At 68.4% G+C, this 55,938-nt stretch carries 55 protein-coding genes, 3 tRNA genes and 2 pseudogenes (2 of these 60 cut by a window edge); 24 read left to right on the forward strand and 36 right to left on the reverse strand.

Annotated features, from left to right (window positions below; all coding sequences use genetic code 11):
- The 6 genes from C8E87_RS14865 to C8E87_RS14890 all read left to right on the forward strand — a co-directional run.
- A protein-coding gene (locus tag C8E87_RS14865; protein WP_133873653.1) for an MEDS domain-containing protein crosses the window boundary here: on the forward strand, window positions 1–800 show its 3' portion. Its footprint begins 46 nt before the window's first position; only the last 800 of its 846 coding nucleotides appear in the window; its start codon lies off the left edge, out of view; its stop codon occupies window positions 798–800.
- 18 nt (window positions 801–818) lie between these two features.
- Window positions 819–1,835, forward strand: coding sequence for a serine hydrolase domain-containing protein (locus C8E87_RS14870; RefSeq protein WP_133873654.1), 1,017 nt, complete (start codon window positions 819–821; stop codon window positions 1,833–1,835).
- A complete protein-coding gene (locus C8E87_RS14875; protein WP_133873655.1) occupies window positions 1,832–2,230 on the forward strand; it encodes a VOC family protein in 399 nt (132 codons plus the stop codon). Before C8E87_RS14870 ends, C8E87_RS14875 begins: the two co-directional genes overlap by 4 nt.
- Window positions 2,231–2,822: 592 nt before the next feature.
- Window positions 2,823–4,028 carry a DNA cytosine methyltransferase gene (locus C8E87_RS14880; protein ID WP_239080652.1) on the forward strand — a complete coding sequence of 402 codons (1,206 nt, stop codon included), beginning with the start codon at window positions 2,823–2,825 and terminating at the stop codon, window positions 4,026–4,028.
- Window positions 4,029–4,181: 153 nt separating this feature from the next.
- Window positions 4,182–5,687 carry an AAA family ATPase gene (locus C8E87_RS14885; protein ID WP_133873656.1) on the forward strand — a complete coding sequence of 502 codons (1,506 nt, stop codon included), beginning with the start codon at window positions 4,182–4,184 and terminating at the stop codon, window positions 5,685–5,687.
- 356 nt (window positions 5,688–6,043) lie between these two features.
- A complete protein-coding gene (locus C8E87_RS14890; RefSeq protein ID WP_133873657.1) occupies window positions 6,044–6,901 on the forward strand; it encodes a hypothetical protein in 858 nt (285 codons plus the stop codon).
- A gap of 34 nt (window positions 6,902–6,935) precedes the next feature.
- Here C8E87_RS14890 and C8E87_RS14895 read toward each other — a convergent pair whose 3' ends face one another.
- The 5 genes and pseudogenes from C8E87_RS14895 to C8E87_RS14915 form a co-directional block, all read right to left on the reverse strand.
- A complete protein-coding gene (locus C8E87_RS14895) occupies window positions 6,936–7,607 on the reverse strand; it encodes a hypothetical protein (protein WP_133873658.1) in 672 nt (223 codons plus the stop codon).
- Window positions 7,604–8,845 (reverse strand): hypothetical protein, encoded by a 1,242-nt coding sequence (locus C8E87_RS14900; RefSeq protein ID WP_133873659.1) that lies wholly within the window; start codon window positions 8,843–8,845, stop codon window positions 7,604–7,606. Before C8E87_RS14900 ends, C8E87_RS14895 begins: the two co-directional genes overlap by 4 nt.
- Window positions 8,845–11,157, reverse strand: a complete 2,313-nt coding sequence (locus tag C8E87_RS14905) for an ATP-binding protein (protein WP_166661169.1) — start codon at window positions 11,155–11,157, stop codon at window positions 8,845–8,847. Before C8E87_RS14905 ends, C8E87_RS14900 begins: the two co-directional genes overlap by 1 nt.
- A 341-nt stretch (window positions 11,158–11,498) precedes the next feature.
- Entirely contained in the window at window positions 11,499–12,137 is a 639-nt protein-coding gene (locus C8E87_RS14910) for an HAD family hydrolase (protein WP_133876831.1), read from the reverse strand.
- Between the two features lie 44 nt (window positions 12,138–12,181).
- Window positions 12,182–12,799: pseudogene (locus C8E87_RS14915) on the reverse strand (GntR family transcriptional regulator); the annotation flags it as partial.
- Between the two features lie 19 nt (window positions 12,800–12,818).
- On the opposite strand from C8E87_RS14915, the gene C8E87_RS14920 reads away from it, so the two are divergent.
- The 3 genes and pseudogenes from C8E87_RS14920 to C8E87_RS14925 all read left to right on the forward strand — a co-directional run bounded on the left by C8E87_RS14920 (window position 12,819) and on the right by C8E87_RS14925 (window position 14,572).
- Window positions 12,819–13,070, forward strand: a complete 252-nt coding sequence (locus C8E87_RS14920; protein ID WP_133873661.1) for a helix-turn-helix domain-containing protein — start codon at window positions 12,819–12,821, stop codon at window positions 13,068–13,070.
- Between the two features lie 56 nt (window positions 13,071–13,126).
- Window positions 13,127–13,351 (forward strand): annotated as a pseudogene (locus C8E87_RS46800) (Arm DNA-binding domain-containing protein); the annotation flags it as partial.
- Between the two features lie 63 nt (window positions 13,352–13,414).
- Window positions 13,415–14,572, forward strand: a complete 1,158-nt coding sequence (locus tag C8E87_RS14925) for a tyrosine-type recombinase/integrase (protein WP_239080651.1) — start codon at window positions 13,415–13,417, stop codon at window positions 14,570–14,572.
- Window positions 14,573–14,577: 5 nt separating this feature from the next.
- Here C8E87_RS14925 and C8E87_RS14930 read toward each other — a convergent pair.
- The 7 genes from C8E87_RS14930 to C8E87_RS14960 form a co-directional block, all read right to left on the reverse strand.
- Window positions 14,578–14,651 (reverse strand) — tRNA-Phe (locus tag C8E87_RS14930).
- 13 nt (window positions 14,652–14,664) lie between these two features.
- Window positions 14,665–14,738 (reverse strand) — tRNA-Asp (locus tag C8E87_RS14935).
- A gap of 55 nt (window positions 14,739–14,793) precedes the next feature.
- A tRNA-Glu gene (locus C8E87_RS14940) sits at window positions 14,794–14,866 on the reverse strand.
- 149 nt (window positions 14,867–15,015) lie between these two features.
- On the reverse strand, window positions 15,016–15,909 hold the full coding sequence (locus C8E87_RS14945) for a MerR family transcriptional regulator (protein ID WP_133873663.1): 894 nt from the start codon (window positions 15,907–15,909) through the stop codon (window positions 15,016–15,018).
- The gene (gene idi, locus C8E87_RS14950) at window positions 15,899–16,588 is read right to left on the reverse strand and encodes an isopentenyl-diphosphate Delta-isomerase (protein ID WP_133873664.1); all 690 of its coding nucleotides are present in this window, start codon (window positions 16,586–16,588) and stop codon (window positions 15,899–15,901) included. Before idi ends, C8E87_RS14945 begins: the two co-directional genes overlap by 11 nt.
- Window positions 16,585–18,066: a phytoene desaturase family protein gene (gene crtI / locus C8E87_RS14955; protein WP_133873665.1), complete on the reverse strand. Its 1,482-nt coding sequence runs from the start codon at window positions 18,064–18,066 to the stop codon at window positions 16,585–16,587. The genes idi and crtI overlap by 4 nt, the downstream gene beginning before the upstream one ends.
- Before the next feature lie 23 nt (window positions 18,067–18,089).
- Window positions 18,090–19,223, reverse strand: coding sequence for a polyprenyl synthetase family protein (locus C8E87_RS14960; protein ID WP_133873666.1), 1,134 nt, complete (start codon window positions 19,221–19,223; stop codon window positions 18,090–18,092).
- Between the two features lie 68 nt (window positions 19,224–19,291).
- On the opposite strand from C8E87_RS14960, the gene C8E87_RS14965 reads away from it, so the two are divergent.
- A complete protein-coding gene (locus C8E87_RS14965; RefSeq protein ID WP_133873667.1) occupies window positions 19,292–20,179 on the forward strand; it encodes a phytoene/squalene synthase family protein in 888 nt (295 codons plus the stop codon).
- A gap of 1 nt (window position 20,180) precedes the next feature.
- Window positions 20,181–21,506: a cryptochrome/photolyase family protein gene (locus C8E87_RS14970; protein WP_133873668.1), complete on the forward strand. Its 1,326-nt coding sequence runs from the start codon at window positions 20,181–20,183 to the stop codon at window positions 21,504–21,506.
- 549 nt (window positions 21,507–22,055) lie between these two features.
- Here the strand turns inward: C8E87_RS14970 and C8E87_RS14975 are convergent.
- The 3 genes from C8E87_RS14975 to C8E87_RS14985 all read right to left on the reverse strand — a co-directional run bounded on the left by C8E87_RS14975 (window position 22,056) and on the right by C8E87_RS14985 (window position 24,442).
- Window positions 22,056–22,649: a hypothetical protein gene (locus C8E87_RS14975; protein WP_133873669.1), complete on the reverse strand. Its 594-nt coding sequence runs from the start codon at window positions 22,647–22,649 to the stop codon at window positions 22,056–22,058.
- A gap of 204 nt (window positions 22,650–22,853) precedes the next feature.
- Window positions 22,854–24,083 (reverse strand): RNA polymerase sigma factor, encoded by a 1,230-nt coding sequence (locus tag C8E87_RS14980; RefSeq protein ID WP_239080650.1) that lies wholly within the window; start codon window positions 24,081–24,083, stop codon window positions 22,854–22,856.
- Window positions 24,071–24,442: a YciI family protein gene (locus C8E87_RS14985; protein ID WP_133873671.1), complete on the reverse strand. Its 372-nt coding sequence runs from the start codon at window positions 24,440–24,442 to the stop codon at window positions 24,071–24,073. The genes C8E87_RS14980 and C8E87_RS14985 overlap by 13 nt, the downstream gene beginning before the upstream one ends.
- A gap of 93 nt (window positions 24,443–24,535) precedes the next feature.
- On the opposite strand from C8E87_RS14985, the gene C8E87_RS14990 reads away from it, so the two are divergent.
- Window positions 24,536–24,958 carry a YybH family protein gene (locus C8E87_RS14990; protein WP_133873672.1) on the forward strand — a complete coding sequence of 141 codons (423 nt, stop codon included), beginning with the start codon at window positions 24,536–24,538 and terminating at the stop codon, window positions 24,956–24,958.
- A 5-nt stretch (window positions 24,959–24,963) separates the two neighbouring features.
- Here the strand turns inward: C8E87_RS14990 and C8E87_RS14995 are convergent, their stop codons facing one another.
- Window positions 24,964–25,860, reverse strand: a complete 897-nt coding sequence (locus tag C8E87_RS14995) for a LysR family transcriptional regulator (RefSeq protein ID WP_133873673.1) — start codon at window positions 25,858–25,860, stop codon at window positions 24,964–24,966.
- 71 nt (window positions 25,861–25,931) lie between these two features.
- On the opposite strand from C8E87_RS14995, the gene C8E87_RS15000 reads away from it, so the two are divergent.
- Both C8E87_RS15000 and C8E87_RS15005 read left to right on the forward strand, forming a co-directional pair.
- Window positions 25,932–26,966 carry a TDT family transporter gene (locus C8E87_RS15000; RefSeq protein ID WP_239080649.1) on the forward strand — a complete coding sequence of 345 codons (1,035 nt, stop codon included), beginning with the start codon at window positions 25,932–25,934 and terminating at the stop codon, window positions 26,964–26,966.
- 174 nt (window positions 26,967–27,140) lie between these two features.
- On the forward strand, window positions 27,141–28,718 hold the full coding sequence (locus tag C8E87_RS15005; RefSeq protein WP_166661171.1) for a methyl-accepting chemotaxis protein: 1,578 nt from the start codon (window positions 27,141–27,143) through the stop codon (window positions 28,716–28,718).
- Here C8E87_RS15005 and C8E87_RS15010 read toward each other — a convergent pair.
- Window positions 28,708–29,373 (reverse strand): HAD family hydrolase, encoded by a 666-nt coding sequence (locus C8E87_RS15010; RefSeq protein ID WP_133873676.1) that lies wholly within the window; start codon window positions 29,371–29,373, stop codon window positions 28,708–28,710. The genes C8E87_RS15005 and C8E87_RS15010 overlap by 11 nt on opposite strands.
- Before the next feature lie 42 nt (window positions 29,374–29,415).
- Here C8E87_RS15010 and C8E87_RS15015 point away from each other — a divergent pair, with 42 nt between their 5' ends.
- Window positions 29,416–29,724 (forward strand): hypothetical protein, encoded by a 309-nt coding sequence (locus tag C8E87_RS15015; RefSeq protein ID WP_133873677.1) that lies wholly within the window; start codon window positions 29,416–29,418, stop codon window positions 29,722–29,724.
- Here C8E87_RS15015 and C8E87_RS15020 read toward each other — a convergent pair.
- Both C8E87_RS15020 and C8E87_RS15025 read right to left on the reverse strand, forming a co-directional pair.
- Entirely contained in the window at window positions 29,721–30,110 is a 390-nt protein-coding gene (locus C8E87_RS15020) for a hypothetical protein (protein ID WP_133873678.1), read from the reverse strand. The two genes, C8E87_RS15015 and C8E87_RS15020, sit on opposite strands and share 4 nt — an antisense overlap.
- 51 nt (window positions 30,111–30,161) lie before the next feature.
- Window positions 30,162–30,581, reverse strand: coding sequence for a PaaI family thioesterase (locus C8E87_RS15025; protein WP_203720976.1), 420 nt, complete (start codon window positions 30,579–30,581; stop codon window positions 30,162–30,164).
- A 92-nt stretch (window positions 30,582–30,673) separates the two neighbouring features.
- On the opposite strand from C8E87_RS15025, the gene C8E87_RS15030 reads away from it, so the two are divergent.
- Window positions 30,674–30,922 carry a hypothetical protein gene (locus tag C8E87_RS15030; RefSeq protein WP_133873679.1) on the forward strand — a complete coding sequence of 83 codons (249 nt, stop codon included), beginning with the start codon at window positions 30,674–30,676 and terminating at the stop codon, window positions 30,920–30,922.
- Window positions 30,923–31,004: 82 nt separating this feature from the next.
- Here the strand turns inward: C8E87_RS15030 and C8E87_RS15035 are convergent, their stop codons facing one another.
- Window positions 31,005–31,781, reverse strand: coding sequence for a class I SAM-dependent methyltransferase (locus C8E87_RS15035; RefSeq protein ID WP_133873680.1), 777 nt, complete (start codon window positions 31,779–31,781; stop codon window positions 31,005–31,007).
- Between the two features lie 18 nt (window positions 31,782–31,799).
- Between C8E87_RS15035 and C8E87_RS15040 the strand changes: the two genes are divergently transcribed.
- Entirely contained in the window at window positions 31,800–32,177 is a 378-nt protein-coding gene (locus tag C8E87_RS15040) for a PPOX class F420-dependent oxidoreductase (protein ID WP_133873681.1), read from the forward strand.
- A gap of 93 nt (window positions 32,178–32,270) precedes the next feature.
- On the opposite strand, the gene C8E87_RS15045 is transcribed toward C8E87_RS15040, so the two are convergent.
- Entirely contained in the window at window positions 32,271–32,480 is a 210-nt protein-coding gene (locus C8E87_RS15045; protein ID WP_014687221.1) for a BldC family transcriptional regulator, read from the reverse strand.
- 282 nt (window positions 32,481–32,762) lie between these two features.
- Window positions 32,763–33,602 carry a DUF8083 family protein gene (locus C8E87_RS15050; protein ID WP_133873682.1) on the reverse strand — a complete coding sequence of 280 codons (840 nt, stop codon included), beginning with the start codon at window positions 33,600–33,602 and terminating at the stop codon, window positions 32,763–32,765.
- 152 nt (window positions 33,603–33,754) lie between these two features.
- On the opposite strand from C8E87_RS15050, the gene C8E87_RS15055 reads away from it, so the two are divergent.
- Window positions 33,755–34,834: a Glu/Leu/Phe/Val family dehydrogenase gene (locus tag C8E87_RS15055; RefSeq protein WP_133873683.1), complete on the forward strand. Its 1,080-nt coding sequence runs from the start codon at window positions 33,755–33,757 to the stop codon at window positions 34,832–34,834.
- A 227-nt stretch (window positions 34,835–35,061) separates the two neighbouring features.
- The gene (locus C8E87_RS15060; RefSeq protein WP_133873684.1) at window positions 35,062–35,274 is read left to right on the forward strand and encodes a DUF3073 domain-containing protein; all 213 of its coding nucleotides are present in this window, start codon (window positions 35,062–35,064) and stop codon (window positions 35,272–35,274) included.
- A 124-nt stretch (window positions 35,275–35,398) separates the two neighbouring features.
- Here C8E87_RS15060 and amcA read toward each other — a convergent pair whose 3' ends face one another.
- The 5 genes from amcA to C8E87_RS15085 all read right to left on the reverse strand — a co-directional run bounded on the left by amcA (window position 35,399) and on the right by C8E87_RS15085 (window position 40,078).
- Complete coding sequence (gene amcA / locus C8E87_RS15065) at window positions 35,399–35,623, reverse strand: multiple cyclophane-containing RiPP AmcA (protein WP_133873685.1); 225 nt, start codon at window positions 35,621–35,623, stop codon at window positions 35,399–35,401.
- Window positions 35,592–36,695, reverse strand: coding sequence for a cyclophane-forming radical SAM peptide maturase AmcB (gene amcB, locus C8E87_RS15070; protein ID WP_133876833.1), 1,104 nt, complete (start codon window positions 36,693–36,695; stop codon window positions 35,592–35,594). The genes amcA and amcB overlap by 32 nt, the downstream gene beginning before the upstream one ends.
- Window positions 36,696–36,849: 154 nt before the next feature.
- Entirely contained in the window at window positions 36,850–38,001 is a 1,152-nt protein-coding gene (purM, locus tag C8E87_RS15075) for a phosphoribosylformylglycinamidine cyclo-ligase (RefSeq protein ID WP_133873686.1), read from the reverse strand.
- 34 nt (window positions 38,002–38,035) lie between these two features.
- On the reverse strand, window positions 38,036–39,595 hold the full coding sequence (gene purF, locus C8E87_RS15080) for an amidophosphoribosyltransferase (RefSeq protein WP_133873687.1): 1,560 nt from the start codon (window positions 39,593–39,595) through the stop codon (window positions 38,036–38,038).
- A gap of 108 nt (window positions 39,596–39,703) precedes the next feature.
- A complete protein-coding gene (locus C8E87_RS15085) occupies window positions 39,704–40,078 on the reverse strand; it encodes a sterol carrier family protein (protein WP_239080648.1) in 375 nt (124 codons plus the stop codon).
- 158 nt (window positions 40,079–40,236) lie between these two features.
- On the opposite strand from C8E87_RS15085, the gene C8E87_RS46340 reads away from it, so the two are divergent.
- Complete coding sequence (locus C8E87_RS46340; RefSeq protein ID WP_133873688.1) at window positions 40,237–42,168, forward strand: carboxypeptidase-like regulatory domain-containing protein; 1,932 nt, start codon at window positions 40,237–40,239, stop codon at window positions 42,166–42,168.
- 58 nt (window positions 42,169–42,226) lie between these two features.
- Here the strand turns inward: C8E87_RS46340 and purL are convergent, their stop codons facing one another.
- The 6 genes from purL to C8E87_RS15120 form a co-directional block, all read right to left on the reverse strand.
- Window positions 42,227–44,785 (reverse strand): phosphoribosylformylglycinamidine synthase subunit PurL, encoded by a 2,559-nt coding sequence (gene purL / locus C8E87_RS15095; protein WP_133873689.1) that lies wholly within the window; start codon window positions 44,783–44,785, stop codon window positions 42,227–42,229.
- Window positions 44,785–45,492, reverse strand: coding sequence for a phosphoribosylformylglycinamidine synthase subunit PurQ (gene purQ, locus C8E87_RS15100; RefSeq protein ID WP_133876835.1), 708 nt, complete (start codon window positions 45,490–45,492; stop codon window positions 44,785–44,787). Before purQ ends, purL begins: the two co-directional genes overlap by 1 nt.
- Window positions 45,489–45,746 (reverse strand): phosphoribosylformylglycinamidine synthase subunit PurS, encoded by a 258-nt coding sequence (gene purS / locus C8E87_RS15105; RefSeq protein WP_133876836.1) that lies wholly within the window; start codon window positions 45,744–45,746, stop codon window positions 45,489–45,491. Before purS ends, purQ begins: the two co-directional genes overlap by 4 nt.
- 387 nt (window positions 45,747–46,133) lie before the next feature.
- Window positions 46,134–47,555: an adenylosuccinate lyase gene (purB, locus tag C8E87_RS15110; RefSeq protein ID WP_133873690.1), complete on the reverse strand. Its 1,422-nt coding sequence runs from the start codon at window positions 47,553–47,555 to the stop codon at window positions 46,134–46,136.
- Window positions 47,552–48,850 (reverse strand): MFS transporter, encoded by a 1,299-nt coding sequence (locus C8E87_RS15115; RefSeq protein WP_133873691.1) that lies wholly within the window; start codon window positions 48,848–48,850, stop codon window positions 47,552–47,554. The genes purB and C8E87_RS15115 overlap by 4 nt, the downstream gene beginning before the upstream one ends.
- Window positions 48,840–49,367, reverse strand: a complete 528-nt coding sequence (locus C8E87_RS15120) for an ArsR/SmtB family transcription factor (protein ID WP_133873692.1) — start codon at window positions 49,365–49,367, stop codon at window positions 48,840–48,842. Before C8E87_RS15120 ends, C8E87_RS15115 begins: the two co-directional genes overlap by 11 nt.
- A 131-nt stretch (window positions 49,368–49,498) precedes the next feature.
- On the opposite strand from C8E87_RS15120, the gene C8E87_RS15125 reads away from it, so the two are divergent.
- Window positions 49,499–49,951: an SCP2 sterol-binding domain-containing protein gene (locus C8E87_RS15125; protein ID WP_133873693.1), complete on the forward strand. Its 453-nt coding sequence runs from the start codon at window positions 49,499–49,501 to the stop codon at window positions 49,949–49,951.
- A 35-nt stretch (window positions 49,952–49,986) separates the two neighbouring features.
- Here the strand turns inward: C8E87_RS15125 and C8E87_RS15130 are convergent, their stop codons facing one another.
- Together C8E87_RS15130 and C8E87_RS15135 are read right to left on the reverse strand one after the other, a co-directional pair.
- Entirely contained in the window at window positions 49,987–50,604 is a 618-nt protein-coding gene (locus tag C8E87_RS15130; RefSeq protein WP_133876837.1) for a response regulator, read from the reverse strand.
- A gap of 14 nt (window positions 50,605–50,618) precedes the next feature.
- Window positions 50,619–51,722, reverse strand: coding sequence for a sensor histidine kinase (locus tag C8E87_RS15135; protein ID WP_203720975.1), 1,104 nt, complete (start codon window positions 51,720–51,722; stop codon window positions 50,619–50,621).
- Between the two features lie 138 nt (window positions 51,723–51,860).
- Here C8E87_RS15135 and C8E87_RS15140 point away from each other — a divergent pair, with 138 nt between their 5' ends.
- Entirely contained in the window at window positions 51,861–52,442 is a 582-nt protein-coding gene (locus tag C8E87_RS15140) for a hypothetical protein (protein WP_133873695.1), read from the forward strand.
- Here the strand turns inward: C8E87_RS15140 and purD are convergent.
- Window positions 52,432–53,673 (reverse strand): phosphoribosylamine--glycine ligase, encoded by a 1,242-nt coding sequence (gene purD, locus C8E87_RS15145; RefSeq protein ID WP_133873696.1) that lies wholly within the window; start codon window positions 53,671–53,673, stop codon window positions 52,432–52,434. The genes C8E87_RS15140 and purD overlap by 11 nt on opposite strands.
- A gap of 119 nt (window positions 53,674–53,792) precedes the next feature.
- On the opposite strand from purD, the gene C8E87_RS15150 reads away from it, so the two are divergent.
- Window positions 53,793–55,085: an adenylosuccinate synthase gene (locus tag C8E87_RS15150; RefSeq protein ID WP_133873697.1), complete on the forward strand. Its 1,293-nt coding sequence runs from the start codon at window positions 53,793–53,795 to the stop codon at window positions 55,083–55,085.
- Between the two features lies 1 nt (window position 55,086).
- Window positions 55,087–55,938: the 5' portion of a diacylglycerol kinase family protein gene (locus C8E87_RS15155; RefSeq protein WP_133873698.1), read on the forward strand. 105 nt of this gene lie beyond the right edge of the window; the window shows 852 of its 957 coding nt (coding positions 1–852); it begins with the start codon at window positions 55,087–55,089; its stop codon lies beyond the right edge, outside the window.

A 55,938-nucleotide genomic window follows, 5' to 3' on the forward strand; every position in this document is an offset into this window, starting at 1 on the left:
ATCGGCTAGAGCCCGGCGACCATGCCTGTCTGACGTACAGCGACCCGGAGGAACGGCTCGACCTTCTTGCCGCGTTTGTGAGCCGCGGGCTGCAGCTCGGCGAGCGGGTCATGTGCTTCACCGACGACCCGGTCGCTGCCGAACTGCGGCAACGTGGGGTGCCGGCCGGGGAGACGGTGCTTCCGGTGCAGGCATTGTGGGGTGAGGGCGCCGCACCCGATGCGGTGGCGATGGTGCGCCATTTGCGGGCCGAGCGCGATCGGTCGCCGCGTGGTTTGCGGGTGGCTCTCGACATGTGCTGGGCGGCGCGTCCCCAAGCGGGCGCCGAGCAGTTGCTCGCTTTCGAGAACGAGGTGGCCAAGCTTTTCGCGAACGGCGGGCTCACGGCACTGTGCGAATACGACCGGGAGGCGTTCGACCCGGTGACTTTGGCGTACGCGGCCCGGACTCATCCCCGTACGGTGACCGCGGCGGTTTATCACGAGGATGCCGTGCTACGAATCTGCCGGCAGCACGTGCCACCGGGTATTCGGGTCGCCGGAATGCTCGACGTGAGCCGGGCCGGCGTCCTGAAGGATGCCTTGTCCGAGGCCGTACGCCTGGACCCGGATGTGCACCTGAATCTCAATCACCTGCGTTCGCTGGACGACGGTGCCGCAGAGGTGATTGTGCGCACGGCGGCGGGGCTGCCGCGTAACCGGCACATGATTGTGGTCGGGGATCGGCAGGCCGGGCAGACCCTGCGTGTGGCCGGCGCTCCCGGCGTACCGAATCTGAGGTTGTTGGTTCGCGACCTGTAGGGCATTACCGTGCCGCTCATGGATGGCTTGATCGCACCGGGTTTCGAGGCAGTCGGCGAGGCGTTCGCCACCGATCCGCGCGGAGGGTCGGCGCTGACGATTCTGCGGGCCGGCGAACCGGTGGTGGAACTGGTCGAGGGCTGGCGCGACGCGGCCCGGACCGAGCCTTGGAAAACGGACACGCTGGTCAATGTCTATTCGACCGGGAAGCCGGTCATCGCGATGACGGTGGTGCTCCTGGCCGGTCGGGGCGTGATCGACCTCGATGCGCCGATGGCCACCTATTGGCCCGGCTTCCGAACCCCGGCTTCCGTACGTCAGGTCCTCTCGCACACTTCCGGACTGGCATCCTTCCCCGTGCCGCGACCGGCGTCCGCTTTCGCCGACTGGGATCTGCTCTGCGCCGACCTGGCCGCGGCGGAACCCGAATGGGCGCCGGGCACGGTCGCCGCTGAACACGCCCTCACGTACGGGCATCTGCTCGGGGAATTGGTGCGGCGCGTCGACGGCCGTACGCCCGCACGGTTCGTCGCCGACGAGCTCGGATTCGACTTCGGGTTCGCGCTGTCCGACGCGGACATCGCGCGCTGCGCCGAGCTCGAATTCGACCGCCCTGACTGGCCCGAACGCAACGCGGGCGAACCCGGATCGGTGAAGTCGCGGGCCATCAGCAACCCGGCCGGCGCCCGCGACCTGGCCGTCGTCAACAGCGATTTGTGGCGGCGCGCGTCGATTCCCGCCGTCAACCTGCACGCCGGCGCAACGGGCGTGGCCCGCTTCTACGCGGCGATTCTCGACGGTTCCCTGCCGGCGGTCGCGGTGCCGCAGTTCGTCGGCCCCGATCTGTTCATCGGCGAGGAGACAACCTGGGGTTTGGGCGTACAGATCGAGCCGGACGGCACTTGGGGCCACGGCGGCCTGGGCGGCTCGGCCGGTTACGCCGACCCCGCGCGGAACCTGGCCATCGCGTACGTGACCCGACGCCTCGGCGATTTCGCAGCCCTGGACCGCATCGACGCGGCATTGCCCCGATGAGCCCGACACGCTTCGGCGGCCGTCCCGACGTGGTTCTGGCCCTGGTTCTGGACTGCGCCGACTTGGAACGCTCGGCCACTTTCTGGTGTGCCGTACTCGGCTATGAAGCAGAACCCGCTTCGGCCGGCCCCTACCGTTCCCTCTTGCCCCCGAGCGGCGACGGTATCGAGCTCCTGCTGCAACGCGTCCCCGACAAGAAACTCACCAAGAACAGACTGCACCTCGACCTGCGGGTGCCCGACCTGGCCGCGGAAACCTCGCGTGTGCTGTCCCTGGGCGCAGAGCTGATAACCCCCACCCCCATATCCGAACACGGCTGGACCTGGAACGTCCTGGCGGACCCCGACAACAATGAGTTCTGCATCCTCCAGCCCCCACCCGAAAACCAGCATTAGCCACCCCGAACGCCACGTTGTAGCCGGACCCGGCCCACGCAGGATGCCTCCGGCGGCGATGGTCGCAGCAATCGCACAAAACGCCGGGCCAGCGGCAAAGAGGCCCACGGACTCCGCCTTGTGACCAGGTAGAGCAGCCTCGCGGAATGCCCACGGCGGCGGTTGGCGTAGCCGATCGCACGCCTACGGCCCGCAACAGACCGGCAGAGGGGGTGCGGGTGGCGTAGCCCCCGCCTCGCGCGACGAAGTTCGCGCGGAAAGGAACGAGGCTGGCACGGCTCACGCAGTCGGTGAGCAGTATCCAGCCCCAGTCTCGTGGCCAGGGGCGGGGTCGAACCGCCGACCTTCCGATTTTCAGGCTGCGGGCGTGCGTGTCGGATGACGTCGAGCCTTGACCGCGGGCCCGCGTCGCCGCAGGTCATGGAGCCTCTGTGTTGTCGCTGGTTGACGCCTGGATTCATCCGTTGTCATCGCGTGTGTGAGCAATGCGTCAGCAACGCAGGTGTCCTCGGGTAGCGAAGCGCAAGCTCAGGAGCCGACTCGCCAACTTTGTGGCCAAGCTATGTCAGACCCATATGACAGGATCTCCGCTGTGAGTAGTGAGGTAGACGTGACGAAGCACCGGCTCCGTGTGGCAGGTCTCTTCGCGGGCGTAGGCGGGCTTGAGCTCGGCCTCAAGCAAGCCGGGCTGCAGACAGCGATGCTCTGCGAGGTGTGGACTCCGGCAAAGGCCGTGCTCACGAAACGCTTCTCCAAAGTTCCGCTTGAGCCGGACGTGCAGCACCTCGAGGCGCTGCCCGACGACGTCGACGTCGTCACCGCCGGCTTCCCCTGTCAAGATCTCTCGCAGGCAGGCCGCACCGCCGGTATCGCAGGCGAGCAGTCGGGACTGGTTTCACATGTCTTTCGCCTTCTCAAAAAGCACCATCCACGCTGGCTTGTGCTGGAGAACGTGCGAAACATGCTCGTGCTCGACAAGGGCAAAGCAATGCTTCACCTCGTTCAGGAGTTGGAAGCACTCGGCTACCGGTGGGCGTACCGACTCGTGGACTCCCGGTTCACAGGCGTCCCCCAGCGCCGACAGCGCGTTCTCTTCGTCGCCAGCCGCACCGAAGACCCCCGAGCCGTGCTCTTCTCCGAAGATGCCGGCGACCCAGCCGAGTCGGACCGAGCCACCGACGCCTACGGCTTCTACTGGACTGAGGGCCTCACCGGGCTGGGATGGGCTCAGGACGCAGTTCCGACTGTGAAGGGGGGGTCGGGGCTGGGGATTCCCTCACCGCCGGCGATCTGGATTCCCGGCAATCCCCTAGGGCGCCGAATCGTTACCCCGTCGATCACAGACGCCGAACAACTCCAAGGCTTCCCCAAGGACTGGACCTTGACCGAAGCTACGGCGGAGAAGAAGAACGGGCGGGACCGGTGGAAGCTAGTGGGGAACGCAGTCACGGTCGGCGTATCGAAATGGCTTGGCGAACGACTACTCAGCCCGGGCGCGTACGACGAGGCAGAAGCCGTTCCGATGCTGGACAGTGCTCCCTGGCCCACAGCGGCTTGGGGTTATAGCGGCAAAAGATGGCGTTCGACCGTCTCCATGTGGCCGAGGCACGCCGAGTACACCCACCTGATGGACCTTGTCGACGAGGACGGGTTGACCCCGCTCAGCTACCGGGCCGCCGCAGGCTTCTACTCGCGCACGCAAAGGGCGAAGCTGAAGTTCGACGAGGAGTTCCTCCTCGACATGAAGGAGCACGTCGAGCTCATGGACCCGGACCGGCTCAAGCCGCTCTCGGTGTGATCCGTGGGGTGCCCACGAGAGGGGCGTCGGTGTTCGCCCCTGCCCGGCGCCTCGCACGAGGGAAAGCGGTAAGGCGTCGGGAGGACAGCAACCACCCGGTCTGTGGATGTACCGGCTCCCTTGAGGGGAGTGCATGCTACTAGAGTGCGGCAGGTGGAGTTGCCCGATGGCCAGGACGACATAACGCACCGGCTAGACGCTGCGCTTGATGGCGTTGCGCTATCAGCGCCCAGCACAACGAAATTCAACCAGCTCGTACAGCTCATCGCCGATGCTGCCGAGACCCCTATCGCGCGCGTTTATGCCGCATACATCAGTAAGCCGGGAAACCTTTCGGTCCGGCTTGGGCAGTCTCCGAGCTCCCAGGCCGCGCTGGTAAAGGTTGCTTTGTCAGACTCGGCCGAAGCTGATTCGCCGTACGAAGCTGCCATCAAGAACGTTCGTGAGGGCAAGTCGGATGCAATCGTCGTGATCGAGAGGGCAGTCGGCCACTGGAGGGTAGCGGGGTTCGTGGCGGCACGTCGCCCGAACGATGACCCTGACATCGTGCCCTTGGAACGACTCAGCCACGCATTAGCGACCCGTATCGAATTCGTCGAGTCTACGAAGGATTTCGAGGCGCCCGCCGGCACACGTCGCGCAAGGAACGCCGCCGTTCCCGTCGTCGCGGCCACCCCCCTGGAGATCGATCCGCGGGTATTGCGGATGGTTCGCCTCGCCATCGCCACGCATCCTGCCGTGCTTCTCGTCGGGCCGCCCGGAACGGGTAAGTCCACTCTGATAGCTCAGATACGCAATGAGATAGCCGCTGATCCTGCTGCGTACGGGATGACGATGCCGCACGAGATCCTGTCCGTGACACCCGACGAGAGTTGGGGGACTCGGGAACTCGTCGGCGGAGAAAGCGTCGACGACAGCGGAAGGCTGCGATTCAGTCCGGGCTGGGTTCTCGAGGCGATCAGCGAAGACCGGTGGCTTGCGCTCGACGAGGTCAACCGGGCCGACATGGACCGAATCTTCGGAGGCCTACTCACATGGTTGGCCGGCCAGGAAGTGGTCGTTGGGCGTACCGGGCCGGAGTCCGGTGCTGGCGCTATCCGGCTCGGATGGGCAGAGACTGCAGAATCCCAGGTTGACGGCTTGGAGTTCTTGGGCGCGGAGGACAGCGGGATCGATCCTGTCGTTTACCAGGCGGGACGCGAGTGGCGCCTGCTCGGTACGTACAACTCGCTAGATGCGCACCGAGTCTTCCGGCTTGGCATGGCACTGGGGCGTCGCTTCCGCCAGGTCCCGGTTCCGGCTCCGGAAATCGACACCTTCACCCGAGCTCTGACGCCACGACTCGACCCCTTGCCCCACGAGATTCGAGAGGGAATAGCGAGCGCGATCACGGCGATGTATGCAGCGCATCTTAATTCGGACGCCATCGCCCTGGGCCCTGCACTGTTCCTCGACCTGCCGTCATACGTCGCAGCAGGAATGCCATCAGGTGCGCCGGCCCCGGAACTGCTGTCCGAGGCATACCTGCTCTCTGTCGGGCCATTGCTGGCAAGACTCGAAGAAGACAGTCTCGATGCTCTCGGTGTTGCTTTGAGCCAGGCCGACGTCCTTGGCGACGGCTGGCAGTGGGTCCGCATTCAGCTACGCGCGCTGGCATGAGCGGCCCCAGGCCCGGGCCGGCAATGCCCTGGCGAGGCGTCGACGAAGTTTTGCGTCTCTGGACAGGCAGGGGGCAGCTCTACTCGGCGCTTGCAGCGGTCGCCTCCGAGCAGCCGATGGAGCGAGCGTGGAAGCCACGTGACGTCGAACGGCGCGGCAACCGCGTCCTGTTCGAACGCTGCGTCCCATTGATCGCTCGCCTTCCAACGAGCCGGGCGCAGTGGCTGGAGGCGATACCGGCGACTGTTGCTCGCCATCGAATCCTGAGTAACGCCCCGGCCAGCAGCGTCGATTGGCCAGCCACACGACGACTGGGCTGGCCACCGGAAACCTTCGTGGCGCGCCGACGACTACGAGTGCAAGACGAAATGCTCGTTTCGTCTTTGCGATGGACGCTCGATACGCTCGCAGCGATTCACGACGATGCAATAAGCATCGACCCAACAGTCGATGTCGCTGTCGCCGATCGAATCAGGGTCGGATTCGGGCTTCTCGACGTTTCGCCGATCCGTGAAGCGACCGCGGAGCAGCCGGGAATGCCCGAGATCTCGGCGATGCGAGCTGCTGGGCGCCCATGGGGCGCACTCGCTGATTTGTGTCGCCTGCTGAGTCGTTCGCTCTCTTCCCTGGCCGATCTGGCACGAGACCAGATCGCACCAGACGACGAATTGAGGAGCAGGCTCTTCCACCTCGGGGTTTTGGGAACCATGCTGTATGAACTTGGCAGGATGGGGGCGTCGACTCGAAGCGTTCGGCCCATCGCCGGCGGCTCCACCGGTCCTGCGTTCGAGGTCCGGGGACTCGACGCACGGCCCTGGGACTTGTGGTTCGAAGCCGCAGGTATGTGGCGGTACTACGGTGTCGCCTCACCCTATAGATCAGCTGTCGCCGGATTGCACGGAGCTGGCCAGCCGCTCGGCGCAGATCTTGTGCTCGTTCGGCAAGGTGAAGGCGCCTTCTTGGTGGAGTGCAAATATTCGCACAACGCCGACTATGTCGGGAGGAATGGCTACCTTCAAGCCGTCACCTATTTGACCGAAGCGCGCTGCGGCCTCGCGCCGTTCGCCTCAAGCATCGTCATTGGGCCAGACGACGTCGTCGACAGCCATGGTGCCGTCACAACTCCAGTTGGCCAGGTCGGTGTGGGGCCGGTGTCTTCGTTGTCGGCTGCTCTACAGACCTTCACCGAGCGGGTCTTCGCAGAGCGGTCGTAGCCTGATCGACGGGCACCTTGCCACCGCCATAAGGTCAAGATGTCGATGGGGAGGAATTGTTCCAGTATGTCTGTATTGACCTCATATCGGCAGCCACGGACCGAATTTCATTGCGGAAACCGAGACCGAGCAATTCATTAATGCGACCAATGCCGTAAAGCGATACGATCATCGCAATCATCAATGCCGCCGGGGAATGCGCATCCAACAGGAAGGCAGGAGTAGTCTCATTGAACCACTGGGCGTTCGAGAATGGTCTGCCCCGAATCAATCCAGTAATTGGCTGGGCATGATGGTAGTTATGCATGCCGTCACCGCCTTTCGAAGGAGTCTCGAACCTCCAGCCGACGACGTTCTCCACGTTATCGTCAATATCGAAGAGCGCGACCCTAAATTTAGCATCGGGACGTTCCCCGCTCAGGTCTATTCGCGCGCACAACAAAGGAAGTAAGACTGGAGTTCCCTTTAGCACGGGCCGGCAGAATATTGCCCCCCTCTCCCCAGTGTCGATCAACTCCTTCGATAGGATCGCCTCAAGTTCGCGGTCTTCCAACGGGCGATATTCCGCCGCGAGTATTTCCCTGGCGGACGCCCGGACCCCTTCGAACCGTCTCACTTCGCGAGAGCCGTCGTCTGCAAGGTGCTGCAACAGTCGTACGCAAGTCCCGCGCTCAACGGACCCGCTCGCCTTCTTGTCATTTTTCATAATGCAAATCTGACAGCAGGCTCGTACGAAATTCCATCCAATCCAGCGACGTAACGGCGGCCGAAGGGACCCAGAACCTCCGCCCTGAATTCCCTTGCGGAATCCGCTATTCGGAAATCAGAAGCGTCCTCGCAGAAGACTAGCGAGATATCTGCCGCCTCCCAAGGCCTACCGACTTCCACAATGCGTTCATCATTTGCGAGCGAAGGCCAGAACCAGCACGGACGTGAAAGCCAGTTCGGATGAGGGAAGGCAGCGTACGCGATTGTTTCGCTGAGGAGGCCTACCGACTCACCGTCCGCCGTACGTCGAGTGGTGTGACGAAGCGCAGCGTCGGTGTCCGTGGAACCAATGAGACTGGGGTAACGAAGCGCTAGGTGTGGACCGTCAACAAGAATATCTTGCCCTGGTAGCACATCTCTTTCCAGCCATTTATGCACACGCGCAGCAGCAATTCGAGCGGCCGCTTGCGGTTCCCAAAGTTCGTCTCTGGCTCTGAGGCCTTTACCTGAGTTCACCACGAAGTCTCTAAAGGTGGCGGTTTCGGCCACATCTCTAGAGAGAAACTCAAGATGCTCTCTCTGCATTGCCTCATACGCTGGCGAACGAGCTTCCCCTGAAAGAATTCCGAGTGCGGCTAGGATCGGCTCGTCCATGTGTTCCTCCACGAACTCAACTCTCGCCCTGTGCCGCGCCGGCGCGTCGCCGAGACAAGGCCAACTCCACGGGCGATAGCCTTCCTGATCGTCTAGCCAAAGCGTGGGACGCATAAGGTCGTCGCTAGCGATATTTAAATCGGCATATGAACTGAGATGCCCACGTAGCCTCAGGTCGAACGTCGACTGACGAACGAACTGGTTCAATGCAACAATGGTGTCACATCTCGAATAGCATCTGGCGAGATATGCCACTCGCTCACCAGTCTCTGAAGGCCCTGCGTAAGCGTTCTGATCTCCCTCTGCCCTGAGGTCGATCAGATCATAGTCAACGATCACCATGGCGGCCGAGTCGAACGGTGTCTCGACGAGCGCCTCTCTTTTGGAATGTTGATCTTTTTCTGCAGCTCCACGTGCGGAGCGTCGACGGGCTTCAAGAATCCCAATGGCTTGCGCTAAGCCTCGGTCCGAAAGTGTAGAGACTGCATATGTGTCCGCGACGTCGGGGATCTTCTCAAGAAAATCTGCCCACTTCATTGCCCTGTCAGTTTCGTCATCACATATAATAATCTGATTGTTCATCAAGCTTCCTTCCAAGCCACTTCGACGGACGTCGAATAGTTGCCCGTCGGTTGTATAAACCGGACGCTGCACTGTAGTTCATTTGCGAGCATCCGAACGATAGTCAGGCCGAGGCCGCTTCCGCCCAAACCGAGTGCCGCCCGATCCTGACTAATCTGCTGCCTGCGAACGAACGGCTCGAAGAGCTCATCAGCTCGGGTCAGGTCGACGCCGACGCCTGTGTCCTGGACGAGTACAGTTTGCTTCCCACGGCTAGCAGCGGACCTAATGTCAATGATCCTGATACGGCTGTCCGTCATCGCGTTAACAGCATTAGTCATGAGATTCTGGAACAGGCTGCTCCACTCGACGTATCCACCCGACGGTAAGCGGAGGTCAGGAGACAAAAAGTCCGTCGTTACCTTTGCCCCCCGCAGAAGGAGGCGAACCTGGCGCGCCACGTCGTCCACGAGTGCCTTTGCCTTGAACCGTCCCCTTGCACTGCGATTTTCTTCATCAAGCAAGTGGGAGAAGAGCGCACGCGTTGCCTTGGCTCGCTCGACCCACTCTTCGAGGTCATCGGCGAGCACAGGTAGCGCGACACTCGTTTCACCGCGCTCAGCAAGTCGTAATCGACGCGACAAGTCTGCCAGTAGCTGAAGCTGTTTCTCGACCTCGTGTTCGTAGGCAAGGGCCGATATCCCAGCCGTCGCAAGCGAAGCGAGTAGCGCAGTATTAGCTGCTTGTGCTCTAGCCTCAGTATCGGCGCTTTGCATAGCACCGCGAACTTCTGCACTAAGTTGCCGGAATGCTCCTTCCGGTATCGACGGCCGCCAGCGCTCCAGGGCCTCGTCAAGGCGCTCGATTCGATGGCTTGTCGGTACTTCGGCACGCTGGGTTACCTCCTGAGAGGTCCAGGCGCGGGCAGCCTCACGTACAGCGTAAAAGTCAAGCGCCCAACGGACAAGAACAACCAGGTCTCTATAACCGCGGTTTCCTGCAAGGCGATCGCGGCTCACCTGAATTCTTAGTGCCTCGCGCACGGCGGCGCTCCCATTTCGCATCGCAGCACGCAGCTCATGAGAGGTGTTGATATTGACTATTCCGAAGAGCCGCGAGTTTGTCGGAAGATAATTCAACCCCTCCGTACGTTGTATCGACTCGGGCAACAGCGCAGATCGGGAGAGACGATGGGAGTGATCGATCTCGACGCGAAGCCAGTCGGTATCGGCTCCGTAGTATGGGAGGTTAAAGCCTGCATCATAGACGTGCACGCCGCCGAATCTTCTGAGGTAACGCCGCGCATCCTCCACCCGAACACCCCGGGGCTGTCGATATTGAAGTGAAAAGACGCGGATCTGGAAGTCCAGAAGATCGAGATGGCAGTTCTTGAGGCGGTAGTGCACGGTTTCGCGGCTATTATCCTGAAACTGAAGCGTCAATCGCATAATGCGGAACGGGGCGTTAGTGTCGGTCTCAGGCTGCGCCTCAAATTCGTCTGCCCGATCCCAGCGACGATCGTTGACGGCTGCCGAGCCGTCCGTGCTCGCCTGCCGGCTGTCTTCTGCATCGAGGACGTCGAGCACGTCAGCAGGAACTTCGGCATCTTCGGGAAGTAGCTCTCCGATCAACCGCGCCGTCCACAGGTCCAGAACCGCACGCATTTGTTTGTCGAAAGCGTCGACCGCGGCCTTATTCGGACTGTCAAGCTCGACGGTGAAACTCGATACTTCTTGCTGGCCGGCGGATACCAACCCAAAAGGCGGTTGGAGCGGCCAAATTTCCCGGGCGAGGTCGACGAGCGCTTCAGAGGTCCATCGCTGATTAAGCTCGCTCAGAATTAGCGTTGTTCCGTGAGGAGAGTCCTCCGGAAAGCCGGACTCGGACTCGGTTATCTCATAATACGCTGGGGCCTCCGTAAGAAGCCCGGCGTCGACCGCTTCATTCCAGTCTACTCCCACCTTCAGCTCGCTACCGGTGTTCGTAGCTGCGACCGTGCGTAGCTCCATCTTCTGGGCCAAGAGCTGAACAGAAAGCCTGCCGACACCCTTGGACCCAGTAAGCGGTCGACGAAACTGGGGCGATACCTCTTGGGCCTCCTTGTGTGTTGACCCGACGCGCATCCACCTTTTCTCAAAGGTATCGAAGTCTATTCCGTGGCCATTATCGCTGATTTCTATCTGGTTCTTCTTGAATCGAATGACAACCTTCGTTGCATCCGCGTCGTATGCGTTTTTCACGAGCTCCGCTAGAGCGATGTGGGGACGGCCGACAAGCCGTTCACCTAGCTCGCGGAGCAGACGGGAGTCGACGCTGAACATCATCTTGCGCATTGGTTCTCCCGGTCCTCGTCGCGCCCGTGCACCCCATCCTTCCATCGTGGGCGCGTTCTGTGGGTTGTAGGGGCAGACTCCCAGTCGATACAAGGTCCGCAGAGACCCACGGTGCCGCAGGTTCCGCGACGAAGGTGCTGGGGCTGTCCTTCTGAAGTCCGCGTTGGGGCGTGGCGCAGGGAATGCCGCCGCTGCTTCCACGATCTAGGCCGTGGGTGCGATTGTGCGTGTCGGTCGATGTCGGCCGTCGGCCTGAGCGCGGTCACCGGGTCTCCGTGTTGCCGCCGGGAACGCCGGCCGCGCGGGCGCCCTCGATGACCCCGAGCGAGGGCCGCGCTGCTCTAGGTACCGTTCGACAACAGGATCTCGGCAAGGTCTTGCATTGAAGTGACCACAGCGTCCGCGGCAGAGAAAGCGTCAACCTTCCATGATCGATTGGCGTAACCAACAACGCCGACGCCAGCCGCTTGAGCGGCCTCGATGTCCGTAAGCGAATCGCCAACCAGCGTGCAATATGCGTGCGAAGCACCGAGGATCCGTACGGCGTCCCGGATCGGCCCAGGGTGGGGCTTCATCCTCGCTGGGTCCGCGTACGCCCTACCGACGATCGGCGCGACCAGGGACGTGAGTTCGTGGGCGGCGAGGTACGCCTCAACGGCGGGCACCGAGTTGTTGCTGACGATTGCGACCGGTAGGCCGCGGGCGTGCGCGTTGGCGATCAATTCGTGTCCGAACGGGGTGGGCGAGGCGACGGCGACGGCACGTAGCTCCGCCTCACAAAGCGCATCCTCGACTGCCGTGACCACCTTCGGCGAGCACTGCTCCCCTGCCCACCGCAGCACCTCCATCGGATCCGGCTCGCCCCGGACTTCCGCCGGCACCTCGATGTCGAGCCCTACAAGAAGCTTGACGAGTTCTGTCGCCACGCGAGGCGCCGGGTAGCCCGCGAAGACGGAACAGATAGGGCCGTCGAAGTCCATTAGGAGCGGTCCGGCGCTGATTAGCCGTGCCAGGTCTGCCCTGCTCACGGGCGGCACTCTCGGGCGACGCTGTTCCAGACTGCGTCGAACCAGACCTTCGATGACTCGACGAACTGTGTGCCGTGCGATCCTTCGTCGTCGTCCGCTGCGTAGTGGAACAGGGTCACGTCCTTGCCCATCGGGTCGAAGATCTCGACCGGGTTGCCGCCGATGGTCACCTCACGCTTGACGACGGAGTAGTAGCCGAAGAACGCCTCTCGGCCGTTCAACAGGTAGAGCTTGAAGGTCGGGGCGATGCTGTGCATCCGAGCCTCCACCGTCGCCGACTTCACGAGACCGAGGTCTCCCAGCTCCTCTACCTGGTCGATGATCCCATCCGTTGATCGCCGCGTGATCCGTTCTTGCCGCTTTCGCACGGCAGGGTCATCGCCTCCGGTGGCTACCAACGCAGGCAGCGCCATCGGCACCGACATGTCTGATATCAACAGGCGGACGGCAATCGTCTCGGGTGCCATGCGGCCGGCCCGGACTAGGTCCAGAACTTCGGCGATGGCGTCTCGCAGCGTCTCGCCCGCGAACCCGGCGAAGTCGATCGTCACGTGCGGGTGCTCGAATGCGGCCTCGATCAGGGCCGTTCTGCGTGGCCCCAACCGCATCGCACGCACGGGAGGCAAACCCCTGATGGCCAACGTCATCACGCTCACCCACGCCGATACCGCGACGCGACCGCCCGCGGGCGCCGCGGCCACCTACACCGTCAAGGAGGTCGCCGGCCTGCTCCGCCTCAGCCTCGGCGGCACCTACCAGGCGATCCGAGCCGGCGAGATCCCCGCCAAGCGAATCCGAGGGCGCTGGATCGTACCCGTGCACCGCTTCCACGCCTGGCTCGACGCCCAGGACAACGACCCGGCCACGGGGCACCTCGCCGCCTGACCAAACCTCCACCAACCGCAGGGCCGCCGGGCACGCGTCGCGCCGGAATGCGGACGATGCGTGCCGGTGGCTCGCACACCCATCGATCCGAGAGGGGACGCCCGCTTTGCGAGGCTCCGTCTTCAAGCGCTGTCAGTGCCGCGACAGCGCCGGCAAAAAAGATCAAGAACTGCCGGAAGCCGCATGGCTCATGGTCATTCGTAGTAGACGCAGGTATCGACCCCCACACCAGCAAGCGCAAACAGCCGACCCGAGGTGGCTTCAAGACCAAGACCGAGGCGGAGGAAGCGCTCCCTGCTGAGCTGGCCAAGCTCAACGCCGGGACGTGGACAGATGATCGGCGCATGACCCTCGGCAAGTGGCTCGATCAGTGGATCGAGGCGCTGATCGCCGCCAAGAAATCGCCCAACACGATCAAGAACTATCGAGGGCACATCCGCGATGCCTGGCGGCCCCAACTCGGTCACAAGTTGCTACGCGACCTCCGGCGTAGCCATATCGAGGATGTGCTCGCCGACCTGGCGCCGCCAATCGAGGGCGAGCGACCTGCCGGCAACGTCGGCCGCCGGATCGAGCAGCGGACTCCATCCACCATCGACGGCTACCGGCGCACGATCCGCGCCGCGCTCTCCGCCGCCCAGCGCGCCGGGCTGATCCCGCTGAATCCCGCCGTCGGGCGGATGGACTCGATCCCCGTGGCAGACGCCATTGACGAGGATGACGAGCCCGAGGTGTGGCAGCCCGAGGAAACCGCGCAGTTCCTGGAACACGTTTTCGACGACCGGCTGTCGGCACTCTACGAACTCGCCGCGTACGCCGGCCTCCGCCGTGCCGAGCTGTGCGGCCTGCGCTGGTCGGATCTCGACGCTGACGGCGCGGGGCTACGCGTCCGGCAGACGATCGTGTCCGTGACGCGCACCCAGGTCACGCTCGAGCAGGCCAAGTGCCCGGTGTGCGGGGAGGTGCACGTGGGCCGCCTGTTCAAGGCGCCAAAGTCGCGCAAGGGCCGCCGGTGGGTGCCGCTCGCCAAGCCAGCTCAGGACGCGTTTGCCCGGCACCGGGAGGCCCAGCAGGAGGAACGCGAGTTCTACGGCATCGACTACCGAGATCACGGTTTGGTGTTCTGCCGACCGGACGGCATCCCGCTCCGACCGGATCGGGTGACGGTCGAATTCGAGCAGCACGTCGCCCCGTGCGGCCTACCGCCGTGCCCGCTGCACGACACCCGGCACGGCGCGTGCTCGCTCATGCTGGCCGGTGGCGTCCCGATCGAGATCGTTCAGATGATCCTCGGGCATTCCACGCCGGAGGTCACCCGGCGCGTTTACGCGCACCTGATGCGCTCCGAGACGCCTGCGCAGATCGAGCAGGCGGCCAAGCTTCTGACGCACCATCGACCCGCTCGAAAAAGCCGCCGTGAGCAATTCACGCGATCGGACGGCGCACAACCCCGGATAGAGATCAGCCCTGACCGGCGTTCGCGCTGGTCGGGGCTGACTTGATCTCGTGGCCAGGGGCGGGGTCGAACCGCCGACCTTCCGATTTTCAGTCGGACGCTCGTACCAACTGAGCTACCTGGCCTTGTTGTTACTTGCGGTCCTGACGGGACTTGAACCCGCGACCTCCGCCTTGACAGGGCGGCGAGCACTCCAACTGCTCCACAGGACCTTGCTCTTTACTGCTCCGGTAGTCTAGCGAACCGGTCTGGCCGTTAACTTACCAGTGCCCCCAACGGGATTCGAACCCGTGCTACCGCCTTGAAAGGGCGGCGTCCTGGGCCACTAGACGATGAGGGCAACGCCGCCAGTATTGCACGTCTGCAATTCCTTGTGGCTTTGACCCCAACCGGGCCCCCGCTTGAGGCTTGGAAAGCATACGTGATCGCAGGCCCTGGCTCCAAACCGGTATCCCCTTCCGGGCGGCAGGGGCCTGACCAGCGCAAACGTCAGGTCACGGCGGCGGTGACGGTTTCCACGGCCGTGGTGAGGTCGGTGAGCTGGACCACCCCGGGGGGCAGGGGCTCGGCCCAGCCGGGGCCGGCGGCCGCCACGAGCAGGGGCGCGTGCGGTCCGGCGGCAACTTGTTCGAGCTGGGCGGGGTCGGAGCTGACGGGGGTTTGTGACCACAGCACGACCACGGTGGGGCCGGTGCGTTCGATCGCGTCGGCCAGGGCGGTGGGGGGCACGCGAGCGCCGTACAGGCGGGCGGGGATGCCGGCCTCGGCCAGGGCTGCGGCCAGCGCTTCCAGGGGGAGGGTGTGTTGTTCCTCGTCGGCGGCGGCCAGCAGCACCTGCGGCGACCGCAGGCTGCCGGGGCGGGGCACCGAACCCAGCGCCTCGGTGACGGCACGGGACAGCAGGTGTTCGACCTCCACGAAGCGCTGAGTCGCCTCGTACCGTTCGCCGACGCCGACGAGCACAGGCATGATGACGTCGGTCCAGGCGCCGATCACGCCGCGTTCTTCGATCACCATTTCGAGGATGTCGCGCATCGCGGGCGCGTCCAGGCGCATGGCGGCCCGGCCCAGACCGCGAGCTGCAGCCCCCACGGCGCCGAGAGGGATGGCGTTGCCGCCTCCGTGGCGTGCCGCGCCGGGCGGGGCGCCGTCCAGGGGCGTACGGCGGGCCCAAGCTGCCGCCTCCGCGGGGGCGACCCCTTGTGCGGTGAGCCGCCTCATCACCTCGAGACGGTCGAGGTCTTCCGCGGTGTAGCGCCGGTGATGGCCCGGGACGTGTTCGCTCGGCCCCAGGCCGTACCGCTGGTGCCAGGTGCGCAGCGTCGTCACCGCGACTCCCAGGCGACGGGCGACGGCTCCGGCGGTCAGGCCGTCAACGCCCATCGGGCTCGACGAAACCCGCGTCGACGGAAGCAGCGAGCCCGGAGGAGGAAGCAGCGGACCCGGAGGAGGGGACAGCGAGCCCGGAGGAGGGGACAGCGAGCCGGGAGGAGGGGACAGCGAGCCTGGAGGAAGAGGAGGCGAGCCCGGAGGAGGAGGCGAGCCGCTGAGTGACGCCGAGCAGCCAGGGCGCGTACGGCCGGGAATCGCTCTCCAGTTCCGCGAGCAGCGCCGGCACCGACACCCAGCGCAGGTCGGCCACCTCGTCCGGGTCGGGCGTCGGCCGTACGCCGATGGGCAGGTCCCCCACCAGCACATGGTCGTACTCGTATTCGACGCGCCCGGTGGCCGGGTCCTCGGCGTAGTACGCGTACACCCCCACCTCGGTCAGCGGCACGTCGGCGACTCCGACCTCCTCGACCAGGCGCCGGGCGGCCGCGACGGTCAGCGGCTCGTCGGGCAGGGGGTGGCCGCAGCACGTGTTGGCCCAGCGCAGCGGGAAGCGGGTCTTGGCCGGTGCGCGTTGTTGCAGCAGCACCCGGCCGGACGGGTCGCGCAGGAAGACGGAGAACGCGCGGTGCAGCTGGCCGGGCGTCGTGTGGGCGTCGGCGACGGTGGCCGAGCCGAGCGCCACCCCGTCGGCGTCGACGAGTTCGACCAGGTGGGATTCGCGGGCGGTCACGAGGCCGCCTTGGTGACGCGGGCCGCCGCGAGCTTGCCGGAGATCAGCACCATCGGCACGCCGACGCCGGGCTGGGTGCCGGAGCCGGTGAAGACCACGTTGTCCAGGCCGGGGTGCAGGTTGGCCGGGCGGAACGGGCCGGTCTGGGCGAACGTGTGCGCCGCCGCGAAGGGGGTGCCGGCGGCCATGCCCTGATCCTCCCAGTCGGCCGGGGTGATGATCCGCTGGACCTCGATGCCGTCGCCGAAGCCGATGTAGCCGCGCTGTTCCAGGGTGCGGATCAGTGACGCGGCGTACCGGTCGCCGAGGCCGCCACGCCAGTCCATCGGGCCGGCCACGAGGTTCGGGGTGGGTGCGAGCACGTAATAACTGTGCCGTCCCTCCGGGGCGAGCGCCGGGTCGGTGTGCGTCGGGTTGGTCACCAGCAGCGAGGGATCACTCATCAGGGTGCCCCGGTCGATGATCTCGTCGAACGTGCCCTGCCACCGCGCTCCGAAGTGGATGTTGTGGTGGGCGGTCTTGGTGTAGCCCTGCCGCGAGCCGATGTGCAGCACCACGCAGGAGGGCGAGTACTTGAGCCGGCGCTGCCGGGCCGGGGGCAGCAGGTCGCGCTTGGCGATCGGCAGGTCGGGGTTGAGGACGACGACGTCGGCGGGGATGCTTTCGCCGTCGGCGGTGATCACCGCGGTGGCCCGCCCGTTGGCCGTCTCGACGTCGGCCACCGTGGTCTCGTACCGGAAGGTCACGCCGTGTTTCTCAGCCGCGCCGGCCAGGGCCCGCGGCACGGCGTGCATGCCGCCCTTGGGGAAGTAGACGCCGGCGACCGAGTCGAGGTAGGCGATCACGGCGTAGATGGCGAGGGCGTCCTGAGGGGCCAATCCCGCGTACATCGCCTGGAAAGAGAAGATGCGCTGCGTACGGGGGTCGCGGAAGTATTTGTTGATTTTGGGCTGGAGCCGGCGGAACCCGCCCATGCCCAGGAGCTTGAGCAGGTTGAGGTTGACCAGGTCGAGCGGGGTGTCGAGGTTGCGGTCGATGAAGTGGTCGCGTTCGAGCTTCCACAGCTGCCGGGCGAAGTCGACGAAGCGCAGGTAACCGTCGGCCTCGCGGGCGCCGCAGACGCGCGCGATCTCGGCCGCCATCCGAACCGTGTCCGTACGCACGTCCAACGTGGACCCGTCGGGGTAGTACGCCCGGTACGCCGGGTCGAGCGGAGTCAGTTCGAGCCAGTCCGACAGCTTCTCGCCCACGGCCTCGAGGGGCTCGGCGATCAGCTCGGGCATGGTCAGCACGGTGGGGCCGGTGTCGAAGTCGTAGCCGTCGACGGAGAGCTTGCCGGCCCGCCCGCCCGGCACCGCCTCGCGTTCGACCACGGTGACCTGGCGTCCGGCCGCGGCCAGATGCAGGGCGCAGGCGAGCCCGCCGAGCCCGGCGCCGACGACCACCACTCGCTCAGTCGGTCCTGTCACAGTTCGCATGGAACGCACCTCCCGGAGGGACATCATGCCGGTCGGTGCGTCACGCGGACGGCAAGGTCGATGAGGGCCGTTCGGGCGTCCTCGTGGATGGGGGCAGTCGCCAGCGCCGCGACCCCGTCGGCGACCCGCTCCTGGATCATCGCTTCGAGCCGGGCGGGCGCGCCGGTCTCGGTGATGATCTGGGCGCGTCGCTGCAGCTGGGCAGGGGTGAAGCCGCCGGAGCCGTCGGCGGGGTTGACGGCTCCGGCGGAGTTCAGGGCCAGCTCGGCGCGCTGCTCGGGAGTGGCGAGCTTGCGGGCCAGCATCAGCAGGGCGGTCGGTTTTCCCGTACGCAGGTCGTCGCTCACCGGTTTGCCGGTGACGGCCGGATCCCCGTACACGCCGAGCAGGTCGTCGCGAAGCTGGAACGCCTCACCGACCGCGAGCCCGTAGGCCCCGTACGCGGAATCGGTCTGCGGATCGGTGTGGCCGGACAGCGCGAGCCCGAGCTGCAGCGGGCGCTGGACGGTGTAGCTGGCCGTCTTGTGCCGGGCGACCAGCAGGGCACGCTCGACCGACCAGGCGCCGGGCCGGCTCTCGCCGAGGACGTCGAGGTACTGCCCGGCGATCGCCTCGACACGCATGCGGTCGTAGCAGGCGCGAACGGTCTGCGGCGCGTTCGAACGCGCCAGCAGCTGGTCGGCCCAGACGAGACAGAGGTCACCGATCAGGATGGCCGCGGCAGCGCCGAATCGCTCCGAATCGCCGACGCCCCGGTCGTGCTCGTGCCGGTCGGCGAAGATGCGGTGCGCGGTCGGCCGGCCTCGGCGGGTGTCGGACTCGTCCATCACGTCGTCGTGGACGAGCGCGAACGTGTGCATGAGCTCGAGGGCCGCGAAGGCCGGCAGCATCGGTTCGAGCGGCGCGTCGGGGCCTGCGACGCCGCGCCAGCCCCAGTAGGCGAAGACCGGCCGGAGTCGCTTGCCACCGGCGAGCACCAGGTCACGGGCGGTGCGGGCGAACCCGCCGAGCGCCGGGTCGACCGAGTCGAGCGACGCGATCTGGGCGGCCAGGAAATCGGCCAGGGTGCCCTCGATCGCGTCTATCAGCGCGTGCGGCGACGCGCCCTGGCGGGGAATGCCCCGATGCTGATTTCCCACGAGCGTGTCATTGGCCACGTGGAGTACCGTACCCTTACTTTGAAGTTGCGTCGATTCGTGCGTCGATATTTTTCCGGAGGGCACCCGTGGACATCGATCTGACCGCTGCCTACGAGCGCTGCCGCGAGCTGCACCGGCGCCACGGCCGCACGTACTACCTGGCGACCAAGCTCCTTCCGGCGTGGAAGCGGCGGCACGTGCACGCCCTCTACGGGTTCACCAGGTATGCCGACGAGATCGTCGATCAAACCTGGGAACTTCCTGCGGACGAACGAGCCCGCCGGCTGAGCGAGTGGTCCGACGCGTTCGTCGGCGGCCTGCGCGGCGAGGCGGTCGATGACCCGCTGCTACCCGCGGTGCTGCACACCATCGCGGTCTTCGACCTCGACGTCGACGACTTCGCGACGTTTCTGCGCTGCATGGCGATGGATCTCACGGTCGACCGGTACGCGACCTACGACGACCTGCTGGACTACATGGAGGGTTCGGCCGCAGTGATCGGCACGATGATGCTGCCGATCCTCGGGTCGCGTGACCCGGCCGCCGCCCGCGAGCCCGCCCGCCAGCTCGGCTTCGCGTTCCAGCTCACCAACTTCATCCGCGACGTCGCCGAGGACCTCGACCGCGGCCGCGTCTACCTTCCCGAGTCGCACCTCGGCCGGTTCGACGTCACCCGCGCCGACCTCGAGCGCCGCCAGGCCACCCCCCAGATCAAAGAGCTCATCCGGTACGAGATCGGGGTCGCTCGCGAGCACTACGCGGCGGCCGCCCCCGGCATCGTCATGCTCGAACCCGCGTCGCAGGCCTGCATGCGCACGGCGTACGCGTTGTACGGCGGCATCCTCGGCGAGATCGAGGCCAACGACTACGACGTGTTCGCCCAGCGCGCGACCGTGCCCAACCGCCGCCGGGCCGCTGTCGCCGTCCGCAGCCTCCTGACCAGGCCCGGCACACCCGTCCCGATGGCGGCCTGAGGTGCGGGCCGCCGTCGTCCTGCTGACCCGCGACCTTCGCGTACGCGACAACCCCGCCCTCGCCGCGGCCTGCGCGAACGCGGAACAGGTGGTGCCCCTGTACGTGCTGGACCCGAAGCTCGGCCGGCTCTCGCCGAACCGCACCCGCTTCCTGCGCCAGGCCCTGGCCGACCTGCGGGCGACCCTGCGGGACAAGGGCGGCGACCTGGTGATCCGTACGGGCGACCCGGTGGCCGAGGCCGTCGAGGTGGCCCGTGCGGCCGGCGCCGAAGGCATCGGCATGGCGGCCGACGTCAGCCGGTACGCCCGGACCCGTGAGCAACGCCTCCGCGAGGAATGCGAGCGGCACCGCATGTCGCTCAAACTCTTCCCCGGCCTGACCGTTGTCGATCCGGGCGCGTTGCGGCCGGGTGGGGGCGGCAGCGCGTACAAGGTGTTCTCGCCCTATCACCGCACCTGGCGAGCGGCGACCTGGCGCGACGAGGTCGCCACCCCCGACCGGATCACCCTGCCGGACGGGATCACGGCCGGACACCTGCCCGACCCGCCTCCGGGCGAGTCACCGGACGCGGCCGTGGGTGGTGAGACCGAGGCCCGCCGCAAGTTCGCCACCTGGATGCGGCACATCGGGCCCTATCCCGAACTGCACAACGACATGGCCGCCGACGGCACCAGCCGGCTCAGCCCGTACCTGCGCTTCGGCTGCCTGTCCCCACTGGAACTGGCCAACGCGGCGATCAAGCAGGGCGCAGAGGAATACGCGCGGCAATTGTGCTGGCGTGACTTCTACTACCAGATCGCGCTGATGATGCCGGACCTGTCGACCCAGCCGATTCGCCCGTCCGGCGATACTTCTTGGCGTTCCGACACGGACGCGCTGCAGCACTGGCGGGACGGCCTGACCGGCGTTCCGGTGGTGGACGCCGGCATGCGGCAGATGCGCGCCGAAGGCTGGATGCACAACCGCGCACGGCTGATCACGGCGGCGTTCCTGACCAAACACCTCGGCGTCGACTGGCGTCCCGGGGTGCAATGGTTCTTCCGCTGGCTGCTCGACGGGGACGTCCCGAACAATTCAGGTAACTGGCAGTGGGTGGCCGGCACCGGCAACGACACCCGGCCGTACCGGAAATTCAATCCGATCCGCCAGGCCCAGCGATTCGACCCGGACGGCGTGTACGTTCGGCGCTACATACCCGAACTCAAGGGAATCGAGGGCGGCGCCGTGCACCAGCCCTGGCGCCTGCCGGACACCGTCCGGCGCGGCCTCGACTACCCGGGGCCGCTCGAGTCACACCGAGATGAGGCGGTGTGGTTGCGGCCGTGACCCCGCCCGGTTGATTCCGGACGGGTAACAGCGAGGCCCGTCGACCCGTTGCGTCCGTCAAAACGTCGAGGTCGGCGGGCCCCGCGCCCGCTTTCGGTCACGGTCTTCAGTCATCAAGGAACCGGCACGCTTTTCCCCGTACGTCCGCTTCTCATGCGCGCCGTTCCCAAGCCGTACCCTGATCGCGCGCCCGGACTACAGCCGCCGCCACGGTCAGCCGCCCCACGCAAAAACGATGACCGATTTCCCGTACGTGTGGACGTGGCGCTGGCGAACCCTGAACTACCCGGGCGTGCGCGCCCGAGTCCCCTGGTTCGGAGACAGTATTGACCGAACGGGCCGACGCTGCCGAGTCATCACCCGAGGAACCGGAAACACAGCCCTGCTCGAATTCGAGGACGGTTACCGGGTCATCACCAGCCGAGCCGGCCTCCGCCGCCGCTAGTCTCCACTGAAGGTGGCCTGCTGAATCCCCTTCAGGGCGTTATGGCCGGTCCCGCTGGCGATACTCAGCCGGTAAAGCGGCGTTAGCCGTGCCAAGCGCTGATTTCACCCCACCCGCTCCACGTCTGTCACCTTGGCTGAGATCTTCGTCTTGCTCGACTTCGTCGACAGCGACTGCTCGTCTTCTGTGTAGCTGGGCCCGCTCACCTCGAACGTGCCGATGATCGGCCCGTTCTCATCGCCGAGCAATTCGTAAGTGACCTCGAACGTCTCGTCCTCCGAGAGCGCTGGCCCTTGATAGGCCATCTGGACCTTAACTGTCACGTTGCATCCGGCCGACCCGAAACAGTTCTTCTCGGCAACCTTCGGGGTCAGTCTTATGTCACTCGGGGACAGATCAGGACCAGGGGGTGCCGTCGTCTCAGGCAACTCCTCGTTCGGGATGCCGATCTCTCCGGCGTCGAGACCACCGTACGGGTCGGTGACTGCTGTTGCCGTGGCGACGGCGTCGTCCTTCGCGTTCTGGTTGTCGGCGTATGCGCTACCCGAGAGCCAGCCCGACGCGAACAGGGCGAGCGCCGCCACGGTCGCGGCAGGAATAGCCCAGGCCAGATTCAGTCGCCGCGGCTGGGCGGGTACCGATGGCTCAAGGTTGGCAGTGGGCGGCTGCGACTCGATCGACGGTGGTTCAGAAGTCATGAGAAGAGCTCCTGTTCAACGGGCTGTCAGCATCCCGCGCTCTGTAGTGCACAAAGCCCGGTAACTCGGACGCTCTTCTGCTCCGGCCTGCCCATCTCGGGTGGCCGCCCAGCCGCGGACGCCTACCAAGTACCTGATGGTTTCCGGCTATCTACGCCCACCGACAGCTCGGCAGCGGCACAGCGGGAATTCCTGTCAACTGCTCTACTCAGTTCCGCCGGCACTGGGATTCCGGGGCAGTCGGGAAGCGCGGGTTTCCAGGTAGCGGCGTTCCGGGATGCTCAAGGTCAGGCGGGCCGCGTTCAGGTATTCGGCTCGGGCGGCCACCGGATCACCTGCGCGTTCGAGCAGGTGGGCCCGTACGGCGGCCAAGCGGTAATGGTTGGTCAGGGCCGGATCGGCAGCGGCTCGGGAAAGGGCGCGCAAACCGGCCACAGGACCGTCCACCTCGGACAGAGCCACAATCCGGTTCAGGGTGACCATCGGGCCGGGCGCCAATACGTCCAGCAGGCGGTACAACTCCAGGATCTGTGGCCAGTCGGTTTCCGCGGCGGTAAAGGCCTCGTCGTGCACCGCGGCGATGGCGGCCTGCAGCTGGAACGGGCCGATCGGGGTGTCGCGCAGGGCGGCGGTGATGATGTCGATGCCCTCGTCGATCGCCGCGCGGTTCCACAGGGTGCGGTCCTGCTCGGCCAAGGGCACCAAAGCGCCGTCGGGGCGGGTTCGGGCCGGGCGACGTGCGTCGGTGAGCAGCATCAACGCCAGCAGGCCGGCCGTCTCGCCGTCGCCGGGCAGCAACGTGCGCAGCTGACGGGTCAGCCGGATGGCCTCGCCGCTCAGCTCCACGCGGTGCAGTGACGAGCCTGAGCTGGCCGAATACCCCTCGTTGAAAATCAAGTACAGGACCTGCCGTACGCCGGTCAGTCTGTCGCCGACCTCATCGGCCGACGGCATCACGAAGTGGGCGCCCGCGTCCCGGATTTTCTTCTTCGCCCGGCTGATGCGCTGGCCGACCGTGCTTTCCGGCACCAGCAAGGCACGCGCGATCTCGGCTGTCGTCAGGCCGCCCACCGCCCGCAACGTCAGCGCCACCTGGGACACCAGGGTGAGGGCGGGATGGCAGCAGAGCAGGAGCAACGTGAGCTCGTCGTCACCCCGTACGGCCGGAACGGGGTCTGGAGGCAGTGCCTCTCGGCGGCGCCGGGCCTGCTCGTTGCGCAGCAGTTCGATGCGGCGGCGCGACGCCACCCGGATCAGCCACGCCCGCGGGTTGTCGGGCACGCCCTCGACCGGCCATTGCGCGGCCGCCGCCAGCAGCGCTTCCTGCACGGCGTCCTCGCTCGTGTCGAAGTCGCCGTAGCGGCGGACAACCGCGCCCAGCACCTGTGGCGCGGCGGTCCGCAGGACATCCTCGTACGAGGTCAGAACTCCCACCCGCTCATGTCGAGCACCGGCCGCACCTCGACCCCGATGGTCGCCGCGTCCGGCACCTTGGCGGCCCATTCGTACGCGTCCTTCTCGCTCGCCACGTCGATCAGGTAGAAGCCGGCGAGGTGTTCCTTGACCTCAGCGAACGGGCCGTCGGACACCACCGTTTCGCCGTCGCGGACCGACACGAACCGGGCGAGCGACGGGTCGGCCAGCCCTTCGGAGGCGACCAGCACCCCGGCCTCGCCCATTTCCTCGTTCAGTTTGAGGTGGCCGACCCCGAAGGCCGTACGGTCGTCGTCCGACATCTTGTCCCAGATCGCGAGGCTGCGCTCGTTCGACTGGATGAGGATCAAATACTTCACGAGTTCTCTCCTTTGCTCACCAGGATGTCGAAACCGCCGGCCCGGCTTCGACGTCCCGGGCAAATGTTTCCCAAGAAGTGAGGGAGCCAGGACATGCAGGACATCCGCGAGGTCATCGAGGAACGCGCCGCCCGGCTGAGCGAGGGTGACGTGAAAGGTTTCCTCTCCCGTTCCGCGCCCGAGGTGCTCACCTTCGACCTGGCGCCGCCGCTGGGCAAGCGGGTCGACAGCAGCGACCCCGGCCCGCTCGAGCAGTGGCTGGCCGGCTTCGAGGCCCCGCCGCGGCGCCGGGTCACCCAGCTGGAGATCACCGTCGACGGCGATGTCGCGTTCGCCACCAGCTACGACTCGATGAGCGGCCGCCCCAAGGGCACGACCGACGACTTCACCCTCTGGTACCGGGTGACGCTCGGCCTGCGCCGCATCGACGGGCGCTGGCTGGTGACGCACGAGCACGAATCGGTGCCGTTCCTGATGGACGGCTCGTTCCTGGCGGCGACCGGCCTCGAGCCGTAGGCGGTTCAGGCCCGGCGCGCGATCGTGTAGAGGTCGCGGGCCGGCCCGATCAGCTGGTCGGCGGCCCGCCACACGGCCCGCAACCGGCGCTGCAACGGCACAGCGGTCGGCACCGCCACAAGCGTGCCGGCCGCCAGTTCCGCCGTGACCGCCAGCGAGCTGAGCACCGCCGGCCCCGACCCGGCCGCCACCGCGTGCTTGATCGCCGTGGTGGACGACAGCTCCAGCAGCGGCGCGGCCGCCGTGAGCTCGCCCAGGGCCTGGTCGAAGGCGCGCCGCGTGCCCGAGCCGGCCTCGCGCGACACCAGCGGGGTGGTCGCCAGCTCGGTCGCGGTGACCGCCCGGCGGCGCTTCGCCCACTGATGCCCGGGGGCCACCACCACGGCCAGCCGGTCGGTGGCCACCACCTCCTCGTGCAGGCCGCCGGGCAGGTCGGGGCCCTCGACGAAACCCAGCTCGACCTGGCCGGTGAGCACCGCGGCGGCGACGTCGGACGAGTTAGCGGCCTGCAGGGTGACGGCCAGCCCCGGGTGGGCCGCACGCAGGGCAACCAACCACGCGGGCAACAGGTATTCGGCCACGGTTTGGCTGGCGGCGACCGTGAGGCGGCTCTCGTGGGTGGCCCGCAGCGCAGCCAGCCCGACGGCGAGCGCGTCGGCCGCGTCGATGGCCGTCCGCGCCCAGTCGGCGACCAGCGCGCCGGTCTCGGTCAGGGTCGACCCCCGCGGCGTACGGTGCAAAAGGGTCAACCCGATCCTCCGCTCGAGCTCACGCAGCCGGGCGCTGGCGGCCGGTTGCGAAATGCGGTGCTCGGCGGCGGCGCGACCCACGCTGCCCAGCCGGGCCACGCTGAGCAGCAGGTCGAAGCCGGTCAGGTCGGCGGCCAGCGGCGGCAGAGGCATAAGTTCAGGTTATGACCCCAGGCGTGATCGACGCCTACTGGCCAGGGCTTCCAGGCGGCAGGGTGGGTTCCATGTTCGGACCCAACTGGTTCGCCTCCGTCATGGGCACCGGGATCGTCGCCACCGCGGCCGCCACGCTGCCCCTGCACGTGCCGGGCCTGCACGCCTTCGCAACCGTGATGTGGCTGCTCGCCGCGGCACTCCTGATCACCGTGCTCACCGCCACCGCCCGGCGCGGCGTCAGCCACCTCGACGACCCGGTGCTCATGCAGTTCTGGGGGGCGCCGCCGATGGCGCTGATGACCGTCGGGGCGGGCACGCTGCTGCTCGGCCCGGGCGAGTTCGCCGTCGCGGCCGACCTGGTGCTGTGGAGCGCCGGAACCCTGCTCGGCCTGATCGTCGCGGTCGCCGTCCCGTACCGGATGATGACCCGCCCCGACCTGGCCGCCACCCCCGACGCGGCGTTCGGTGGCTGGTTGATGCCAGTGGTCTCCCCGATGGTCTCGGCGGCAACCGGCGCGCTGCTCGTCCCGCACGTGCCCGACGGCCGCGACCTGCTGCTGGCCTGCTACGCCTTCGCCGGGCTCAGCCTGTTCGCCGCACTGATCGTGATCACCCAGATCTGGACCCGCCTGATCCACCACCAGATCGGCGCCGCCCGCATGGTGCCCACCCTGTGGATCGTGCTCGGCCCGCTGGGCCAGTCGGTGACCGCGTTCCACCTGCTCGGCCGCGCTTGCGAGGGCGTGCTTCCCGACCCGTACGCCTCCGGAGCGCAGATGCTGGCGCTGCTCTTCGGCGTCCCGACTCTGGGCTTCGCGCTTTTCTGGGCCACTCTCGCCACGGCGATCACGCTTCGCACCGTACGGGCGGGCCTGCCGTTCTCGCTGACGTGGTGGAGTTTCACCTTCCCCGTCGGCACAGTGGTCACCGCCACCGCCGGCATGGCCACCCGTACGGGATCCCCGCTGTTGACGGGCTTGGCGGTGGCGCTGTTCGCCATCCTGCTGACCGCCTGGACGATCGTGGCCACCAAAACACTCCGAAGCAACCTGTGGCGCCCCGTCACATTGGAGCCCCGTCCGGCGCCCGCAGTCAGCTCCTAGCCCCGTCGTGCTGTTTTCGCGACCGCGACCACAGCGACACGATTTGGGTGTTTCGGTCCGGCTGCCGCGATGACGCGACACCATGAAGAGGTTGTATCCACGCGTACAGCACCGATGAGTGTGGCGATTGCACCCTGCCCCGCCGGTGTCGCACCCGTACGAAAGGTGTTCGCCATGGGTTGGACGCACCGTGTCGCCCCCCGGCTGGTCGCCGCGTTTGCCGTCCCCTTGCTGGTGTTGTGCGTCGTCGGCGCCTTGGCATACCGGAACACCAGCAAGCTGGAGACGAACAGCGGCCAGGTTGTGCACACCTATCAGGTGCTGGAGGGGCTGGAAAAGATCACGGGCGCGCTGAAGGACGCGGAGACCGGGCAGCGCGGCTATTTGATCACGGGCGCGGACGCGTACCTCGCGCCGTACACAGCGGCTTCCGAGGCGGTTCCGCAGCTGATCGACAACGTCGCGGGACTTACCGCCGACAATCCGGCGCAGCAGGAACGCATCGCGAAACTCCGGCCACAGGTGCAGGCCAAGTTCGACGAGCTGGCGGAGACGATCGAACTCCGCCGCACAGACGGGTTCGCCGCGGCGCGGGCGGTGGTGCTGACCGACAAGGGCAAGGCGGTCATGGACCAGATCCGAGCTGTCATGGCCGAACTGGAGGAAGCGGAGTCCAGCCTCCTCCAGGAACGGGCCACCTCGACAGCGGACACCGCCGACATGTCGCGGATGGCCGTTGTCACCGGTGTCCTGCTGGCCACGCTGCTCGTCGTCCTTCTCGCCTGGCTGCTGGCCCGCAGCATCCTCCGTCCGCTGGCCGCGTTGACCGGGCGGTTGACGGAGATCGCCGAGGGCGAAGGTGACCTGACGAAACGGGTCGACGAGTCGCGGCGCGACGAGTTCGGCACCCTCGGTGCGACGTTCAACCGATTCGTGACGAAGCTGGCCAGGATCATCGCGCAGATCGGCGATCAGGCGAACTCCCTCGCCGCGGCCAGCGAGCAGCTGTCCAGCGGCACCCGGCACATCGCCGGCTCCGCCGAGCAGACCTCTCGCGAGGTCGGTGGCGTCGCCGGATCGACGGAGGCGATGAGCAACGCCCTGACCACCGTCGCCGCCGGCGCGGAGGAGATGGGCGCCTCCATCCGCGAGATCGCCGCCAGCACGTCCGACGCCAGTCAAGCCGGCGTCGAAGCCGTGCGCGTCGCGGAGGAGGCGAGCCGAACCGTCACGGCGCTCGGCCAGTCGTCGGCTGAGATCACGAACGTGGTCAACCTGATCACTGCCATCGCGGAGCAGACCAACCTGCTCGCCCTCAACGCCACCATCGAGGCCGCTCGCGCCGGGGAGTCCGGCAAGGGCTTCGCCGTGGTGGCCAGCGAGGTCAAGGACCTCGCCCAGGAAACCGCGCGGGCCACCGAGGACATCAGCAGGCGCGTCCAGGACATCCAGCAGAGCGCCTCGGCCACCAGCGAGGCGATCAGCAGGGTGACGGAGATCGTCGCCCGCGTCAACGACTACCAGACGACCATCGCATCGGCGGTTGAGGAGCAGACCGCGACCACCTCGGAGATGTCCCGGAACGTCACCGAGGCGTCCACCAGCAGCCGTGAGGTCTCCAGCAGCCTGTCCACCGTTTCCACGGCGGTGTCCGAGACTTCGACGGCGATTGTGTCCTCGGAACAGGCGGTCGCCGAACTCGCCCGCATGAGCGCCACCCTGCACGGCCTGGTCGGCCAGTTCAAGTACTAGAGGACCGCCGTCCTGCGGGTGGGAGGGTAGTTGGGTTGATCAACTGGCTCAGCAGGGTGACGCAGTCGGGGGCTGTTGTGGTCGGGCGGTAAGGAAGCGAATCGGGCCACTCGCGCCCCGCCGACACCCATCCCGTACGCAGCCCCGCCCCAGTTCCCCCGCCGATGTCGTACTCCGCGTGGTCGCCGATCATCCAGCCGCCCTCGTCCAGCGTGCGCCCCACCGCCTCGGCCGCCAGCTCGAAGATGCGGCGCGACGGTTTGCGCACCCCCACGCCCTCGGAGACGACCCACCCGGCCACCACCTCGTCCAGCCCGGCGCGGCGCAGCTTGGCCTCCTGCTGGGCGACCGTGCCATTCGTGACCACGACCGGCACGTAGCCGAGCGCCGTCGCGCCGGTCAGCGCCGCGATCATCAGCGGATTGGGTGTGAGGTTGTCGATCATGCCCGCACGCAGTTCCAGCAGCACTTCGGCGGCGTCCAGCCGGTAGCGGGCGGCGATCAGCGCCGCGAGCTCCTCGCGCCGGCGGTAGCCGTCCCGGTCCTCGGTGGTCAGCCATGGGACCTCGGACCCGCCGAACCGGGCATGTGCCCAGGTCTTGAAGGCCGCTGTGCGGTCTACAAGAGTGTTGTCCAGATCGAGCAGCAACAACATTCATCGATCTTGTCAGAGCACTCGCGGGTCAAGGAGGACGGCGTGCTGACTTTCACGAACGCGGCCGAGCAGGCGGCTTGGACCATGGCGGAAGCCCTCAGCGAGAAGGCCTTCGTCGCGATGAAGCACGCCGAGGAGGCGCAGGAGGTGTTCCGCAAGGGGCGCCTGGCGATGCGCCGGCAGTTCAAGGCCCGCGGACTCTCCGAGATCGACGCGTCCATCCGCTGGGCCAGCACGTCGCAGGCGCAGGCGGCGCTGGCGGATCACGAGTTCTACATGCATGAGGCGTCGATGTACAACGAGGCCGCGACCGCGCAGTACGCCAAGGCCCTCTATCTCAAGGGACGTTAGGCGGCGCGGTGGCGCAGGGTGGCCACCGTCGAGCCGGCCAGCGCGAGCAGGCAGTCGGGCAGCTGCCCGTCGGCGATCGCCGCCCCGAACAGGGCCTCGGCGGTCGGGATGTCGCTGTTGGCGTACGCGCTGATGAAACGGGCGACCCAGCGCTTGTCGTACCGCGCGTCGTCGATGCCGGGGAAGTCGAGCGTCCACGCGCCGCCCGAGGGGACGTGACCGACCATGGTGGCGGCGAGGCACCAGGCGACGTCGTACGCCCCGACGATGCCCGCACGGTCGACCACCGAGTCGAACGTGCCGACCACCGCGTCACTGTCGCCGCTCAGCGCACTCTGAAGCACGAGTGCCGCGTCGTCGATAGCGTGCTGTGGTACCTCGGTCACGTGAAAGAAGGTACGTGGAGTGGTCAAGGTTCGCGCGCCGGGACGAAAAATCTAAGCCCCACGCAACAAACAGGTGATTCGCGCGGTGCAGACCCGCTCGCCGCTGTCGTCGGTGATGACGATCTCGTACGTCGCCATCGTGCGTCCCCGGTGCACGGGGGTGGCGATGCCGGTGACCACGCCGGAACGCGCCGCCTTGTGGTGGGTGGCGTTGATGTCGACGCCCACGGCGAACGGCCGGTCGACGCTCTGCCCGTGCATGACCGCCCCGACCGAACCGAGGGTCTCGGCCAGCACGCAGGAAGCGCCGCCGTGCAGAAGCCCGTACGGCTGGGTGTTGCCCTCGACCGGCATGGTGCCCACGACCCGATCGGCGGACGCCTCGGTCAGCTGGATGCCCATGCGTGAGCCCAGCGAGCCGCCGCCACCGGTGGTGAAGAGGTCTTGCACACTGTCGGCCGCTATGTCCATCCGATGAACGTTACCGGCGAGGTCCGGCTCGCGGTCCTGTGAGTTGGGCCCTACTCTTCCCTGCGACCGTGTTCGCAATGCAGGGAGGCCGCATGACCGAGCCGCAGGAGACCGTCGAGACGCGTGGGAACGAGCGCGTCGACCTCATCGCGCAGGACGCGAACGGCGACGGCAAGACCGACGTCTGGGTGTCCGACACCGACGGGGACGGCAAGCCCGATCTGTTCCAGTTCGACACCGACGGCGACGGCAAGGTCGACATCACGATGGTCGACCTCGACGAGGACGGGAACCCGGACGCGGTCGTCGACGGCGACGGCGGGCACCCGCCGACTGCCTGATCAAGAACCGATCAATCCCGTACGGGCGTGAGGTGCGCCGACAGTCAGCGCTGTCGGCGCACCTGATCACGGCCCAACCCGGTCATCCGGCAAGCTCCATGATCGCAAGGTAGTAGGGATGGTCGTCGGCGTCGATCGATTTCAGCCGCCACGGGGTGCCCGCGATGACCTGTTCCAGCTCGGCCGGGGAGCAGTTCAGGTAGTCGAACCATTCGGTGGCGAGCAGCCGGTAGCGCAGCCGCAGGCGTAGCTGCCCCCCGAGCCGGCCGCGCTCCCGGTTGTGCCGGTGATAGCCGACGTGCACGGGGTCGGTGGTGCCGTACGGGTCCGTGCCCTGCGCGATGATCCGGGCGCCCGGGTTGGCCAGCTGGGCCAGCGCCCGCAGGAAGACCGGCGCGCGTTCCGGGCCCTCGAGCAGCCCGAGGTTGTTGCCGAGCAGCAGGAACGTGTCGTAGCGGGCACTGGCCGAGGCGTACGCGTCGACGGTGTTGATGACGGTGTCGCGCAGTCCCCGCCGGCGGGCGATCTCGATGGCCCCGCGCGAGGTGTCCAGGCCGGTCACCGCCATCCCCCGTCGCTGCAACTCCAGCGCCGTGCGGCCGGCGCCGGCGCCGATGTCGAGCACGTGGCCCCGGCACAACCGCAGGGCCCGGTGGTCGTGCGGCTGCCACTCGTCGGGTTCGCCCAGGTAGTGGTCGGCCGGCGCCCCGTTGATCAGGCCGTCGTCGCGTTCGATCACCTCGATGACCGGCCGCGGCACTCGCCCACCGGCCAGCGGCCGCGGCCCCACCCCGGTGCGCACGGCGTACGCGTCCCGGATCATTTCGCCGAACACGTCGCCTATCGGTGGCTCCCGCATGGTCACTACCCTTGACGCATGACCGCTCTGGGGCAACTCGGTTCCAAGAAGTACGTCCTGCTGACGACGTTTCGCAAGGACGGGCGGGCGGTGGCGACGCCCGTCTGGGTGTTACCGGCCGGCGACGGCGTGGCGATCTGGACCGAGTCGAAGTCGTACAAGGTGAAGCGGGTCCGCAACAACCCGAAGGTCACCGTGGCGCCCTGCGACATCCGCGGCAACGTGCGCGGCGAGGCGGTTGAGGGCCGGGCCCGAGTCGTCGGCGACGCCGAGCGTGATCACTTCGCCGGGGTGCTGGGCCGGAAGTACTGGATCGCCGGCCTGGCCGGGATGCTGCGCTACAAGCTCCTGGGCCGGCGCGACCGGATCACCGTCATTGCCATCGATCCGGAATGAATCGCCCGGCGGTAGAGCCGAAGAAGGGGCGATCGCCTTCCCCGACGCTCGCCCCTTGCAACGATCTTCTGCCTCGACGTGAGTCCAGGTTCGTCAGTCGCCCTGACGCTGCGTGGGGATTTGCCCCTGCAGCAGAGCGCGAACCTCCGACTCCCGGTAACGACGGTGGCCGCCCAGAGTGCGGATCGCACTCAGCTTGCCGGCCTTCGCCCACCGGGTGACGGTCTTCGGGTCGACACGGAACATCGACGCCACCTCGGCCGGCGTTAGTAGCGGCTCAGGATCGTGCGTACGCGATGCCATCGGTCACTCCTCCACAGGTACCTATAGACAACGGCCGGGGTCCCGCCGGCCGGTGCGTCTCTCATGGTCCGGCTAGTCCCCGATGTCCGACATGGGCCGAACGGACGAAGGTCCCCAGATAGACGGATGAAGCATGCCCGATTTTTGCGTGTTTTCTACGCCAGATAGTGTCTCGTTTAGTCCGATTATCACGCTTCGGCGAGCGGCGGTTACGAAGAGTGTTCACCTCGGGAGCGCTCCCAAGGGTGCCGAAAACCGCCCTTCTGTCCGCATCTTCGCAGGTCAGTTGCACCTCTCCAGCAGTTGCACGGCCCGCCACCGATCGACCAGCTTCTCGTACGCGGCGGAGGCATCGTCGGCGTCGCCACGGGACAGCGCCGAAAGGCCGGCCGCCACCAGTCCGGGTGAATCGTCACCAGCGAGAACGTCATCCGGCAGGAGGTTGACGAGGCCGCCGTAGTCAAGCTCCACGATCGAGCGCGGATGGAACTCCTCGAGCCACCGCGTGCCCTCCTCGACCGCCTCGGTGATCGGGGCGTCACCGAGCGACTTGCGCAGCACGGCCACACCACGGTGCGCACGCCGGCGCGCCTTCGAGATCTCGGTGCGATAACGCAGCGTGCGCCGGCCGGAGGCGAGCTCGATCTCGCGCTCCTCCAGGTCGACGAAGACGAACCAGCGCAGCGGCACACCCCAGGTGGCAATCTGCTCGTGCACCCGCGGCACCCCGTGCTCGAGCACCTTGGCCCCGCTGCGCCAATCCTCCACGATGGCCTTGGCCTGGCCCGCGAGCACGGGCGGCACGAAGGCATCCGCCAGGACACTGGGCACGCCGTCACGCGCGTTCAGGGCGGCCTCGGCGACCCGCAGGCGCAAATTCCACGGGCAGACCAGCAGCGAGTCACCCCACTGCAGCACGTACGCCTCGTCGGGCAGATCGGGCAGCCTGGTCCAGCCGGCGCCGAGCGCCTCGAGCACGGCCGAGCGCTGCCGGACGGGACCCTCGACCGGGCCCAGGGCACGTCCCTCGCGGGCGTACTTACGCCAGAAAACCTGACGGTCGCGGTCGAAGGCGGTCAGTGGTTCGTAAACCCTCAGGTACGACGCGAACAGTGACGGCACGGCGCGATCCTTTCACGAATTCGGCCGGGTGGAACTTCCCGCGCGGACGTAATCCCGCGGCAGGTCGCCCGACTAGGCTCGCAAATGTCCGGCACACCCCCGCCGGCGCTCGCTGCCCCACGAGGGCCTCGACAAGGATCAGGAGAACAGCCATGGGCGTGTTCGACACCGACGGCACCGACGCCACCGGTCACGAACAGGTCGTCTTCTGCCAGGACAGGCAGACCGGCCTCAAGGCGATCATCGGGATCTACTCCACCGCACTCGGGCCCGCGCTCGGCGGCACCCGTTTCTACCCGTACGAGAGTGAGGACGCGGCCCTGGCCGACGTGCTGAAGCTCTCTCGCGGCATGGCCTACAAGAACGCCCTGGCCGGACTCGACCTCGGCGGCGGCAAGGCAGTGATCTGGGGCGACCCGGCCCGCGTCAAGTCCGAGGGGCTGCTGCGGGCGTACGGGCGCTTCGTCGAGTCGCTGCACGGTCGCTACTACACCGCTTGCGACGTCGGCACCTACGTCCCCGACATGGACGTGATCGCCCGCGAGACCCGTTACGTCACCGGCCGCAGCCTCGAGCACGGTGGCGCCGGCGATTCCTCGATCCTCACCGCCTGGGGCGTCTTCCAGGGTATGCGGGCCGCCGCCGAGCACACGTGGGGTCGTCCTACGCTGGCCGGCAAGACGGTGGGCATCGCCGGACTGGGCAAGGTCGGCAAATACCTCGCCGGTCACCTCATCGAGGACGGCGCCGCGGTCATCGCCACCGATGTCAACGAGGCCGCCCTGAGCTGGGCCCGCACCACCTACCCCCAGATCGAGCTCGTCGCCGGTACCGAGGCGCTGATCACCTCCGACCTCGACGTCTACGCGCCTTGTGCGCTCGGCGGCGCGCTGAACGACGACACGGTGCCGCAGCTGCGGGCCAAGGTCGTCACCGGCGGCGCGAACAACCAGCTCGCGCACCCCGGCATCGAGAAGACCCTGGCCGAGCGGGGCATCCTGTACACGCCCGACTATCTGGTCAACGCGGGCGGCGTGATCCAGGTGGCCGACGAGATCGAGGGCTTCAACTTCGAGCGGGCCAAGCTGCGGGCCACCGGCATCTTCGACACGACCCGCCGGATCCTGCAGATGGCGGACAGCGAAGGTGTGGCGCCGGCCGTGGCCGCCGACCGGCTCGCCGAGCAGCGGATGGCCGAGGTCGGCCGGTTGCGGTCCATCTATCTCGGCTGAACGGACCGCTCCGGCAACCCGAACGGTGGGTCCGGGAGCGGAAAAGAGAGCGGTTTAGTGCCTGCCGCGCGTTCCTGGACGGAAAACCACGACGCGCGGCAGTGTCACACGCAACCCGAGGTGCCGAAGACGGCATCGTCCATGTACCGTAAGACCCACGAGAGATGCCTGACGTCATCGGGGCCCGCCTTCGGGTTGCCCCGAATTCTGTGCGAGGGGGTCGAGCCATGGGGCGCGGCCGTGCTAAGGCCAAGCAGACGAAGGTGGCCCGGGAGTTGAAGTATCACTCCCCGAACACCGACCTCACCGCCTTGCAGCGCGAACTGGCGGGAACACGCCAGTCCGACCGTCACTTCGACGACGACAACGACGAGTTCGTCGACGACGACGAGGATGACGCTGACGACGACCAGGATTCCTGGTCGCCGACAAGGCGCTGACCCGTACCGCACAGAGCACGCGGCTCTCCGCGTGCTTCCGTGCGCGGTGGTCAATCCCTAAGGTTCAACACGAAAGCCCACGCGGGCTACCTCCCGCGTGGGCTTCGAACCAGACCCTGCCGTTTCACCTGGGCCGGTTGTTCCAGTTGTAGAACGTCGGGATGTTCTCGAAGTGGTTCCAGGCGCACACCGCCGAGCCGTCGTCCGACGTGCTCTCGTCGCGTGCTCGCCGAGCCTTTTCCGCCTCCTCGAGGAGAGCGGCCAGCCCCACCCTGGTGTCGTGCACCCGAGCCGTCACCGGATCGGTCCCCAGCTCGTCAGACGGCCGAGGGCTCGTGATCTCGGGCATGGTCCAGCACTCCCTCCAGTAGGCGAATCTTGCTGTTCCGGCAGTGGTCGGTCTCGGTGGTGTCGAACCGCCCCTGCTCGAAGTAGCGGTTGGCCGCGTGGGCCCCACCGCAGAAACCGAAGTACGGACACGTCGCGCGGCACGCCTCCACGCCACCCAGGAACTCCCCGATCCAGGGTGTCGTCGCGGCGCCGGCCAGGATCTCGGCCAGCGGCGTGGTCAGCACGTTCCCGCTGGTGAAATCGCCGTACCGCGGGTCCGTGAAGCCGGCCAGCTCGGGCGAGAGCAGCACCACCGAGCCGTCGTGCGCGACGGTCGGGATCGGGTCGAGCTGCCGGGGCAGCAGCGCGTCGGCCGAGCCGTCGAGCACCGCGCCCGCGTAACGCAGCGTCCACTCGACCTCGCGCAGGTGGATGCGGGGGTCGGTCCGCCAGGCGGAGACCAGCTCGGCCCAGAACGCCCGGACGTCGGCAGCGGCGTGGGTGTTGGCGCGCGTGTTGACGCCCTCCTGCTCCTCGACGTTGATGCCGAGCACGTCGCAGCCCAGGCGCAGAAAATAGTCGTACAGCTCGGTGGCGGCGCCGGGCCGCGGGTCACCGACCACGCACAGCGCGGAGAACGCGATGTCGTGCCGGCGCAGGGTCTCTATGCCGCGCACGATCCGGTCGTAGGCCGGGCGGCCGCCCCTGGTCACGCGCTCGCCGTTACGCGCCTCGGGACCGTCGACGCTGACGCTGACCCGTACGTCATGTGCCCGGAAGAACTCGCACCAGGCGTCGTCGATGAGTGTGGCGTTGGTCTGCACGTGGTGCTCGACGCCCGGCCCGAACGGCTCGAGGAGGGCGGCCAGATGCTCGCGACCGGCGGCCAAGGGCTCACCACCGTGCCAGACGACCGAGAAGCGCCCCTGGCGGGCCCAACCCTCGACCGAGGCGGCCACGGCCCGAGCCACCTCGACCGGCATGCGCTGGTCGGCGGCGCGGAACGGCAGGTAGCAGTAGGTGCAGTCGAGATTGCAGAGGGTGGTGGGCTGCATCACGACGTAGGTCGGCACGGGTGCGATGCCCCGCATCCCGCTCCAGGCGTGCGTCACTGCGTTACCCCCGTCCGTGGTGCAAAGCGTGATGAACTCACGTCAGAGGCTAGGCTCTGCGGTCCAGCCGAGTAAACGAAAGATCCGCATGTGCCAGATATCGACACACGCGGATCATTAGCGGAGCAAGGCCTCAGCCGCGGGTGTATTGCCCCATCATCTGCACCTCGCCGCTGCCGTCGATGACCTCGCCGACCTGCCACGCCTCGACGCCGCGGCCGGTGAGATAGGCCATCGCGCGGTCGGCGTCGTCGGACGAGACGATCGCGAACATGCCCACGCCCATGTTGAACGTGGCCTCCATCTCGTTGTCCTCGATCCGGCCCTTGGCCTGGATGAGGTCGAAGATGGGCTGCGGGCGCCAGGTCGAGCGGTCGACCACCGCGTCGGCGTTCCCGGGCAGGATGCGGTTGAGGTTGCCGGGGATGCCGCCGCCGGTCACGTGCGAGAACGCGCGGACGTCGGTCTCCTCGATCAGGCCCAGGCAGTCCTTGGCATAGATCTTGGTGGGCGTGAGGAGTTCCTCGCCCAGGGTGCGCTGGCTGCCGAAGTCGTCGACCACGGAGTCGAGACGCATACGGCCGGCCCCGAGCAGCACGTGACGTACGAGCGAATAGCCGTTGGAGTGCAGACCCGAGGAGCGCATCGCGATCACCGCGTCGCCCACCTCGACCCGCTCGCGGCCCAGGATCTCACTCTCTTCCACCACGCCGACCCCGGTGGCGGAGACGTCGTACTCGTCGGGCCGCAGGACGCCGGGGTGCTCGGCCGTCTCGCCACCCAGCAGCGCGCAGCCCGCGTAACGGCAGCCGTCCGCGATGCCGGCGCCGATCTCGGCCACCTTGTCCGGCACGACCTCGCCGCAGGCGATGTAGTCGAGCAGGAACAGCGGCTCGGCGCCACAGGCGACCAGGTCGTCGACGACCATGGCGACCAGGTCGATGCCGATCGTGTCGTGGATGTCGAGCTGCTGGGCGATCACCAGCTTGGTGCCGACACCGTCGGTCGACGAGGCCAGGATCGGGCTCTTGTACTTCGCCGTGTTCAGCTTGAACAGCCCGGAGAAGCCGCCCAGGTCGCCCATGACCTCGGGCCGGGTGGTCTTCTTGACCTTCGTCTTGAGCAGCTCGACGGCGCGGTCACCGGCCTCGATCGAGACGCCCGCGTCCGCGTACGTCGCCGTGCGCTTGCGCACCCCACGGCCGGCGCCGGCCGTCCAGGGCTGGCGGTCGGCGCCCTCAGCGCCGTTGGACCCGGCACCGTTGCGCTCGGACACGTGCGTCACGCTTCTCCCCTTAGAGGTATTGCCATCGTCAAAATCACGCGCTGCCGCCCTGACCGGCGAACTCACGCACGTCGTACTCCGTCTCGAGCTCGGCGACCGCAGCGGTCGCCGCCTCGTCGCTCGCCGACGGCATGGAGGCGCGCTTGCCGACCCCCTCGAGCAGGTGCTTGCCGATCAGGTTGCCCGCCGGCAGCTCGATCGGATAGTGCCCGTCGAAGCAGGCCATGCACAGGCGGGTCTTCGGCTGCTCGGTCGCCGACACCAGACCGTCCAGGGAAACATAACCCAGGGAGTCGGCTCCGATCGAGCGGCGGATGCCCTCGTTGTCGAGCCCGTTCGCCAGCAGTTCGGCCCGGGTGGCGAAATCGATGCCGTAGAAGCAGGGCCACTTCACCGGCGGTGACGAGATGCGCACGTGCACCTCGAGCGCGCCGGCCTCGCGCAACATGCGGACGAGGGCTCGCTGGGTGTTGCCACGGACGATCGAGTCGTCGACCACGACCAGGCGCTTGCCCCGTACGACCTCGCGCAGCGGGTTGAGCTTGAGCCGGATGCCGAGCTGGCGGATCGTCTGCGACGGCTGGATGAAGGTGCGGCCGACGTACGCGTTCTTGGTGAGGCCGGCGCTGTACGGAATGCCGGATTCCTCGGCGTAACCGATCGCGGCCGGGGTGCCCGACTCGGGGACCGGGATGACCAGGTCGGCCTCGACGGGGTGCTCGCGGGCCAGCACACGGCCGATCTCGACGCGGGCCGAGTACATGTTCCGGCCGGCGATCGTCGTATCGGGGCGGGCCAGGTAGACGTACTCGAAGAGGCAACCCTTGGGCTCGGGCGCGGCGAACCGGGTGGAGCGCAGGCCGTGCTCGTCGACCGCGAGCATCTCGCCCGGCTCGACCTCACGCACGAAGCTCGCGCCGACGATGTCGAGGGCGGCCGTCTCGCTGGCGATCACCCAGCCGCGATCCATGCGGCCGAGCACCAGCGGTCGCACGCCCTGGGGGTCGCGGGCCGCGTAGAGGGTGCTCTCGTCCATGAAGACGAAGCTGAACGCGCCCTTGAGACCGGGCAGCACCTCGAGCGCGGCGGCCTCCACCGACAGGTCGGGGCGGCTCGCCAGCAGCGTGGTCACCAGCGCGGTGTCCGAGGTGGCGCTGTCAACTTCCAGGCCCCGCTCGGCGACCTCACGGGACAGCTCGGCCGTGTTGACCAGGTTGCCGTTGTGCGCCAGCGCGATCGTCGTGCCGGCCGTGGTGGCACGGATCGTCGGCTGGGCGTTCTCCCAGTTCGAGCCGCCGGTGGTGGAGTAACGCGTGTGACCGATCGCGAGGTGGCCCCGCAGGCTGGCCAGCGTGGGCTCGTCGAAGACCTGCGACACGAGACCGAGATCCTTGTAGACCACCACGCCCGAGCCGTCACTCACCGCAATACCGGCGGCTTCCTGGCCGCGGTGCTGCAGAGCGAAGAGCCCGAAGTAGGTGAGTTTGGCGACCTCTTCCTCGGGGGCCCAGACTCCGAAGACGCCGCAGGCATCCTGGGGGCCACGCTCCTGGGGGTCGAGATCGTCGGTCAACCGGCCGTCGCCTCGGGGCACTGTTGCTCCCTCATGCTGATCTGCTGTGAAACGTGCTGGACCGCTCCGAGCGACCAGTGTACGCGAGCCGGACGGGCGGGGCCCGGGCTCAGGACCGGCGTGCTCGGCCTACTTCTCCGCGGCGTCGCCGGAGAGCGGAAGGTATTCGGTCAGGTCGGTGCGAATGCCACTCGCCCGAAGGCGTCCGTCACTCAGCGCATCGGCCCAGCTCACACGCTCCGTGGCCACGAGCACCCACGTCACCGGATCGGCTTCGACCACATTGGGCGGTGTGCCGCGGGTGTGTCTGGGACCAGGAACACACTGAATCGCACCGAAAGGCGGAATCCGCACCTCCACCGATCGGCCGGGCGCCTTGCGGGACAGCTCGGTCAGCAGCGCTCGCACAGCGTCACGCAGCACTGATCTCTCGGGTTCGACGCCTCGGTCCAGCGCGTCCAACGCTTGCTTCACGGACTCGGATTTATTGTGCGCAGGGGACACGTCGGGACGATACGACTCGCTTCAGCGAGATTGGTACGCGGCCCTGGGTCGCGCGATGGACGTGTGACAAGGCATAGTGGCCGACGGTGTTTTAGTCGCGGGAGACCACCGGCACTGAAGAGGAGCCGGCAAACCGTGCGACCGGAAGGCGGTGGAAGGTGAGAACGCACCTACGGACCCGGGCGGCCCAGGCCGGTGCGTTACTGGCGGTGGTCGTGGGCGGAGTGTTCGCCGCGCCCGCGATGGCGTTCGCCAGCCCGCCGGACGTGCAGATCACCGACCTGCAGACCGAGGTCCAGGCCGGCGCCAGCGTCGAGATGAAGTTCCGCGTCGCCGACACCAACAACGGTGGCCGCCTCCCGGCGACCGTCCGGGTCAGCGGCGGCGGCCTGCGGTGCAACGGGCAGGATTGCGGGCGCATCGCCGAGGTCGACGGCAACGGCCGCGACTTCTCCGTGCAGCTCACCGCGCCCGACATCAACGCCGGTGAGACGCGGCAGGCCACGGTCACGATCAGTGCCACGGTCGGCGGCGAGACCAACCGCGCGAGCCAGCAGATCACGATCGTCGGCCCGGATCGGCCCGAGGCCGTCCGGCAGGTCTCCGGCCGCATCAAGGACCAGGACGGCAAGGCCGTCGCGGGCGCCCTGGTCGGCATGCGGGACAGCTCGGGCCGCAGTTTCTCGACCACGTCGGACGGCTCCGGGCAGTATTCCTTCCGTTCCACGGACGACAACCCGATCGCGGCCGGCACGATCTCGATCGGCGCCGGCAAGGACGGCTTCGAGGACGCCACCGTGCAGCGGCAGGCACAGGCCGGCCAGAGCGTGGTGGTCGCGCTGACGCTGAAGTCGAAGGTCGTGCCGACCACACCGTCCACGACCGCGCCGACCGCGACCCCCAGCTCGGTGCCGACCAGCGACGTGAGCGTGGAGTCGGCCCCCGAGGAAACGGTCGCGGCCACCGACGCCGCGGCCGACAACGCCGCCGCCGAGGACTCCGGTGGCTCGATGCTCTACATCATCGTCGGCATCCTGCTCGTCGCCGCTGGCATCGGCGCGATCGTGCTGGTGGTGCTGCGCCGGCGCAACAGCGACGACGGTGACGACGACGACCCGAGCGGCCTGTCCGGCGCCGGTGGTGTCGTGCCGCCGAGCCGCGGCGGTTTCGGCGACGCCACCCGCGTGGCAGCGCCGGTCGGTGGCGGCCGGGCCAACGACGCGACCATGATCGCGCCGCTGTCCGGCGCGCCCTCGATGGCCGACGCGCCGACGGTGCTGCAGCGGCCCGTGCCCGCCGAGGACGAGTTCCCCGACCCCTACGGCGTTCCGGTCCCGCAGCCGGGCGGTTACGCCGGGGCCGCGGCCGGCGGCTGGAACGAGCAGGGCAACAGCCAGCCGTACGGCGGAGGCACACAGCCGTACGGCGGCGCCCAGCAGTACGGCGGGGGCACACAGCCGTACGGCGGCGCCCAGCAGTACGGCGAGTCCACTCAGTACGGCGGGCCGCAGGACGACAACGGCTACGGCGCACCGGGCGGCAATCAGGCCGGCGGTTACGGTGCGTACAGCGAGGCCACCGGGATGTACCGGCCCGAGACGGGCGCCGACGACGGTGGCTACGGCGGTTACGACCAGGGTCAGGCGTACGGCGACCAGCAGTACGGTGGCGTCCAGGGCGGCTACGACCAGGGTGGTGGCGGCTACGGGTCCGGCGGTTACGGCCAGCAGCAGGCCGACCAGGGCGGCTACGGACAGTGGGACGCGCCCGCCGACGGCCCGGACAACAACGGCTACGGCCCGCAGGGCGGCGGCACCTACGGCGGCGGTCAGGGCGGCGGCACCTACGGCGCGGCCCCGGTCGGCGGTCAGCAATACGGCGGTGGCTACGACGACGGCGGCTACCAGGGCGACCAGCGCGGTGGGTACGACGCCGGTTACGACCAGCGCGGTGGCTACCAGAGCGACCAGGGTGGCTACGACGACCAGCAGCAGTACGGCAACCAGACCGATCGGCACGGCGGTGGCACGTACGGTGGACAGCCGCGTCAGGACACCCCCGGCCCTCGCCGTGGTGGCCACGACTACTGAGCAACAAGCGTAAACGGGCCGGCCAGCGGAAACGCTGGCCGGCCCGTTTTGCTTTCCGTCAGTCGGTCGACGGCTCCTTGACCTCGGCCACGGAAGCGGCGGGAATCCCGTCCGCCTCGATCGGGGCCGCCGACTCCATCGCCGCGCCGGACGCCGCGGCGGCCAGCACCTGGTCACCCCGGTCGGGGCTCGCGGGCGCGGTCGGGTCGGCCGCGTGCTCCGGGTCGCCGTGCCGGTTGGCCAGCTCGGCGACCCCGCCGAACAGCGCCGGCAGGGTCGCCTCGTACGCCGCGCGCGCCTCGTCGAGCGGCAGGCTGAACTGGTCGCGCACGTCGAGCACCGGCTCGGCCGAAGTGACGCCGAGGGGGGCGCACGGCACGCCGTACTCCGAGGCCAGGGCCACGAACGCCTTGTCGTGCCCGCGCGGCACCGCGACCAGCGCGCGGCCGGCCGACTCGCTGAACAGGTGCACGAACGCGGACTGCCCGTCCTCGGGCAGCACGACCTTGGCGCCCACGTTGCGGCGCAGGCAGCTCTCGACGAGGGCCTGCGAGAGGCCGCCGTCGGAGAGGTCGTGCGCGGCGCTGACGTGACCGGCCTCGGAGGCGCGGGCCATCAGCATCGCCAGCCGGCGCTCGGCCTCGAGGTCAACCTTCGGCGGGCGGCCGCCCAGGTGGCCGTGGGTGACCCACGCCCACTCGGAGCCGGAGAGCTCGCAGGAGGTCTCGCCGAGCAGGAAAACCAGGTCGCCTTCGCCCTGGACGGCCGGGAAGCCCATCGGGATGCGCCGGGCGACGTTGTCGAAGACGCCGAGCACGCCGACCACCGGGGTCGGGTGGATCGCGGCGGCCCCCGTCTGGTTGTAGAAGCTGACGTTGCCGCCGGTCACCGGGGTGCCCAGCTGCTGGCAGCCGTCGGCCAGGCCACGGACGGCCTCGGCGAACTGCCACATCACGGCCGGGTCCTCGGGCGAGCCGAAGTTGAGGCAGTCGGTCACGGCGACCGGCTCGGCCCCGGTTACGGCGACATTCCTGTACGCCTCGGCGAGCGCGAGCCGCGCACCCTCGTACGGGTCGAGGCGGGCGAACCGGCCGTTGCCGTCGACCGACAGCGCGACGCCGAGCCCGGTGTTCTCGTCGATACGGAGCACGCCCGAGTCTTCCGGCTGGGCCAGCACGGTGTTGCCGAGCACGTAGCGGTCGTACTGCTCGGTGACCCACGACTTGTCGCACAGGTTGGGCGAGGCAGCCATGCGCAGCACCGTCTCGCGCAGCTCGTCGCCGGTCGACGGCCGGGGCAGCGTTTCCGCCTTGTCCGCCTGAAGCAGTATCAAGTCGGCGGGCTCACGGATCGGCCGGGCGTAGACCGGGCCGTCGTCGGCAAGCGAGCCCGGCGGCACGTCCACCACGACGTGGTCGTTCCAGGTGATCACGAGGCGGCCCGGGGAGCCGTCCTCGGCGGCCGGGGTGACCTCGCCGATCGCGGTGGCCCAGACGCCCCACTTCTCGGCGACGGCCAGCACCTGTTCGAGGTTTTCCGGCGTGACGATCAGGAGCATGCGCTCCTGCGACTCGCTGGCCAGGATCTCGGTCGGCGACATGGACGCCTCACGCAGCTGCACCCGCTCCAGCCACACCCGCATGCCGGTGCCGGCCGCGGCCGCGGTCTCGGTGAGCGCGCAGGTCAGCCCGGCGCCGCCGAGATCCTGGATGCCGGCGACGAGGCCGGCGTCGTACAGCTCGAGGCAGCTCTCGATGAGCAGCTTCTCCATGAACGGGTCACCGACCTGCACCGACGGGCGGCGCTGCTCGGCCCCCTCGTCGAAGGTGGCCGAGGCCAGCACGGAGACGCCGCCGATGCCGTCGCGGCCGGTGCGCGCGCCGAGCAGGACGACGATGTTGCCGACGCCGGCCGCTTCCTTGTGCTGCAGGCGCTCGACCGGCAGCACGCCGATGCTGAGCGCGTTGACCAGCGGGTTGCCCTGATAGGTCGGGTCGAAGACGATCTCGCCGCCGATGTTGGGCAGGCCCAGGCAGTTGCCGTAGCCGCCGATGCCGGCGACCACGCCGGGCAGCACACGGGCCGTGTCGGGGTGGTCGGCCGCGCCGAAGCGCAGCGGGTCCATCACCGCGATCGGGCGGGCACCCATGGCCAGGATGTCGCGCACGATGCCGCCGACGCCGGTGGCCGCGCCCTGATAGGGCTCGACGAAGCTGGGGTGGTTGTGCGACTCGACCTTGAAGGTGACCGCCAGCTCGTCGGAGATCTGCACGACGCCGGCGTTCTCACCGATGCCGGCCAGCATGCGGGTGCCGCGCGGGGCCTTGTCACCGAACTGGCGCAGGTGCACCTTGCTCGACTTGTAGGAGCAGTGCTCGCTCCACATGATCGAGTACATCGCGAGCTCGGAGGCGGTCGGACGGCGGCCGAGGATCTGGCGGATCCGCTCGTACTCGTCGTCCTTGAGGCCGAGTTCGGTGTGCGGCTGCAGCTCATCGGGGGTGCCGATGGCGCGCTGCACGGTGTCGGGGCCGCCGTCGAACTCGTTGACCAGCACATCGGTCGCGGCAAAGCCCGTCTGCTTCGGCGCGGCGGCCGTGTCCGGCTGCGTCGTCATTACTGGTGTCCCCCTGCTTGTGCACCCGCGGACGCCCCGGCCAGGGCCCGCAGGACGGACGTGAAGAAGCCGAGGCCGTCGAGCGACGGACCGGTCAGCGCCTCCACGGCGTGTTCGGGATGCGGCATGATGCCGACGACGTTGCCGGCCTCGTTGGTGATCGCGGCGATGTCGCGCTGCGAACCGTTCGGGTTTCCGCGGATGTAGCGCGCGACCACACGGCCCTCGGCCTCGAGCTGGTCGAGCGTGCGCTGGTCGGCGACGAAGCAACCCTCGCCGTTCTTCACCGGGATCAGGATCTCTTGGCCCGGGGTGAACGAGTTGGTCCAGGCGGTGCCGGTCGACTCGACGCGCAGGAACTGGTCGCGGTTGCGGAAGTGCAAGTGCTGGTTGCGGGTGAGCGCGCCAGGAAGCAGGTGCGCCTCGCAGAGGATCTGGAAGCCGTTGCAGATGCCGAGCACCGGCAGCCCGCCGCGGGCCGCGTCGATGATCGTGCCCATCACCGGGGCGAACCGGGCGATCGCGCCGCAGCGCAGGGCGTCGCCGTAGGAGAAGCCGCCGGGGAGGATCACGGCGTCGACGCCGTGCAGATCGGGATCGCCGTGCCAGAGACGGACGACGTCGGCGCCGGCGATGCGCGCGGCGCGGGCCGCGTCCCCGTCGTCGAGCGAACCTGGGAAAGTGACCACACCGATGCGCATGGTCAGGCGACCTCCGCCGTGGCGTCCTGGTGGACGTGGATGGTGAAGTCTTCGATCACGGGGTTGGCGAGAAGCTTGTCGGCGATCTCGCGAGCCCGGTCCAGATCGGGTTCGGCCGCGAACTCGATCTCGATCCGTCGGCCGATGCGGACGGAGGAGACATCGTTGACGCCGAGCCGGGGCAGTGCGTTCGCCACCGCCTGGCCCTGCGGGTCGAGGATCTCCGGCTTGAGCATGACGTCGACCACGACGCGAGCCACGGGCACTCCTGACTGATAGGTGTAAGCACGTGGAGCCTACCTTGCGGGCCACGCTACGGGATTCTCGGCCGGTGTCGCGCACACGACGCCGGGGGGCGCTGAGCAGCCAACTCCCAGGTGATCTCGGACACCGAGTCGATCAAACCTTCAATCAACCCCGCGTCATCACATCGTGATAGGGGTGAACTGAGTTCTAGGCGGCCGTGGAGCGACGGCATACGGTCGGCTCATCGATCTCCATCGAGTCCGTGCGGCGGCCGCCCCGCCGGCGCACGGGACGAGCTCCGCCGGGGCGCGGCGTGACATACATCTCCGCCGTGCCCCAGCGGCACGCCATCGCAAAGTGAGCCGCAGCACGCCATCACGAGGTGAGCCGCAGCACGTCGATCACAGAATGGGCGCCGGCGCGTAACGAGCGGCCTCGGGGTGAGCGGCCACGATCGTCGCGACCCGGTCGGCCACCGAGCGCACCTGGGACGGCGCGGCCCCGACGAACGCGGCCCGGTCGGCCACCAGCGTGTCGATCTCGGCCCGGCTCAGCTTGAGCCGCCCGTCGGTGGCGAGACGGTCGAACAGGTCGTTCACGGCGGCGCCCTTCTCACGCATCGCGAGCGCGACGGCGACGGCGTGCTCCTTGATCACCTCATGGGCGACCTCGCGCCCGACCCCCTTGCGTACGGCCGCCACAAGGATCTTGGTGGTGGCCAGGAACGGCAGGAACCGGTCGAGCTCGCGGGCGATCACCGCGGGGTAGGCGCCGAACTCGTCGAGCACCGTGAGGAACGTCTGGAACAGCCCGTCGGTGGCGAAGAAGGCGTCGGGCAGCGCGACCCGGCGCACCACCGAGCACGAGACGTCGCCCTCGTTCCACTGGTCGCCGGCCAGTTCGCCGACCATCGACAGGTAACCGCGGACGATCACGGCGAGACCGTTGACCCGCTCCGACGAGCGGGTGTTCATCTTGTGCGGCATCGCCGACGAGCCGACCTGGCCCGGCTTGAAGCCCTCGGTCACCAGTTCCTGGCCGACCATCAGGCGGATCGTGGTGGCCAGCGAGGACGGCCCGGCGACGATCTGGGCCAGCGCCGAGACGACGTCGAAGTCGAGCGAGCGCGGGTAGACCTGGCCGACGCTGCTGAGCACCCGCTCGAAGCCGAGGTGGCCCGCGACGCGCTGCTCCAGCGTGGCCAGCGCCTCGAAGTCGCCGTCGAGCAGGTCGAGCTGGTCGGCCGCGGTGCCGACCGGGCCCTTGATGCCCCGCAGCGGATACCTTGCGATCAGGTCGTCGAGACGCTCGTACGCGATCAGCAGCTCTTCCGCGGCCGAGGCGAACCGCTTGCCCAGCGTGGTGGCCTGGGCCGCGACGTTGTGCGAACGGCCGGTCATGACCAGGTCGGAGTACTCGACCGCACGCCCGGTGAGCCGGGCCAGGGCGGCGATCACCCGGGTCCGGATCAGTTCGAGCGAGGCCTTGATCTGCAGCTGCTCGACGTTCTCGGTGAGGTCGCGCGAGGTCATCCCCTTGTGGATCTGCTCGAAGCCGGCGAGCGCGCTGAACTCCTCGATGCGCGCCTTGACGTCGTGCCGGGTGACGCGCTCGCGCGCAGCGATCGACTCGAGGTCGACCTGGTCGAGCACCGACTCGTACGCCTCGACGGCGCCGGCCGGGACGGCCACACCGAGGTCGCGCTGGGCCTTCAGGACGGCCAGCCAGAGGCGGCGTTCCATCCGGATCTTTTCCTCGGGGGACCAGAGTCCGACGAGGTCAGCGGAGGCATAACGGGCGGCAAGGACGTTCGGGATGGTCACGCGACCGATTCTTTCACGGTGCCGGCGGGCGACTCGGGCAGCTTGTGCGCGAGGGTGCGTACGTCACGGCTGAGCAACATGGCGGCCACCGAGACGGCCATCAGCACCCCGGCCCCGACCAGAGTCGGCCGTACGCCGAAGACGTGCGCGACGGGTCCGGCCGCCAGCTCGCCGATCGGCATGGCGACGAACGAGCCGACCATGTCGTACGAGTAGACCCGGGCCAGCTTGTCGGGCGGGATGTGCTCCTGCATCGTCGTCTCCCAGGCGACGCCGAACTGCTCGAGCGTCAGCCCGGCCACGGCCGCCCCGGCGATCAGGGCCCAGAGGTTGGGGTACGCGCCGAGCAGCAGCAACGGCAGCGCCATGCCGAACAGGGAGACGCAGCCGACCAGCAACATCCGGCGCAGCCGCAGACGCATCGCGATCAGCGCGCCGACGATCATGCCCGCGGTCTGCGCGGCCAGCACCACACCCCAGGCCCGGCGCCCGATCGTGTCGTCGGCGACCACCGGCCCGAGCACGTAGAGCCCGCCGCTCCACACGGCGTTGCCCAGGGCCGCGCCCGCCACGACCACCCACAGCCACGTGCGGGAGCGAAACTCCGACCACCCCGTACGCAGGTCCGCGAAGACGTTGGGCCGGGCCGGCTCGACGGCGGGCACACCCTCGGCGGGCACCGGAGGCGTGACCGGCTGGACCGGCCGGACCGCCGTGATCGAGCGCAGCGGCAGGAAGAGGAGCCCGGCCAGGGCGAACGTCACGGCGTCGACAGCGATGCCCCATCCGGGATTGGTGGCGGCGACGATCACGCCGGCCAGTGGGGCGCCGAGGATGGCGGCCGAGTTGAGGCCCAGCCGGTTCATCGCGTTGGCCTGCTGCCGGATCTCGGCCGGGACCGTCTGCGGCAGGATCGACGAGCTGGCCGGCAGCGCCAGCGCGCCCACCATCCCGTTGATCGCACCGAGCCCGATGAGCAGCGGGATCGTCGCCTCGCCGGTGAGCACGAGGACCGCCACCACGCCCTGGGTCACGGCCGCGGCCAGGCTGGCCCCGACCATCAGCAGGTGTTTCGGCATGCGGTCGGCGAGCACCCCGCCGAACAGCAGGAACGCCACGTTGACCAGGGTGCGGGCCCCGACCACCAGGCCGAGATCGGTGACCGAGCCGGTCAGGTCGAGAACGGCGAAGGCCAGCGCCAGCGGGGCGAACGAGTTGCCCAGCGCGTTGACCGTGCGGCCGGCCAGCAGGAAGCGGAAGGGTGCGTGGCGCAGCGGCGCGAAGTTACTGCTCATCGGGGGACTCCATCTCGAACATCGCCACGGTCGTGCTGGTGTGGATGGTGCCGGGGGTGCGCGGCGGCTGGGCCGCGTCGTGCAGTTCGCCGAGCAGGTCCATGAACCGCCGGCGCAGGTCGAGCCACTTGTCCGGCTCGATCCAGAACTCGCCGTCGCCGAGCAGGATCTTCGACTCGAACTGCCCGGTTGCGGTGCGCCGGATCAGCTCGTGACCGAGGGTCGCGAACAACGCCCTCTTCTGTTCGGGGGTCTCGGACAGGCGATCGCGAGCCCGGTCGTAGCGATAGCGCTTGGCGACGCCGCCCCGGATCTTCTCCTCGCCGGCGACCACGATCATGCCGGCCGCGTGCAGGTGGCGAAGGTGGTAGCTCGCGTTGGCGTGGGTCAGGCCGAGCTCGCGGGCCACCTCGGCCGCGGTCATCGGCGCGCCGGTGAGCAGGGACATGATCCTCAGCCGTACGGGATGGGCCGTGGCTCGCATGGCCGCCTGCCCGCTCGCATCTCCCAAAGACATGTTGGGGAGTCTAAGGCGTGTCGTGTCGACTGTCCAATGGTTGTTTGGGAGTGGCACACTGCACGTTGTGGCGGCAATGCCGCTAAAGTTACTGACGAGTAGGTCGACTCAGCCTTGAAAGGTCTTCACCGATGACTGATTTCAACCCGGACTCGCTCGCCTCCATCGGGCCCAAGGAGTTCGCACAGCTCGTCAAGGCGACGCCGGATGCCAAGCTGGCCGAGGCGATGGCCGGTGACTCGCGCACCAAGATCCTCGACGAGGTCTTCAACCGCATGCCCACCCTGTTCCGCCCCGAGAAGGCGGGCAACACCAACACGGTCATCCACTGGATCCTCACGGGCGGCGCCGACGGCGCGAGCGACACCTACGAGACGGTGATCGAGAACGGCGCCTGCACGGTCACCAACCAGCCCGTACGTGACCCGAAGCTGGCCATGACGATGGACGCGGTCACGTTTCTCAAGGTCGTCTCGGGCGACGGCAACCCGATGATGCTGTTCATGACCGGCAAGATCAAGGCGAAGGGCGACCTGGGCCTGGCGGCCAACGTGGCCAAGCTCTTCGACATCCCGAAGGCCTGACGCCCGCTCTGAAGGGGGTGCCCGGCGCGCCCCCTTCAGAGCAGCCCGTTCTCGCGGGCGTAGAGCGCGGCCTGGGTGCGATCACGCAACCCGAGCCGGCTCAGGATGTGCGACACGTGGTTCTTGACCGTGCCCTCGCTGACATAGAGCTGCGATGCGATCTCGCGATTCGTCGCACCCCGCGCGATCAGCCTCAGCACCTCGATCTCCCGATCGGTCAGATCGGGCCTTCCCCGGGCCGGAACCGCCCTGTCCAACGCCTCGGCCAGCCGTCGCACCACCGACGCGTCGTGCTGATCGACGCCCGCGTGCGCGAGCCGCACGGCCTGCGCCAGTTCCCGGGCGGGCAGGTTCTTGAGCAGATAGCCGCTGGTCCCCGCGCGGAGCGCACTCAGCACGTACTCCTCGTCGTCGAACGTGGTGAGCATCAGCACCCGGCACGAGGGCAGCCGTGCCCGCAAGATCTCCGCCGCCCGTACGCCGTCCAGCACCGGCATCCGCACATCCATGAGCACCACGTCCGGGCTGGTCGTCAACGCCACCTCCACGGCGGCCCGGCCGTCGGCCGCGGTGCCGACCACCTCGATGCCCGGCTCGAGCCCGAGCAGCGACGCTATCCCCTCACGGATCAGGGCCTGGTCGTCGACAACCATCACCCGTACGTCGGTCACGCCGCCCCGCCCACACTCGCGGTGACCCGCGTGCCCTGGCCCGGTGCGGACTCGATGCGCACCACGCCACCGAGCGCGCCCACCCGTTCCCGCATGCCGCGCAGCCCACCGCCGGTGGCCGTCCCCACGGCGAACCCCCGCCCGTTGTCGGCCACCTCCACCATGGCCGACCCGGGATCACCGAACCGCACGGCCACCCGCACCCGATCGGCCCCGGCGTGCCGGCGCGCGTTGGTCAACGCCTCCTGCACCACCCGATAGAGCGCCTCCAGCCCCGCCCGCGCATGCCCGGCATCGCTGCCGGTCGACTCCACGGCCACCCGGAAACCTGGGTCGTCCAGCCCGTCGGCGAGCGCGGCCACCGCCGCCACCAGCGAGAAGGGCTCGGCTCGCAGGGTTCCGACCGACTCCCGTACCTCTTGAAGGGCTCGTGCCGCCGCCGAGCGCGCGTCGGCGACGGCCCGGTCGGCGACGGCGGCGTCCCGGCTCCGGAAGGCTTCAGCCTTCTCCAGTTGCACGCCGACCGCGGTCAGGTGATGGCCGACGCTGTCGTGGATGTCGCGGGCCAGCCGGTTGCGCTCGGCCGCGGCGCTCAGCTCGGCGACCTGGCTGTGGGCCCGTTCCAGCTGCAACCGCGCGCGGCGCTGACCGTCCGCGACCGCCGCCGTGGCCATCGTGAGAACCAGCCCTACGAAGAACATCAGCAGGTCCGAGACCACCTCGGGATCGTCGGCCCAGCCCGGCGAAAGCGCCGCCTGGATCGTCGCGGCCAGCAGGCAGGCGGCCGCCAGACCCAGGGCTGCCCGGCGGCCGAGCGAGAAGTAGGCGAAGAACGGCACGAGCACGAACAGCGCGCGGGCGAAGCCACCCGGATCGGCCGCCAGGACCACGATGAGCAGGACGACCCGGGCCGCGAGGAGCACCACCGCCCGGCGCCGGCCGATTTCGCGGATCCACTCGATCGCCAGCAGCGCGGCCAGCCCGGCCGTGAACACGGCGAGCGAGGCCGCCGACCAGTCCGGCGCCAGGCCGGCCGCCACGAAATAGAGACCGGTCGCGAGCACGGCGAGATACAGCGCCGACGCCATCCAGCGGACCATGCCAGTCACGCTAGGGCCGCGCCGCGCGGATGCCTACCGGTCGCGGCCAGGTTTGGCCGTTGGTCATGTGCCGGTCCAGGCCGATCGTGGCCGGTCGGCACTGTCGGCTCCGGAGGCCGCCCCGGCACGGTGACAGGCATGACCGAGAGCATCCTGTATCGCCTCGCCGCCATCGTCGGCCTGGTCGGCGGAGGGCTGACCGTGCTGGCCGCCGGCCGTCGCGCCGGCCTGATTCCCGAGAACGCCCTGACCCACGCGCTGGCCCCGCCCGCCACCGCGCTGCTGCTGTTCACGCTGACCGCGTTCTACCTGGTGCAACGCCGGGCGGCCGGGCGGCTGGGCCTGGCCGGCTTCGTGCTCAACCACCTCGGCCTGAGCGGCCTGTTCGCGATCGAGTTCCTCACCCACGCGGTGCTGCAGTACCAGGACGCTGCGGGCCGGGAGCGGATCCTCACCGGCCCGGGACGGCCGTACTTCCTCGTGGTGGCGCTGGTCTTCCTGGCCGGCGTGCTCGTGTTCGGCCTCGCGTCGTGGCGGGCCGGGGTGCTGCCGCGAGGCGCGCTGGTGCTGTACGTGGGCGGGTTGAGCGCGGCCGCCCTGCGTACGTCGGTGCCGGAGGCGGTGTATCTGGGCGGCCTGCTGATCGGCTCGGCCGGGGTGCTCTGGCTCTCGGCCGCCCTGATGCGCCTGACCGCACCCAGCGTGGTGTCTACAGCGTGATCCGGCCCTCGACGGCGCCCAGCGCGATGTCCCGGCGGAACTGGGCGCCGTCCAGGCGGATCCCGTCGACCAGCGCGTACGCGGCGTCGCGAGCGGCGGCCAGGTCGGCACCGGTGGCGGTCACGCTCAGCACGCGGCCACCGGCGGAGACCAGAGCGCCGTCCTCGCGGCGGGCCGTTCCGGCGTGGATCACGCCCGGCGTCTCGGCGCCCTCGATCACATCGCCCGTACGCGGGGTGCCCGGATAGTTCTGGCCGGCCACGACCACCGTGACCGCGGCGCCGTCGCGCCACCGCAGCGGCGGCTGCTCGCCCAGCGTCCCGGTCGCGGCGGCGTGCAGCAGACCGCCCAGCGGCGTCTCGAGCAGGGCCAGCACGACCTGCGTCTCGGGGTCGCCGAACCGGGCGTTGAACTCGATGACCTTGGGACCGTCGGGGGTGAGCGCGAGCCCGACGTAGAGCAGGCCCGAGAACGGGGTGCCGCGGCGGCGCATCTCGGCCAGCGTCGGCTCCACCGTCTCGAGCAGCACGCGGGGCACCAGGTTCTTCGGGGCCCAGTCGAGCGGGGCGTACGCGCCCATGCCGCCGGTGTTGGGGCCCGCGTCGCCGTCGGCCAGCCGCTTGAAGTCCTGCGCCGGCATCAGCGGGACAGCGGTCGTGCCGTCCGTGATCACGAACAGCGAGACCTCGGGGCCGGACAGGTACTCCTCGATCACGACCGTGCCGCAGTCGGCCGCGTGCCGTTCCGCCGCGTCGCGGTCGTCAGTCACCACGACACCCTTGCCCGCCGCCAGGCCGTCGTTCTTGACCACGTACGGGGCTCCGAGGTCATCGAGCGCACGGCTCACGGCGGCCGCGTCGGAGCAGGCGTACGAGCGGGCGGTCGGCACCTTGGCCGCGGTCATCACTTCCTTGGCGAACGCCTTCGACCCCTCCAGCTGGGCGGCCGCGGCGCTCGGGCCGAAACAGGCGATGCCCTTGGCCCGTACGGCGTCGGCCACGCCCGCGACCAGCGGCGCCTCGGGACCGACCACCACCAGGTCGGCCGCCAGTTCGACGGCGAGCGCGGCCACGGCGGCCGGGTCGGTGGCCGTGACGTCGTACACCTCGGCGATCTGGGCGATGCCCGGGTTGCCCGGGGCGGCGGCGAGGAAGTCGACAGAGGGGTCGGCGGCGAGGGCGACGGCGAGGGCGTGTTCGCGGCCGCCGGAACCGATCAGAAGTACGCGCACGACCGGCGATCCTACCGGCGCTCCGCTTCCCCACGTCGCACAGCAGGGCGGTCGCGTAAACTTCGGCAGTACCCGGACCTCTGCCGAGTACGACCTGTTCGACGGAAGGCGTCAAGCAAGTGCCGGTGATCGTGTTGGTCGGCGCCCAGTGGGGCGACGAGGGCAAGGGCAAAGCGACTGATCTGCTGGGCGACCGGCTCGACTACGTGGTGAAGTTCAACGGCGGGAACAACGCCGGTCACACCGTGGTGATCGAGGGTGAGAAGTACGCCCTGCACCTGCTGCCGAGCGGCATCCTCTCGCCGGGCGTGGTCCCGGTGATCGGCAACGGCGTGGTGATCGACCTCAACGTGCTGTTCCAGGAGATCGACGGTCTCGAGTCGCGCGGCATCGACACGTCACGGCTGCGCATCAGCGCCAACGCGCACGTCATCCCGTCGTACAACCGCTCCCTGGACAAGGTGAGCGAGCGTTACCTGGGCGCCCGTCGCATCGGCACCACCGGCCGCGGCATCGGCCCGACCTACGCCGACAAGATGAACCGTGTCGGCGTCCGTGTCCAGGATCTCTTCGACGAGTCGATCCTGCGGCAGAAGGTCGAGGCCGCCCTCTCGTTCAAGAACCAGATCCTCGCCAAGATCTACAACCGGCAGGCCGTCAAGCCCGACGACGTCGTCAACGAGCTGCTGTCCTACGTCGAAAGACTGCGCCCGTACGTGGGTGACACCGCGCTCGAACTCAGCGAGGCGCTCGACGCCGGCAAGGTCGTGCTGTGCGAGGCCGGCCAGGCCACCCTGCTCGACGTCGACCACGGCACCTACCCGTTCGTGACCAGCTCGAACGCGACGGCCGGGGGCGCCTGCACCGGTTCCGGCATCCCGCCCACCCGCATCGACCGGGTCGTCGCGGTGCTCAAGGCGTTCACGTCCCGCGTCGGCGAGGGCCCCTTCCCGACCGAGCTGCACGACAAGTTCGGCGACCACCTGCGCGAGGTCGGGCAGGAGTACGGCACGACCACCGGCCGCCCGCGCCGCATCGGCTGGCTCGACCTGGTCATGGCCCGGTACGCGCAGCGGATCAACGGTGTCACCGACTTCGTGCTCACCAAACTGGACAACTACGACGACCTCGACGAGATCCCGGTCTGTGTCGCGTACGAGGTCAACGGCGTCCGCCACGACGAGATGCCGATCAGCCAGTCCGACTTCCACCACGCGATCCCGATCTACGAGACGCTGCCCGGCTGGAAGCAGAGCATCATGGGCGCGCGTTCGTTCGACGACCTGCCCAAGGAAGCACAAGACTTCGTGCTCTTCGTCGAGGAGCGCATCCGGGCGCGCATCTCGGTGGTCGGCGTCGGACCCGCGCGCGACCAGGTCATCGAGCGCCACTCGGTTCTGAGCGGGGCCTGACATGTACGACGTGGTGCTGCTCAGCCTGGCCGAGGGGCAGGGCTCGGGGGGCGCGTGCGGCGACGAGTGCGGTGGCTGCGCCCCGGCCACCGCGTGCGCGCCGCGGGTGCCGGTGCTCAAGTGCGCCGACGCGCTCACCGCGGCCGGCGCCCGGGTCGAGACGATCACCGCGGGCTCCGATCAGGAGATCGACGAGGTCATCGCGCGGTTCGACGGGCCGGCCCGCCCCGACGGGCTGACCTGGCCCGACGCGGACAGCAAGCTACGGCTGGTGGTGGCCTCGGCGACGGACGGGCAACTGCGCGCGGTCGTACGCCGTCTGGTCCGCCGCTACGCTCCGCCGCCCAGCAAGCGCCCCGACGACCTGCGGGCCGGACGCACGGTGCCCGACCTGCCGCCGCTGGCGATCCTGCCGCTGGACGCGAGCAACACCACCGACCTCGCCGCGCAACTCGGCCTTCCCCGTACGCCGGAAGCAGTGGCCGCCGCGGTGATGAGCGGCTCGGTGCGCCGGCTCGACCTGCTGCGCAACGACGGCGGCTCGGTCACGGTCGACGGCGCCCTGGTCGGCGGCATGGACGACGACGGCCGCGCGGTGCCGTGGCGGGGCCGGGTCGAGGTCGACGACGCGGTGCTGTCCAACGGCGACGACCCGATCCTGGCGTGCGCGATCGGCAACAGCGCGGGCTACGCGGAGTTCGCGGGCCTGCGGATGCTGGCCGACGGCGACGCGGTCGACGGCCAGGTCGAGGTCGCGGTGGCCGTGCCGACCATCGTCAAGCAGCGCTTCCGCGGCTCGAAGATGCGCGTCGAGGTACGCCGCGCACGCGGACGCGCGGTGTCGGTGCTCCCT

The organism is Paractinoplanes brasiliensis, from assembly GCF_004362215.1.
Lineage (GTDB): Bacteria > Actinomycetota > Actinomycetes > Mycobacteriales > Micromonosporaceae > Actinoplanes > Actinoplanes brasiliensis.

What these genes read in the sequence shown, in the direction of transcription:
- C8E87_RS15060 (WP_133873684.1), top strand. Translation starts at nt 35,062, where the DNA reads ATGGGGCGCGGCCGTGCTAAGGCCAAGCAGACGAAGGTGGCCCGGGAG.
- C8E87_RS15025 (WP_203720976.1), bottom strand. Translation starts at nt 30,581, where the DNA reads ATGGACATAGCGGCCGACAGTGTGCAAGACCTCTTCACCACCGGTGGC.
- C8E87_RS14900 (WP_133873659.1), bottom strand. Translation starts at nt 8,845, where the DNA reads ATGAACAATCAGATTATTATATGTGATGACGAAACTGACAGGGCAATG.
- amcA (WP_133873685.1), bottom strand. Translation starts at nt 35,623, where the DNA reads ATGCCCGAGATCACGAGCCCTCGGCCGTCTGACGAGCTGGGGACCGAT.
- C8E87_RS14990 (WP_133873672.1), top strand. Translation starts at nt 24,536, where the DNA reads ATGCAGGACATCCGCGAGGTCATCGAGGAACGCGCCGCCCGGCTGAGC.
- C8E87_RS14895 (WP_133873658.1), bottom strand. Translation starts at nt 7,607, where the DNA reads ATGAAAAATGACAAGAAGGCGAGCGGGTCCGTTGAGCGCGGGACTTGC.
- C8E87_RS14925 (WP_239080651.1), top strand. Translation starts at nt 13,415, where the DNA reads ATGACCCTCGGCAAGTGGCTCGATCAGTGGATCGAGGCGCTGATCGCC.
- C8E87_RS15000 (WP_239080649.1), top strand. Translation starts at nt 25,932, where the DNA reads ATGTTCGGACCCAACTGGTTCGCCTCCGTCATGGGCACCGGGATCGTC.
- C8E87_RS14945 (WP_133873663.1), bottom strand. Translation starts at nt 15,909, where the DNA reads ATGGGCGTTGACGGCCTGACCGCCGGAGCCGTCGCCCGTCGCCTGGGA.
- C8E87_RS14870 (WP_133873654.1), top strand. Translation starts at nt 819, where the DNA reads ATGGATGGCTTGATCGCACCGGGTTTCGAGGCAGTCGGCGAGGCGTTC.
- C8E87_RS15140 (WP_133873695.1), top strand. Translation starts at nt 51,861, where the DNA reads ATGACCGAGAGCATCCTGTATCGCCTCGCCGCCATCGTCGGCCTGGTC.
- C8E87_RS14905 (WP_166661169.1), bottom strand. Translation starts at nt 11,157, where the DNA reads ATGCGCAAGATGATGTTCAGCGTCGACTCCCGTCTGCTCCGCGAGCTA.
- C8E87_RS15115 (WP_133873691.1), bottom strand. Translation starts at nt 48,850, where the DNA reads ATGAGCAGTAACTTCGCGCCGCTGCGCCACGCACCCTTCCGCTTCCTG.
- C8E87_RS14910 (WP_133876831.1), bottom strand. Translation starts at nt 12,137, where the DNA reads ATGGACTTCGACGGCCCTATCTGTTCCGTCTTCGCGGGCTACCCGGCG.
- C8E87_RS15040 (WP_133873681.1), top strand. Translation starts at nt 31,800, where the DNA reads ATGACCGCTCTGGGGCAACTCGGTTCCAAGAAGTACGTCCTGCTGACG.
- C8E87_RS15055 (WP_133873683.1), top strand. Translation starts at nt 33,755, where the DNA reads ATGGGCGTGTTCGACACCGACGGCACCGACGCCACCGGTCACGAACAG.
- C8E87_RS15030 (WP_133873679.1), top strand. Translation starts at nt 30,674, where the DNA reads ATGACCGAGCCGCAGGAGACCGTCGAGACGCGTGGGAACGAGCGCGTC.
- C8E87_RS15045 (WP_014687221.1), bottom strand. Translation starts at nt 32,480, where the DNA reads ATGGCATCGCGTACGCACGATCCTGAGCCGCTACTAACGCCGGCCGAG.
- C8E87_RS14875 (WP_133873655.1), top strand. Translation starts at nt 1,832, where the DNA reads ATGAGCCCGACACGCTTCGGCGGCCGTCCCGACGTGGTTCTGGCCCTG.
- amcB (WP_133876833.1), bottom strand. Translation starts at nt 36,695, where the DNA reads ATGCGGGGCATCGCACCCGTGCCGACCTACGTCGTGATGCAGCCCACC.
- crtI (WP_133873665.1), bottom strand. Translation starts at nt 18,066, where the DNA reads ATGCGAACTGTGACAGGACCGACTGAGCGAGTGGTGGTCGTCGGCGCC.
- C8E87_RS14975 (WP_133873669.1), bottom strand. Translation starts at nt 22,649, where the DNA reads ATGACTTCTGAACCACCGTCGATCGAGTCGCAGCCGCCCACTGCCAAC.
- C8E87_RS14920 (WP_133873661.1), top strand. Translation starts at nt 12,819, where the DNA reads ATGGCCAACGTCATCACGCTCACCCACGCCGATACCGCGACGCGACCG.
- purL (WP_133873689.1), bottom strand. Translation starts at nt 44,785, where the DNA reads ATGACGACGCAGCCGGACACGGCCGCCGCGCCGAAGCAGACGGGCTTT.
- C8E87_RS15035 (WP_133873680.1), bottom strand. Translation starts at nt 31,781, where the DNA reads ATGCGGGAGCCACCGATAGGCGACGTGTTCGGCGAAATGATCCGGGAC.
- C8E87_RS15010 (WP_133873676.1), bottom strand. Translation starts at nt 29,373, where the DNA reads ATGTTGTTGCTGCTCGATCTGGACAACACTCTTGTAGACCGCACAGCG.
- C8E87_RS15130 (WP_133876837.1), bottom strand. Translation starts at nt 50,604, where the DNA reads ATGGTTGTCGACGACCAGGCCCTGATCCGTGAGGGGATAGCGTCGCTG.
- C8E87_RS15125 (WP_133873693.1), top strand. Translation starts at nt 49,499, where the DNA reads ATGACTGATTTCAACCCGGACTCGCTCGCCTCCATCGGGCCCAAGGAG.
- C8E87_RS15120 (WP_133873692.1), bottom strand. Translation starts at nt 49,367, where the DNA reads ATGTCTTTGGGAGATGCGAGCGGGCAGGCGGCCATGCGAGCCACGGCC.
- C8E87_RS14995 (WP_133873673.1), bottom strand. Translation starts at nt 25,860, where the DNA reads ATGCCTCTGCCGCCGCTGGCCGCCGACCTGACCGGCTTCGACCTGCTG.
- C8E87_RS15005 (WP_166661171.1), top strand. Translation starts at nt 27,141, where the DNA reads ATGGGTTGGACGCACCGTGTCGCCCCCCGGCTGGTCGCCGCGTTTGCC.
- C8E87_RS15135 (WP_203720975.1), bottom strand. Translation starts at nt 51,722, where the DNA reads ATGGTCCGCTGGATGGCGTCGGCGCTGTATCTCGCCGTGCTCGCGACC.